This window comes from Pseudomonas sp. BJa3 (genome assembly GCF_026343815.1).
Classification (GTDB): Bacteria; Pseudomonadota; Gammaproteobacteria; order Pseudomonadales; family Pseudomonadaceae; genus Aquipseudomonas; species Aquipseudomonas soli.
This window is the reverse complement of record NZ_JAOXMC010000018.1, coordinates 1-57671: the sequence shown is the minus strand read 5'-3', so window position 1 is coordinate 57671 and position 57671 is coordinate 1. Positions and strand designations below refer to the sequence as shown.

Here is a 57671-nt window from a genome sequence, read left to right as displayed (position 1 = left end):
TGCTCGCGCAGCCAACCGGCATTGCCATAGGTGGCCAGGGTGAAGAAACCGACCCAGAAGTAGGCCCAGCCATCGGCCTGGCCGGTAAAGAACTCGATGGCCAGCTCGCGGATCGGCGAGAAATAGCCGACGAAGGTCATGCCGGTGACGAAGCCGATCAACAGCCACAGGCTGTGCTTGGCCAGCTTGCGCAGGAACTTGTTGGCGCTCATGGGCGCCTTGTCGAGCTTCATGCGCTGGTTGCGGTCGCCCTCGGTGACTTTCTCGCACCACATGAACACCCAGGTCCACACGCTCTGCGGGCAGGTGTAGCCGCACCAGACCCGGCCGGCGTACACGGTGATGAAGAACAGGCCGAAGGCGGCGACGATGAGGATGCCCGAGAGCAGGATGAAGTCCTGTGGCCATATGGTGGCGCCGAAGATGTAGAACTTGCGCTCGGGCAGGTTCCACCACACGGCCTGGTGACCGCCCCAGTTCAGCCAGACGGTGCCGAAATACAGCAGGAACAGAGCAGCGCCGCCGACCATCCGCAACCTGCGAAAGAGACCGGTGAAGGCGCGGGTGTAGATTTTTTCGCGCGAGGCGTAGAGGTCGACGGAATCCTTCCCTTTGCTGGCAGGCGGGGTGACATCATGTACCGGAATTTGCTTGCTCATCATCAAGTCCCACGGCAGTGGAGAAATGCCGCGGCCAGTGCGTGCCGGCCGCAGTCTCGCGCGTTCTGCTAGCGCTCTGCGGCCCATGATACGCCTGTGATGGCGCATGCGGGGCGCACTGCGACACTTAGTCGCGTTGGGTTCGTGGTGTGAATCGTGTTATGGCGGGTGTCAATTGATTCAGGTCAGTCGTCTGAGCTTTTTGCCCTGTAAGTGGGCGTGGGAGCGGGCTTGCCCCGCGATGGCGTCGCCAGCTTCGCGACCATCGCGGGGCAAGTCGCAGCGGTGCACCGCCGCTCCCATGGGTTACTCGGCCTTTGCTGCCTGCTGTTGCTCCTGATGCGACAGGCTGTACACGTACGCCGCCAGCAGGTGCACCTTGTCGTTGCCCTGCATCTGCGCCTGGGCCGGCATCTGGCCCTGGCGACCATAGCGGATGGTCTGTTGCAACTGGGCGAAGCTCGAACCGTAGATGAACGCCTGCGGGTGGGTCAGGTTGGGCGCGCCCATCGCCGGGGTGCCCTTGCCTTCGGGGCCGTGGCAGGCCACGCAGTTGGTGGCGAAGATTTCCTTGCCTTTGGCCGGGTCGGCCTTGGCGTCCTCGGGCAGCTTGCGGCCGTCAAGGTTGGTCAGCACGAAGGCCGCCACATCGGCCACCCCCTGTTCGCCGATCACCGTGGCCCAGCCTGGCATCACGCCATGGCGACCGTTCATGATGGTGGTCTTGATGGTCTCTGGTTCACCGCCCCAGCGCCAGTCGTTGTCGGTCAGGTTGGGGAAGCCGTAGGCGCCGCGGGCATCGGAGCCGTGGCATACCGAGCAGTTGGAGGCAAACAGGCGCGCGCCCATCTTCAGGGCTTGCGGATCCTTGGCCACTTCCTCCAGCGGCATGGCCGCGAACTTGGCGAAGATCGGCCCGAAGCGGGCGTCGGCCTTGGCCATTTCCTTTTCCCATTCGTGCACGCCGGTCCAGCCGGCCTGGCCGTTGGAAAACTCGGTCTTCTTTTCGTTGTCGACGTATGCGTAGCCCGGCAGGATGCCTTTCCAGTTGCCCAGGCCCGGGTAGAGCACCAGGTAGCCGAGGGCGAAGACGACGGTGCCGATGAACAGCCAGAACCACCACTTCGGCAGGGGGTTGTCGTACTCCTCGATGCCGTCGAAGGCGTGGCCGACGACTTCGTCGGTAATCTCCTCGCGCTGGCCCCGGCGGGTCGACAGCAGCAGCCAGGTCAAGGCGAAGATGGTGCCCAGGGTCAGGACGGTGACGTACAGACTCCAGAAGGTTGTCATTGTTTTTTGCTCCTAGAAGCTTGTGCTTGCTCGACGTGACGGGTGGCTTCGGGGTCGTCCGCGAACGGCAATTGCGTTGCCTCGTCGAATTCCCGCTTGCGCCGTGGGCTGAACACCCACAGCGCCAGGCCCACGAAGGCCACCAGCACCACGACGGTGCCCAGGCCGCGAATCATCCCGATATCCATCACGGTCACCGTTTGCTCTTGATGAGGGTGCCAAGGCCTTGCAGGTACGCGACGAGCGCGTCCATCTCGGTCTTGCCCTTGACCGCGTCGGCGGCGCCGGCGATGTCTTCATCGGTGTAGGGGGTACCCAGGGTGCGCAGCACTTCCATCTTCTTGGCGGTGTCCTTGCCGTCGAGCTTGTGCTCGACCAGCCACGGGTACGACGGCATTTTCGACTCAGGCACCACGTTGCGCGGGTTGTACAGGTGCGCGCGGTGCCAGTCGTCCGAGTAGCGCCCGCCGACGCGGGCCAGGTCCGGGCCGGTGCGCTTGGAGCCCCACAGGAACGGGTGGTCCCACACGCTTTCGCCGGCCACCGAGTAGTGGCCGTAGCGCTCGGTCTCGGCGCGGAACGGGCGGATCATCTGCGAGTGGCAGCCGACGCAGCCTTCGCGGATATAGATGTCGCGGCCTTCGAGCTCCAGCGCGGTGCGTGGCTTCATGCCCTCGACCGGCTTGTTGGTGACGTCCTGGAAGAACAGCGGGACTATCTGGGTCAGGCCGCCGACGCTGACGGCGATGACCATGAAGAAGGCCATCAGGCCAATGTTCTTCTCGACTGCTTCATGCTTCATCAGTGGGCTCCCACGACGACGATCTTGGTGGCTTCCTCAGCCTCCACCGGGTTGGCGGCGCGTACGGTGCGGTACACGTTGTAGGCCATCAGCAGCATGCCGGAGGCGAAGAACGCACCGCCCAGGGCGCGAACGATGAAGCCCGGGTGGCTGGCCTGCAGGGCTTCGACGAAGGAGTAGGTGAGGGTGCCGTCGTCGTTGATGGCGCGCCACATCAGGCCCTGGGTGATGCCGTTGACCCACATCGAGGCGATGTACAGCACGGTGCCGATGGTTGCCAGCCAGAAGTGTGCGTTGATCAGCCCGATGCTATGCATCTGCTGGCGGCCGTAGAGTTTCGGGATCATGTGGTAGACCGCGCCGATCGAGATCATCGCCACCCAGCCGAGGGCGCCGGCATGGACGTGGCCGATGGTCCAGTCGGTGTAGTGCGACAGCGAGTTGACCGTCTTGATGGCCATCATCGGGCCTTCGAAGGTGGACATGCCATAGAAGGCCAGCGACACCACCAGGAAACGCAAGATCGGGTCGGTGCGCAGCTTATGCCAGGCGCCGGACAGGGTCATCATGCCGTTGATCATGCCGCCCCAGCTTGGCGCCAGGAGGATGATCGACATCACCATGCCCAGCGACTGCGCCCAGTCCGGCAGCGCGGTGTAGTGCAGGTGGTGGGGGCCGGCCCAGATGTACAGGGTGATCAGTGCCCAGAAGTGCACGATCGACAGGCGATAGGAGTAGATCGGGCGTTCGGCCTGCTTGGGCACGAAGTAGTACATCATCCCCAGAAAGCCGGTGGTGAGGAAGAAGCCCACGGCGTTGTGGCCGTACCACCACTGGATCATCGCGTCGGTGGCCCCGGCGTAGGCCGAGTAGGACTTGAACAGGCTCACCGGCAGCGAGATGTGGTTGACGATGTGCAGCATCGCGGTGACCACGATGAAGGCGCCGTAGAACCAGTTGCCGACGTAGATGTGCTTGGTCTTGCGCTTGACGATGGTGCCGAAGAACACCAGGGCGTAGGTGACCCAGACGATGGCCAGCAGGATCGCCAGCGGCCATTCGAGCTCGGCGTACTCCTTGGTGGTGGTGAAGCCCATCGGCAGGGTGATCAGCGCGCCGACGATCACCGCCTGCCAGCCCCAGAAGGTGAAGGCGGCCATGCTGTCGGAGATCAGGCGGGTCTGGCAGGTGCGCTGCACCACGTAGTAGCTGGTGCCGAACAGGGCACAGCCACCGAAGGCGAAGATCACCAGGTTGGTGTGCAGCGGGCGCAGGCGGCCGAAGCTCGTCCATGGCAGGTCCAGGTTGAGCTGGGGCCATACCAGTTGCGAGGCGATGAAGACGCCGAGCCCCATGCCAAGGATCCCCCAGACCACCGTCATGATGGCGAACTGGCGGACGACCTTATAGTTATAAGCAGTCGGACTGATTGCAGTGCTCATTCTAAGGTTCCACGGTTTGGGTGTTCTTGTTGGTTGGTAAATCGGCGCCAGTATTGATAACCACCAGGGTTATGGCAACGCAAGTCATGTACGCCGACCCGTGTCCGGACCCTTTTCGCCACCGTCCCGTGGCGTTGGGGGCTGAACGATTGTACACAAATAAATATTTGTAATGTGTACCGTTTTCCATGTTTTTCTGATCGATCGGTCAAGCTTTTGTTTCTGGGACGGGCACGCAAGGCACATCCCAAAGCCGCAGGCTCGAGCGTCCAGGATCGGTGCGTGATGTCAGGCTGTGCACCACGTCTGTTCCGGTCGCTGCGAGCGGAGCCACTGTGGCAACAAGCTTAGTTGTGTTCGGAGGGGGTGCAAGGCGGGGAGGGTGGAGCGGGCCTGTGGGAGCGGTCTGGCTCCCACAGGGGTGTTGCGCTTGTTTACTTGGCGGTTACGGTTTCCGGTACTTCATCCTGCGACAGGCTGTAGACATAGGCCGCCAGCAGGTGGACCTTGTCATTGCCCTGGATATCCTGCTGCGCCGGCATCTGGCCCTGGCGGCCGTAACGGATGGTCTGCTGCAGCTGGGCGAAGCTCGAGCCGTAGATGAACGCCTGCGGGTGGGTCAGGTCGGGCGCGCCCATGGCTGGGGTACCCTTGCCGGTGGGGCCGTGGCAGGCCACGCAGTTGCTGGCGAAGATCTCCTGGCCCTTGGCCGGGTCGGCCTTGACGCCTTCCGGCAGGCTGCGGCCATCGAGGTTGGTCAGCACGAACGCGGCGACATCCGCCACGCCCTGCTCGCCGATCACCGTGGCCCAGCCCGGCATCACGCCGTGGCGGCCGTTCATGATCGAGGCCTTGATGGTCTCCGGGTCGCCGCCCCAGCGCCAGTCCTTGTCGGTCAGGTTGGGGAAGCCGTACGAGCCCTTGGCGTCGGAGCCGTGGCACACCGAGCAGTTGGAGGCGAACAGCCGGCTGCCCATCTTCAGCGCCTGCGGATCCTTGGCCACTTCCTCCACGGGCATGGCGGCGTATTTGGCGAAGATCGGGCCGAACTTGGCGTCAGCCTTGTCCATTTCTTTCTGCCATTCATCCACCTGGGTCCAGCCGTTCTCGTAGCCGGGCAGGATGCCTTTCCAGTTGCCAAGGCCCGGGTAGAGGATCAGGTAACCGACCGAGAACACCAGGGTGCCGACGAACAGCCAGAACCACCATTTCGGCAGCGGGTTGTCGTACTCCTCGATGCCATCGAAGCTGTGGCCCATGGTCTGGTCGGTGGTGTCGCTGCTCTGGCCCTTGCGGGTGCCGAGCAGCAGCCAGGTCAGGCCGATCAGGCTGCCGATGGTCAGTACGCTGATGTACGTACTCCAGAAGGTGGTCATTGCCGGGTACTCCTCATTGCAGCAGGTTCCTGCCCGGCGGGGGGCAGGCGGTCGTCGACGAAGGGCAGCAGGCGCGCTTCGGCGAAATCACGGTCGCGGCGGCGGTTGAACACCCAGAGCGACAGGCCGATGAAGGCGATCATCACCACCAGGGTGCCCAGGCCGCGGATCATGCCGATGTCCATTTCCATCGCACTCACCTCTTGTTCTTGATCGCGGTGCCGAGCACCTGCAGGTAGGCGACCAGCGCGTCCATCTCGGTCTTGCCCTTGACCGCGTCCTTGGCCCCGGCGATGTCGTCGTCGGTGTACGGCACGCCCAGGCTGCGCAGCACGCGCATCTTGACGTCGGTGTGGCTGTTGTCGACCTGCGAGGACACCAGCCACGGGTAGGACGGCATCTTCGACTCAGGCACCACGTTGCGCGGGTTGTACAGGTGCGCGCGGTGCCAGTCGTCCGAGTAGCGGCCGCCGACCCGGGCCAGGTCCGGGCCGGTACGCTTGGAGCCCCACAGGAACGGGTGGTCCCAGACGCTCTCGCCGGCCACCGAGTAGTGCCCGTAGCGCTCGGTTTCGGCGCGGAATGGCCGCACCATCTGCGAGTGGCAGCCAACGCAGCCTTCGCGGATGTAGATGTCGCGGCCTTCGAGCTGCAGGGCGGTGTAGGGCTTCATGCCTTCGACCGGCTTGTTGGTGACGTCCTGGAAGAACAGCGGGACGATCTGGGTCAGGCCGCCGATGCTGACGGCGAACACCATCAGCAGGGCCATCAGGCCTATGTTTTTCTCAACGACTTCGTGTTTCATCAGGCTCTACTCCTCAAGCCAGCTGGGCATTGGCGGTGGCTTGCTCGTCAGCCGGGGCACGCACGGTGCGCCAGGTGTTCCAGGCCATCAGGAACATGCCGCTGAGGAAGATCACGCCGCCGACGAAGCGCACGACGAAGCCTGGGTGGCTGGCCACCAGGGTTTCGACGAACGAATAGGTCAGCGTGCCGTCGCTGTTGACCGCGCGCCACATCAGGCCCTGGGCGATGCCGTTGACCCACATCGAGGCGATGTAGAGCACGGTGCCGATGGTTGCCAGCCAGAAGTGCGCGTTGATCAGCCCGAGGCTGTACATGCGCTCCTTGCCGAATACTTTTGGAATGGTGTGGTACAGCGCGCCGATGGAGATCATCGCTACCCAGCCGAGCGCGCCGGCATGAACGTGGCCGATGGTCCAGTCGGTGTAGTGGGACAGGGCGTTGACCGTCTTGATGGCCATCATCGGGCCTTCGAAGGTGGACATGCCGTAGAACGCCAGGGAGACGACCAGGAAGCGCAGGATCGGGTCGCTGCGCAGTTTATGCCAGGCGCCCGAGAGGGTCATCATGCCGTTGATCATGCCGCCCCAGCTCGGGGCCAGGAGGATCAGCGACATGATCATGCCCAGCGACTGCGCCCAGTCCGGCAGGGCGGTGTAGTGCAGGTGGTGCGGGCCGGCCCAGATGTACAGGGTGATCAGCGCCCAGAAGTGCACGATCGACAGGCGATACGAATACACCGGGCGTTCGGCCTGCTTGGGCACGTAGTAGTACATCATCCCCAGGAAGCCGGCGGTCAGGAAGAAGCCCACGGCGTTGTGGCCGTACCACCACTGCACCATGGCATCGGTGGCGCCGGCGTACAGCGAATAGGACTTGGTCAGGCTGACCGGCACTTCCAGGTTGTTGACGATATGCAGGATCGCCACGGTCAGGATGAAGGCGCCGAAGAACCAGTTACCGACATAGATGTGCTTGGTGTTGCGCTTCATCAGCGTACCGAAGAACACCACGGCATAGGCGACCCAGACGATGGTGATCAGGATGTCGATCGGCCACTCCAGTTCGGCGTATTCCTTGGTGCTGGTGTAGCCGAGCGGCAGGCTGATGGCCGCCAGCAGGATCACCAGTTGCCAGCCCCAGAAGGTGAACGCGGCCAGGCGTGGCGCGAACAGGGTGGTCTGGCAGGTGCGTTGCACCGAATAATACGAGGTGGCGAACAGGGCACAGCCGCCGAAGGCGAAGATCACCGCGTTGGTGTGCAAGGGTCGCAGGCGGCCGAAGCTGGTCCACGGCAGGTCAAGGTTGAAGGCGGGCCAGGCGAGCTGGGCGGCAATGAAGACGCCGAGCCCCATCCCGACGATGCCCCACACCACCGTCATGATGGCGAATTGGCGGACCACCTGGTAGTTGTAGGCGGTACTGCTGGTTGTGTTCATGTATGGGTTCCCATCCACGGTTATAGGCAGGCTAGACAGCGAGGCAAGCATGATTAATGGGCAAAGTGCCGGTATTGACGGGGATCAATGGGCGAAGATCGGAAATGTCCCAGGCTTGCGCTGCGATCCTCCGCAAATTCCGGCGGATCGCGGTGTTTGCGGCTGCCTGATCCTGGCCCACGGCGCCGGTGCGCCGATGGACAGCGGGTTCATGGAGGACATGGCGCAAAGGCTGGCGGGGCAAGGGGTAGGGGTGGTGCGCTTCGAGTTTCCCTACATGGCCGAACGGCGGTTGAATGGCGGCAAGCGGCCGCCCAATCCGCAGAAGGTGTTGCTGGAGTCCTGGCGGACTGTATACGAACAGGTGCGGCGTTTAGTCGCAGGGCCGTTGGCCATAGGTGGCAAGTCCATGGGGGGGCGCATGGCCAGCCTGTTGGCTGATGAACTGGGCGCCGATGCGCTGGTGTGTCTGGGGTATCCGTTCTATGCCGTTGGCAAGCTGGAGAAACCTCGCGTGGAGCATCTTGCAGGCCTGCGCACACGCACGCTGATCGTGCAGGGCGAGCGGGATGCCCTGGGCAATCGCGAGGCGGTCGAGGGGTATGCGCTATCGCCGGGGATCGAGGTGAGCTGGCTGGCGGCGGCGGACCATGATCTGAAGCCGCTGAAGGCCTCGGGGTTCAGCCATGAGCAGCATATGCAGGCGGCGGCGGAGCGGGTGGCGGCGTTTCTCAAGGTCTAGACCGCTTGGGGCTGCTTTGCAGCCCATCGCTGCGGTTCGTCGCCACGACAAGCCGGCTCCCACCCCGACCACGCTGCCCTAAAGCCAAGCGCCGTCCCTGTGGGAGCCGGCTTGCCGGCGATGAGGGCGTTACAGGTTGGTGCTTAGTCGCGGTACTCGCACAGGTAGGCAGTGTCCACGGCTACCTTCAGTTGGAACTTGCTGTCGGCGGCCACGTTGAACTTGTCGCCAGCGTTGAAGGTTTCCCAGTTGTCGCTACCCGGCAGCTTCACGCTCAGGGCGCCGGAAACCACATGCATGATCTCGCGCTTGGCGGTGCCGAACTCGTACTCGCCTGGGGCCATCACGCCTACGGTGGCCGGACCTTCCTTGCCTTCGAAGGCGATCGACTTGACGGTGCCATCGAAGTACTCATTGACCTTGAACATCGGGCGACTCCTGAAAAGGGATGAAAAAAGGCTGGCCAGTATGCCCAAGGCCCGCCCCAGCGTCATCTGTTTCAGGCGGTGCCCGGCGGCAGGCTCGAGGGCAGCAGGCGGGCGGTGTTGCGCGCGTCTTCCAAGGCTCGGTGCTGCTGCCCGGAAAACTGCAGGCCGGCCAGTTGCAGGGCACTGTTCAGGCCAGCCGGGCGCTGCAGATGGCGGGCCTTGGCGAAACGTTGCTTGAGGTTGATATGCGGCAGCTGCTCCAGCACGCTGCGCACATGATGCAGTTGCCACTCCTGCAGCAACTGCTTGCGGTCGTAGTCGCCCCAGCTGACCCATGCGTGCAACTGCGCCTGGTGCGGTTGCAGCCATTGTTCGAACTGGCGCCAGACCAGGTCGAATTTTTCTGCGCCATCGACGTCGGCCTGGGCGATGTGGGTCAGTTGGCAGCAGAATGGCGTCAACTGCGGGCGCCGCCTGGGGCGTACGAAACGCTGGAAGTGATCGACCTCGCGCCCTTCGCGGGTGACCAGGCTCGCGCCGATTTCAATGATTTCCATTTCCGTGACCGGCCAGCCACCGTCGTCGGTGGTGGCTTCCAGGTCGATCACCAACCAGTGGCCCATGCCAGGCTCCCTTTCAATGCATGAAGGCCGACGGACTCTTTAGAGCCTGCCGGCCCGTAGAGCGTAGCCAAAGTCGAGGGCCACGGCATCCCCTGGCACTTTGGCATATTCGGCGGTTGTGCCCGTGTGGGAAAACGCCTAGCTTAGGCGCATTAAGGCCCCCACCCGTGATGAGTGTCCCGACTTGATTCCACTGTCCAGCGTCAAGGTATCGTCCTCCCTGTTATTGTTGGCCGCGGTATCGCTGGGCAGTGCGGCGCGGGCCGACGAGGTGCTGGAAGTGAAGATCGGGGCGGCGCACTTCCCACCCTATACCGTGCGCCCCGAGCAGGGCGCCGACACCGGTTTGCTGCCGCAATTGGTCGAGGCGTTGAACCGTTTGCAGTCCCGGCACCGTTTCGTCCTGGTGCCCACCTCGATCCCCCGGCGCTTTGGCGATTTCCAGCAAGGCCGCACCGACATGGCGATTTTCGAGAACCCGCAGTGGGGCTGGCAGGAAATTGCCCACAATACCGTGGACATGGGGCTGGAGGATGCCGAGATCTTCGTCAGCCGCCAGCAGGCCGGGCGTGACCAGCACTACTTCGACGACCTCGAAGGCAAGCGCCTGGCGTTGTTCAATGGCTACCACTACGCCTTCGCCGATTTCAATCCGGACCCGGCGTGGTTGAAGAAGCGCTACAGGGCGACCCTGACCTATTCCCACGACAGCAACCTGAACATGGTCGAGCGTGGGCGTGCGGACATCGCTCTGGTCACCCGTTCCTATCTCAGCGATTTCCTCAAGCGCAACCCGGACAGTTCCAGCCAGTTGCTGGCATCGCAGCGGGTCGACCAGGTCTACCACCACTACGCGCTGCTGCGTCCTGGGGCGTCCATCAGCCCCGAGGCGTTCGCCAGCCTGCTGCGCCAGCTGCGGGAAAATGGCGAACTGCTGCGCATCTTCCGACCGTACCAGATCACCGTCGAAGCGCCCCACGACTAAATTCTGGCAAGACCCTCGCGTATTCAGTAAGGAGTGGTGGCACGGTCGCTGAGGTAAACGCGGCCCTGCAAGAGCGGGTTTACCCAACTCCAACGGCCTCACCCCAGGCGGCTGCTCTTGCGGCAATGGATCAGCGCATCGCGGATCATGAAGTTGACCAGTGTCGGCGAGACGCCCAGCTCCTTGGCGATATCTTTCTGCGGCACGCCATGCAGGCGGTACATCTCGAAGGCGTAGCGGGTGCGCTTGGGCAATTCCTCGAGGGCGTCGGCGATGTGTTCCAGGGTGGCGAGGTTGATGTGGGTGGCTTCAGGTGAAGCGTTCTGGATGACCACGTTCATCCCTTCCTCTTCGCTGCCGGAGTACCTCAGTTCCATGGCCTGTTTGCGGTAGTGATCGATAGCGAGGTTGCGCACGATCTGGAACAGGTAGCTGAGCTGGGCCTTGAACGATGAGGTGATCTGCGGGGCGGCGCTGAGCCTGAAGAAGGCATCCTGCACCACATCCTCGGCGCGCGAGCGGCAGCCGGTAATGCGGGCTGCGATCTTGACCAGGATGCTGCGGTTGTCGACGAATGCCTGGAGTAACGGTGAATCGCACTTACCTGTGGATAGTTGTTCCGCCATGGAAATCACCTTGTCTCAGAGAGGAGAGGGAGCGCACCTCTTAAGGAGGCTTCCTACGACGTGCGACAAGCTATTCGTAATGATAATGATTGTCAAATACGAAAGTTAATGAGTTTTCATACATTTCAGTTCTAAGCTTCGCTGTGTGAAACGCTTCAACTTTTGCCTCTGCGTTCGCCCTTTGCGGCCTTCCCGATGGGCCTAATTTCTTTTCCCGCCCATCCGTTCCCCTGTGTACATCTCGGCTGCCCAACACTGCCCGCCAGTCGCGCGGACCAGTCAGGCGCGACTCACCCAGACACTGGCAGGAACATTCCATGACGGACGCCTTCGAACTCCCGCACTCGCTGGTCCAGGCCTTGGCGCAACGCGCCGCCCAGACCCCGGAGCGCATTGCCTTGCGCTTCCTGGCCGATGCGCCCGGCGAGCAGGCAGTGCTCAGCTATCGGGACCTCGACCAGCGCGCACGGACCATCGCGGCGGCGTTGCAGTCGCAGGCCGGGTTCGGCGAGCGTGCCGTACTGCTGTTTCCCAGTGGGCCGGACTACGTCGCGGCGTTCTTCGGCTGCCTGTATGCCGGGGTGATCGCCGTGCCGGCCTACCCGCCGGAGTCGTCGCGTCAGCACCATCAGGAACGCCTGCTGTCGATCATCGACGACGCCGAACCGCGCTTGCTGCTGACGGTAAAGGCGCTGGAAGACAGCTTGCAGGGTCTCGACGCCTTGGCTGGCGCCAAGGCTCCGGGCCTGCTGGCCGTGGACAGCCTGGATCCGCAGTTGGCCGCGCAATGGCACGAGCCGGTGCTGGAAGGCAGCGACATCGCTTTTCTGCAATACACCTCCGGCTCCACCGCGCTGCCCAAGGGCGTGCAGGTCAGTCATGGCAACCTTGTGGCCAACGAACAGCTGATTCGCCACGGTTTCGGCATCGATCTGAATCCGGACGACGTGATCGTCAGCTGGTTGCCGCTGTACCACGACATGGGCCTGATCGGTGGCCTGCTGCAGCCGATCTTCAGTGGCGTGCCCTGCGTGCTGATGTCGCCGGGCTATTTCCTCGCCCGGCCATTGCGCTGGCTGCAGGCGATCAGCGAGTACGGCGGCACCATCAGTGGCGGTCCGGATTTCGCCTACCGGCTGTGCAGCGAGCGGGTCAGCGAGGCCGCGCTCGCCGGCCTGGACCTGAGCCACTGGCGCGTGGCCTATTCGGGGTCCGAGCCGATCCGCCAGGACAGTCTCGATACCTTCGCTGAAAAGTTTGCCGCCTGCGGCTTCACCGCCAGCAGCTTCTTCGCCAGCTATGGCCTGGCCGAGGCTACCCTGTTCGTCAGCGGCAGCCGCCGTGGCCAGGGTATCGGCGCGCTGGCGCTGGATGCCGAGGCCTTCGCCGCCAACCGCGCCGAGCCCGGCCAGGGCAGCGTGCTGATGAGCTGCGGCTACCCGCAGCCGGGTCACGCGGTGTGCATTGTCGAGCCGCAGCGCCTGGAGGTGCTGGAGGACAACCGGGTCGGCGAGATCTGGGCCGGTGGCCCGAGCATCGCCCTGGGTTATTGGCGCAATCCCGAGGCCAGCGCGCGGACCTTTGTCGAGCGTGACGGCCAGACCTGGCTGCGTACCGGCGATCTCGGCTTCATGCGCGATGGCGAAGTGTTCGTCACCGGGCGCTTGAAGGACATGCTTATCGTCCGTGGCCAGAACATCTACCCGCAGGACCTGGAAAAGACCCTCGAGCGTGAAGTCGATGTGCTGCGCAAGGGCCGGGTGGCGGTGTTTGCCGTCGACGACCAGGGCGAGGAGGGCATTGGCGTGGCGGTGGAGATCAGCCGCAATGTGCAGAAGGCGCACACGCCCGAGGCGCTGATCAATACTCTGCGCCGGGTCACTGCCGATGCCTGTCGCCAGGCGCCGGCCGTGGTGTTGCTGCTCAACCCGGGCGCCTTGCCCAAGACCTCCAGCGGCAAGCTGCAGCGCTCGGCCTGCCGCCTGCGCATGAACGACGGCAGCCTGGATATCTATGCGCGTTTCCCGATGGCGCAGACGGAGCAGGGCAATGGCGTGGCCGGTGACGACCTGCAGGCACGGATCGCGGGAATCTGGCGTGAGCTGCTCAAGGTCGAGGCGGTGGCGGCGCACGATCACTTCCTGCTGCTGGGCGGCAACTCCATCGCGGCCACCCAGGTGACCGCGCGCCTGGGCGACGAACTGGGCATCCAGCTCAGCCTGCGCACCCTGTTCGAAGCACCGACCCTGGCCGAATACAGCGCCGCCGTGGCGGCCGTCCTCGCCGAAGGTGGCAGCGCCGCCGGCACCATCGAAACCCAGGCCCGCGACCAGGCCCTGCCGCAGTCACTGGCACAGAACCGCTTGTGGCTGTTGTGGCAGCTGGAGCCGCAGTCCGCCGCCTACAACATCCCCGCCGGGCTGCACCTGCGCGGCGAGTTGGATGTCGCGGCGCTGCAGGCCAGCTTCCAGGCCCTGGTGGCACGCCATGAATCCCTGCGCACGTTGTTCGACGAAGTCGACGGCCAGGCCGTGCAACGCATCCTGCCGAGCCAGGCGTTCACCCTGCGTCATCTGGACCTCGAAGGGCAGTCTCCCGCCGAGGTGGCCGCGTGCCGCGAGGATGAGGCGCAGCAGCCGTTCGATCTGCGCCAGGGCCCGCTCCTGCGGGTGACCCTGGCCTGCCTGGACGACGAAGAGCACCAGCTGTGGGTGACCCTGCACCACATCGTCGCCGACGGCTGGTCGCTGAACATCCTGCTGGATGAGTTCGCTCGCCTGTACGCCGCACAGGGCCAGGCCGTGCAACTGCCCGAACTGACGCTGGGCTACGCCGACTACGGCCAGTGGCAGCGCCAGTGGCTGGCCGATGGCGAAAGCGCCCGCCAGCTCGACTACTGGAAGAACAAGCTGGGTGACGAACTGCCGGTGCTCGACCTGTGCACCGACCAGCCCCGCGCCAGCCAGCAGCACAGCCGCGCCGCGCGCCACAGCCTCAAGGTACCTGCGGCACTGACCAGCGCCCTCAAGGACCTGGCCCGCGAGCAGCAGGCCAGTCTGTTCATGGTCCTGCTGGCCGGCTGGCAGGCCGTGCTGCATCGCTACAGCGGCCAGGGCGACATCCGCGTCGGCGTGCCCAACGCCAACCGCCCGCGCCTGGAAACCCAAGGCATGGTCGGCTTCTTCATCAACACCCAGGTGCTGCGCGCCGAGCTCGACGGCCGCCTGCCGTTCGCCGGGCTGCTGGCCCAGGCGCGCCAAGCCACCCTGGAGGCCCAGGCCCATCAGGACCTGCCCTTCGAGCAACTGCTCGAGGCGCTGCCGCAGGCCCGTGAACAAGGCCTGTTCCAGGTCATGTTCAACCACCAGCAACGCGACCTGTCGGCCTTGCGTCGCCTGCCCGGCCTGCTCGCCGAAGAGCTGCCGTGGCACAGCCGCGAAGCCAAGTTCGACCTGCAGTTGCACAGCGAGGAAGACCACCAGGGCCGCCTGACGCTGGCCTTCGACTACGCCGCCGGGTTGTTCGAGGCGGCCACCGTCAAGCGCCTGGCCAGCCATCTGCTGGCCTTGCTCGAACAGGTCTGCGCCGAGCCGCAGCTGGCCATTGGCGAGGTGCGCCTGCTCGACGAACACAGCCAGACGCAACTGCTCGAGTGGGGCCAGGCGCCCATGGTGAGCGCGCCGCGCCTGCTGGTCGAGCAACTCAACGAACAGGCGCGCCTGAGCCCCGAGCGCACCGCGCTGGTGTGGGAGGGCGGTCAACTGGGCTATGCCGAACTGCACCAGCAGGCCAACCGCCTGGCGCACTACCTGCGCGACAAGGGCGTCGGTCCGGACACTTGCGTGGCGATTGCCCTGGAGCGTTCGCCGCAGCTGCTGGTCGGCCTGCTGGCCATTCTCAAGGCCGGTGGCGCCTACGTGCCGCTGGACACCGACTACCCGGCCGAGCGCCTGGCCTACATGCTCGGTGATTGCCAGGCCGGCCTGCTGCTCAGCCACAGCAGCCTGCTCGACAAACTGCCGCAGGTCGAAGGCGTGAGCGCCATCGCCCTCGACCAGTTGCACCTGGACAGCTGGCCAAGCCAGGCCCCCGGCCTGCACCTGCACGGCGACAACCTCGCCTATGTGATCTACACCTCCGGCTCCACCGGCCAGCCCAAGGGCGTGGGCAACACCCATGCGGCGCTGGCCGAGCGCCTGCAGTGGATGCAGGCCAGCTATGCGCTGGTTGACAGCGACGTGCTGATGCAGAAGGCGCCGATCAGCTTCGACGTGTCGGTGTGGGAGTGCTTCTGGCCGCTGGTCACCGGTTGCAAGCTGGTCCTGGCTGGCCCCGGCGAACATCGCGATCCGCAGCGCATCGCCCAACTGATCCAGCAACACGCGGTGACCACGCTGCACTTCGTCCCGCCGTTGCTGCAGGTGTTCGTCCAGGAGCCGTTGGCCGCCGGCTGCACCAGCCTGCGCCGGTTGTTCTCCGGTGGCGAGGCGTTGTCCGCCGCGTTGCGTGACCGCGTGCTGCAACTGCTGCCACAGGTGCAACTGCACAACCGCTATGGTCCGACTGAAACCGCGATCAACGTCACCCACTGGCACTGCCAGGCGAATGACGGCGAGCGCTCGCCCATCGGCCGCCCGCTGGGCAACGTGCTGTGCCGGGTGCTGGACGATGAGTTCGAGTTGACCGCGCCGGGCGTGCCCGGCGAGCTGTGCCTGGGTGGCGCCGGCATGGCCCGCGGCTACCTCGGCCGCCCTGGGCTGACCGCCGAGCGCTTCGTGCCGCAGCCCGATGGCGACGGCGCACGGCTGTACCGCAGCGGCGACCGCGCCCGCTGGCATGTGCAGAGCCAGGCCCTGGAGTACCTGGGGCGCCTCGACCAGCAGGTGAAGGTGCGCGGCTTCCGCGTCGAGCCGGAGGAGGTGCAGGCTGTGCTGCTGGCCGAGCCGGGTGTCGCCCAGGCACTGGTACTGATCCACAAGGATGCCGTCGGTGCCCAGCTGGTGGGCTATTACAGCGGTGTCGAGCAGACCGAGGCGCTGCTGGCCGCATTGGCCGAGCGCCTGCCGGCCTACATGGTGCCGGCACAACTCATCCATCTTGCGCAGATGCCCCTGGGGCCGAACGGCAAGGTCGATCGCAAGGCGCTGCCGGCACCGGTCTGGCAGCAACATGAACATGTCGAGCCGCAAAGTGCATTGCAACAACAGGTCGCGGCGATCTGGCGCGAGGTCCTGGGCCGGCCGCAGGTCGGCTTGCAGGATGACTTCTTCGCCCTCGGCGGCCACTCGCTGCTGGCCACCCAGATCGTCTCGCGCACTCGCCAGGCGCTGGATGTCGAGTTGCCGCTCAAGGCCTTGTTCGAGGCCAGCGAGCTGGGCGCGTTCTGCGCCGAAATTTCCCGTCTGCAGGGTTGCGGCGCACACAACCTGCAAGGTGCCATCGCCCGTGTCGACCGCCGCCAGGCGGTGCCGCTGTCGTACTCGCAGCAGCGCATGTGGTTCCTCTGGCAGATGGATCCGCATAGCCCCGCCTACAACGTCGGCGGCATGGCTCGCTTCCAGGGCCTGCTGCATGTGGATGCCTTCGAGCGCGCCCTGCAGGCGTTGATCGTGCGTCACGAAACCCTGCGCACCACTTTCCCCAGCATCGACGGCAAGCCTCACCAGTGCGTGGCCGATCACAGCCACGTGCAACTGCACTGGCATGACTTCAGCGCCCTGGCCGGCGAGGCCCGCCAGCAACGCCTGCAGCAACTGGCCGACGACCAGGCGCACCAGCCGTTCGACCTGGAGCGCGGTCCGCTGTTGCGCTCCTGCCTGGTCAAGGCCGGCGAGCGCGAGCACTACTTCGTCCTGACCCTGCACCATATCGTCACCGAAGGCTGGGCCATGGACATCTTCGCCCGCGAACTGGGCGAGCTGTACGAGGCCTTCGTCGACGAGCGCGAGTCGCCGCTGGCGCCGCTGCCGGTGCAGTACCTCGACTACAGCGTATGGCAGCGCCAGTGGCTGGAAAGCGGCGAGGGCGATCGCCAGCTGGCCTACTGGAAGGACCGCCTGGGCGATGAGCATCCGGTGCTGGCGCTGCCCGCCGATCGTCCACGCCCGGCAGTGCAGAGCCACCGCGGCGAGCTGTACCGCTTCGACCTGGATCCGGCGCTGGTCAAGCGCGTGCACGCCTTCAACAGCCAGCGCGGCCTGACCCTGTTCATGACCATGACCGCTACCCTGGCCGCGTTGCTGCACCGCTACAGCGGCCAGCGCGACCTGCGCATCGGCGCGCCGGTGGCCAACCGTATTCGCCCGGAAAGCGAGGGGTTGATCGGCGCCTTCCTCAACACCCAGGTGCTGCGTTGCGAACTGGACGGGCAGATGAGCGCCGGCGCGTTGCTCGACCAAGTGCGCCAGACCATCATCGATGGCCAGTCGCATCAGGACCTGCCATTCGAGCAACTGGTCGAGGCCTTGCAGCCGCCGCGCTCGAGCGCTTACAACCCGCTGTTCCAGGTGATGTGCAACGTGCAGCGCTGGGCCTTCCAGCAGAGCCGTGAACTGGTGGGCATGCAGGTGGATTACCTGGTCAACGACGCCAGCGCCACCAAATTCGACCTGTACCTTGAGGTCACCGACCTCGATGGCCGCCTGGGCTGCTGCTTCACCTACAGCCGCGACCTGTTCGATGAGCCGCGCATCGCGCGCATGGCCGAGCACTGGCAGCAGTTGCTGGTGGCGCTGATCGACGATCCGCAGCAGCGCCTGTGCGAACTGCCGATGCTGGCTGAAGCCGAGCAGCAGGTGCTGATCGGCCAGCTGCAGGGCGAGCAGGACTTCGCACTGGACCAGACGCTGCACGGGCTGTTCGCCGCCCAGGCTGAGCGGACCCCGCAGGCCCTGGCCCTGACCTTCGCCGGCCAGCACCTGAGCTACGCCGAGCTCGACCAGCAGGCCAACCGCCTGGCCCGCGCCCTGCGCGAGCGCGGCGTCGGCCCGCAGGTGCGGGTAGGCCTGGCGCTGGAGCGATCGCTGGAGATGGTGGTCGGCCTGCTGGCCATCCTCAAGGCCGGTGGCGCCTACGTGCCGCTGGACCCGGAATACCCGCTCGACCGCCTGCGCTACATGATCGAGGACAGCCGCTTGGGCCTGCTGATCGGCCAGCGGGCGTTGCTCGACACCCTGGGCGAACTGCCGCCAGGCGTTGCCCGCTGGAGCCTGGAGGACGATGCCGCGAGCCTTTCCGCCTACAGCGACGCCGCCCTGGACAACCTCAACCTGCCGCAGCACCAGGCCTACCTGATCTACACCTCCGGTTCCACTGGCAAGCCCAAGGGCGTGGTGGTCAGCCACGGTGAAATTGCCATGCACTGCAAGGCGGTGATCGCCGAGTTCGGCATGCGCAGCGACGACTGCGAGCTGCACTTCTATTCGATCAACTTCGACGCCGCCAGCGAGCGCCTGCTGGTGCCGCTGCTGTGCGGTGCCCGCGTGGTGTTGCGTGCCCAGGGCCAGTGGGGCGCCGAGGAAATCTGCCAGCTGGTGCGCGAGCAGCAAGTCAGCGTGCTCGGTTTCACCCCGAGCTACGGCAGCCAGTTGGCCCAGTACCTGGCCGGGCAGGGCGAGCAATTGCCGGTGCGCCTGGTGATCACCGGTGGCGAGGCCTTGACCGGCGAGCACCTGCAACGCATCCGCCAGGCCTTTGCGCCGCAACAGTTCTTCAACGCCTACGGCCCGACCGAAACGGTGGTGATGCCGCTGGCCTGCCTGGCACCGGAGCAGATACCGGTCGACGCCGGCAGCGTGCCGATCGGCCGGGTCATCGGTGCCCGCACCGCCTATATCCTTGACGAGGACCTGGCGCTGCTGCCGCAAGGCGGCATCGGAGAACTGTATGTCGGCGGTGCCGGCCTGGCCCAGGGCTACCACGACCGTCCGGGCCTGAGTGCCGAGCGTTTCGTCGCCGACCCGTTCAGCCATGCCGGCGGTCGCCTGTACCGTACCGGCGATCTGGTGCGCCTGCGCGCCGATGGCCTGGTGGAGTATGTCGGGCGGGCCGACCAGCAGGTGAAGATCCGTGGCTTCCGTATCGAGCTGGGCGAGATCGAGAGCCGCCTGCAGGAGCACGCCGACGTCGAGGAGGCAGTGGTCCTGGCCCTCGACCTGCCGGGCGGCAAGCAACTGGTGGGTTACCTGGTGTGCCCACAGGCGAGCGCCGACGGCGAGGCCCAGGCCCTGCTGCGCGAGGCGGTAAAGGCCGATGCCCGCCGGCACCTGCCCGACTACATGGTGCCGGCGCACCTGGTGCTGCTCGACAGCCTGCCGCTGATGGGCAACGGCAAGCTCGACCGCCGAGCGTTGCCGGCCCCGGACCTGGAGCAGGCGCGTCAGCACTACCAGGCCCCGGCCAACGAGCTGGAAAGCCAGCTGGCGCAGATCTGGCGCGAGGTGCTCAACCTGCCGCGCATCGGCGTGCAGGACAACTTCTTCGAACTGGGCGGCGACTCGATCCTGTCGATCCAGGTGGTCAGCCGTGCCCGCCAGCTGGGGTTGCAGTTCACCCCACGTGACCTGTTCCAGCACCAGACCATCCAGACCCTGGCGGCAGTGGTGACCCGCAGCGAGGCGCCGAGCGCTATCGAGCAGGGCGCACGTCAGGGCAGCGCCGGCCTGACGCCGATCCAGCACTGGTTCTTCGACAGCGAAGTGCCGCAACCGCAGCACTGGAACCAGGCGGTGCTGCTCTGTGTGCGCCAGCCATTGCAGGCCGAGGAGTTGGAGCAGGCTTTGGCCGCGCTGGTGCAACACCACGACAGCCTGCGCCTGCGCTTTGGCCAGGCCAACGGCCGCTGGCAGGCCGAGTACGCCCAGCCGAGCACACAGCCGTTGCTGTGGACCGCGACGGTGAGCGATTTCGACGACTGCCAGGCACTGTATACCGATGTGCAGCGCAGCTTGGACCTGGCCGAGGGGCCGCTGCTGCGCGCCTTGTTGGTCAGCGATGACCAGGGCGTCCAGCGCCTGCTGCTGGCGATCCACCACCTGGTGGTCGATGGCGTATCCTGGCGCGTCTTGCTGGAAGACCTGCAGGCGCTGTACCGCGGTGAAACCCTGGCCGCCAAGACCCATGCCATGGGCGACTGGGCGGCGCGCCTGGCCAGCTATGCCGGCAGCGATTCGCTGCGCGACGAGCTGGGCTGGTGGGAAGCGCAACTGGGCAGCGCCCGTCGCGAACTGCCCTGCGACCACCCTCAAGGCGGCAACCTGCACCGCCATGCCCGCAGCCTTGCCATCGACCTGAACGTGGAACAGACCCGCCAACTGCTGCAACAGGCGCCGGCGGCCTACCACACCCAGGTCAACGATCTGCTGCTGACTGCCCTGGCGCGCACACTGTGCCACTGGAGCGGCGACGAGCAGGTGCTGGTGCAGCTGGAAGGCCATGGTCGCGATGGTCTGTTCGAGGACATGGACCTGACCCGCAGCGTCGGCTGGTTCACCAACGCCTACCCACTGAGCCTGAGCCCCGTAATGGCTGATGGCGAAGTTGGTCGCGCCACGTCGATCAAGCGCATCAAGGAACAACTGCGCCAGGTGCCGCACAAAGGCCAGGGCTACGGTGTGCTGCGCTACCTGGCCGACGAGCTAGGGCGTGAGCGCATGGCCGCCTTGCCCCAGGCCCGGATCACCTTCAACTACCTCGGTCAGTTCGACCAACAGTTCGACCAGGCGGCACTGTTCCAGCCGCTGGACGCCCCGGTGGGCCTGGCCCATGACCTGGATGCGCCGCTGCCGAACTGGCTGAGCGTCGATGGCCAGGTCTACGGCGGCGCACTGCAACTGCGCTGGAGCTACAGTGCCGAGCGCTATGACGAGGCGACCATCGCCCGTCTGGCCGAGGCCTATCGCCAGGAGCTGCTGGCGTTGGTCGCCCATTGCCTGGCGGACGGCAACGGCAGCTTCACCCCCTCGGACTTCCCCCTGGCGCAACTGACCCAGGAGCAGATCGACACGCTGCCGATCCCGGCCGCCGAGATCGAGGACGTCTACCCGCTGACGCCGATGCAGGAAGGCCTGCTGCTGCACACCCTGCTCGAGCCGGGCACCGGCATCTACTACATGCAGGACCGCTACCGCATCAACAGCGCCCTCGACCCCGAGCGCTTCGCCCAGGCCTGGCAGGCGGTGGTGGCGCGCCACGAGGCGTTGCGTGCCTCGTTCAGCTGGAACGCCGGCGAAGCGATGTTGCAGATCATCCACAAACCCGGCAAGACCGCGGTGGACTACCAGGACTGGCGCGGCCTTGACGAGCACGCCCAGGAAGCGCGCCTGCAAGCGCTGCACAAGGAGGAGCGCGAGGCCGGCTTCGAGCTGCTGCGCGAAGCACCGTTCCACCTGCGCCTGGTGCGCGTGGACGATGCGCGTTACTGGTTCATGATGAGCAACCACCACATCCTCATCGATGCCTGGTGCCGCTCGCTGCTGATGAACGACTTCTTCGAGATCTACCAGGCCCTGGGCGAAGGGCGCCAGGCCCAGTTGCCGGTACCGCCGCGCTACCGCGACTATATCGGCTGGCTGCAGCGCCAGGATCTCGACCAGGCGCGCCAGTGGTGGCAGGCCAACCTGGCCGGCTTCGAGCGCGCCACGGCGATTCCCAGCGACCGTCCGCTGCGCCATGACCACGCCGGTGACGGCATGGTCGTGGGTGACTGCTACACCCGCCTGCAAGTGAGCGAGGGCGCCCGCCTGCGTGAACTGGCCCAGGCCCACCAACTGACGGTCAACACCTTCGCCCAGGCGGCCTGGGCCTTGACCCTGGCGCGCTACAGCGGCGATCGCGACGTGGTGTTCGGCGTCACCGTGGCCGGGCGCCCGGTGAGCCTGCCGCAGATGCAGCGCACGGTCGGCTTGTTCATCAACAGCATCGCCCTGCGCGTGCAGTTGCCGCAGCCGGGCGAGCGCAGCAGCGTGCGTCAGTGGCTGCAGGGCTTGCTCGATCGCAACATGCAGTTGCGTGAATACGAGTACCTGCCGCTGGTGGCGATCCAGGAATGCAGCGAACTGCCCAAGGGCCAGCCGCTGTTCGACAGCCTGTTCGTGTTCGAGAACGCCCCGGTGGAAACTGCGGTGCTCGACCACGCCCAGCATCTGGACGCCAGCTCCGACTCGGGCCGGACCCACACCAACTTCCCGCTGACCGCGGTGTGCTACCCGGGCGATGACCTGGGCCTGCACCTGTCGTTCGACCAGCGCTACTTCGACTACCCGACCGTCGAGCGCCTGCTCGCCGAATTCAAGCGCCTGCTGCTGGCCCTGGTCGAGGGCTTCGAGGGCGAGGTCGGCGAGCTGCCACTGCTGGGGGCCGACGAACAACGCTTCCTGCTCGAGGACTGCAACCGCACCGAGCATGCCTATGCGCTGGAGCAGAGCTACGTCGAGCTGTTCGAGGCACGGGTGGCCGCGCATCCGCAGCGCACCGTCGCCCGTTGCGAGACGGCCGCTTACGACTATGCGGGCCTGAACGTGGCGGCCAACCGGCTGGGTCATGCCTTGGTTGCGGCTGGCGTGGCCATCGACCAACCGGTGGCGCTGCTGGCCGAGCGCGGCCTGGCGCTGCTGGGCATGATCGTCGGCAGCTTCAAGGCCGGCGCCGGCTACCTGCCGCTGGATCCGGGCCTGCCGGCGGCGCGCCTGCAACGCATCGTCGAGCTGAGCCGCACGCCGGTGCTGGTGTGCAGCGCGGCCTGCGCCGAGCAGGCGCGCCAGTTGCTTGATGAAGTGGCGGGCGCGGCGCGGCCGAAGCTGCTGGTCTGGGAAGACGTGCAGGCAAGCAACGTGGCCAGCCATAACCTTGGCATCCACAGCGCGCCGGACAACCTTGCCTACGTGATCTACACCTCCGGCTCCACCGGCCTGCCCAAGGGCGTGATGGTCGAGCAGCGCGGCATGCTCAACAACCAGCTGAGCAAGGTGCCGTACCTGGCCCTGGACGAGCAGGACGTAATTGTCCAGACCGCCTCGCAGAGCTTCGACATCTCGGTGTGGCAGTTCCTCGCCGCGCCGCTGTTCGGGGCCAAGGTGGAGATCGTGCCAAACGCCATCGCCCATGATCCGCAAAGCCTGCTGAGCCATGTGCAGGCCACCGGCATCACCGTGCTGGAGAGTGTGCCGTCGCTGATCCAGGGCATGCTGGCCAACGATCACCAGGCGCTCGATGGCCTGCGCTGGATGCTGCCGACCGGCGAGGCCATGCCGCCCGAGCTGGCCGCGCAGTGGCTGCAACGCTACCCGGCCATCGGCCTGGTCAACGCCTACGGCCCGGCGGAGTGCTCGGACGACGTGGCGTTCTTCCGCGTCGATGCCGCCTCGACCCAGGGCAGCTACCTGCCGATAGGCACGCCGACCGACAACAACCGCCTGTACCTGCTCGGCGAGGACCAGACCCTGGTGCCGCTGGGCGCAGTGGGCGAGCTGTGCGTCGCTGGTACCGGTGTGGGCCGTGGCTATGTCGGCGACCCGCTGCGCACGGCGCAGGCGTTCATTCCGCATCCGTACGGTGCGCCTGGTGAGCGCCTGTACCGCACCGGCGACCTGGCGCGGCGCCGTCCGGATGGCGTGCTGGAGTACGTCGGGCGTATCGACCATCAGGTGAAGATCCGTGGCTACCGCATCGAGCTGGGCGAGATCGAGGCGCGCCTGCACGAACAGCCGGAGCTGCGCGATGCCGCGGTGGGCGTGCAGGAGGGCGTCAACGGCAAGCACCTGGTCGGCTACCTGGTGGCGCACCAGGGCGTCAGTGCCGACGCCGCGCTGCTCGACCAGCTCAAGCAGCGCCTGCGCGCCGAGTTGCCGGAGTACATGGTGCCGCTGCACTGGGGCTGGTTCGACAGCCTGCCGCACAACGCCAACGGCAAGCTTGACCGCAAGGCGCTGCCGGCCATCGATATCGGTGGCCAGCACAGCCAGGCCTACCTGGCGCCGCGCAACGAGCTTGAAGAGACCCTCGCCGGGATTTGGGCCGATGTGCTCAAGGCCGAGCGGGTGGGTGTGCGCGACAACTTCTTCGAGCTGGGCGGGCATTCGCTGCTGGCAACGCAGATCGCATCGCGGGTGCAGAAGGCCCTGCAGTTGAACGTGCCGCTGCGGGCGATGTTCGAGTGCAGCACGGTGCAAGAGCTGGCGGACTATGTGCGCGGGCTGCAGGACAGCGCGCTGGATGACGCCAAGGTCGATAGGTTGAGCGACCTGATGGCGGAGCTGGAGGCGTTGTAACGGTCATCGCGGGGCAAGTCGCATCGACTCTGTGCCGCTTGCCCCGCGATGGTTTTCAGCGTTTGCCGAGGATCTTCCCGAGCATTTCCGGCCGCGGGGCGCCTTGTTGGCTCTGCAGCTGCCCCTGCTCGTCCTGATAGAAGATCGCCGGGGTTGCCGCCAGGCCCAGTTCCTCCATCAGCGCCAGGTTCGCCTCGAGCTTCTTCTGTACCGCCTCCGGCACCTTGTCCAGTGCCTTGAGCGTGCTGGCCTTGCCGGCCTTCTCGTGTTCCTGCAAGGCCTTGGCCGGGTCCTTGGCGGCGAGCAGCGCGGCGGACTTGCCCGGGCTGTCCTCGCGGATGATGCCGACCATGATGTGGCGCAGCTGCACCTTGCCTGACTCGACCCAAGGACGGGCCTGTTGCCAGAACATGTTGCAGTAGGGGCAGTTGGGGTCGCTAAACAGGTAGACGGTACGCGGCGCGTCGACCTTGCCGTCCTGGATCCAGGCGGTCTTTTCCATCTTCGCCCACACGGCCTTGCTCATCGGTGCGTACACCAGTTTTTCCAGTGGCTCGGCGCTGAGGTCCTTGCCTTGCTCGTCGAACAGGCTGCCGACCAGCACGTGCTTGCCGTCGGGGGTGAGGTACAGGGCGATGCCGTTGTTGTGGAACTCGGCGGCATAGCCGCGCAGCCCATTGGGGGCGTCGAAGCTGCCCTTGATCACGGCGCCCTTGGCTTGCAGTTGCTGGATCGCCTTGGGCAGTTCCTCTGCTTGCAGCGAGGGGGCGGCGAGCAGGGCGAGGGTCAGGGGCAGCAGCGCATTCAATCGCATGTCAGTTTCCTTGTGGGGCGGGCGCGTTGGCGCGTTCGAAGGGTTCCAGGGCGTGGCGCAAGCTGGCGCGCGACAGTTCGCCCAGGTGGCTGCCGACCAGCCGCCCTTCGGCGTTGTAGAACAGGGTGGTGGGCAGGGCCATGGAGCCGACCTTGCGGGCCAGCTCGCCGGTGCCGTCGAACAGCACGTTGGAGAGGGTCAGGCCGGTGGTGGCCATGAAGGTGCTAACGTTCTCGGGGGTCTCCCCCTGGTTGACGAACAGGAAGGTCACGTGGGGATAGTCGTCCTCGGCCTGTTGCAGCACCGGCATCTCGCGGCGGCAGGGTGGGCACCAGGTGGCCCAGATGTTGATCACCAGCGGGCGGCCGCGGTAGTCGTGCAGGGCCACCGCCTGGCCGCGGCTGTCGCGCAGGCTCATGTCGGGCAGCTCGGTGCCTTTGCTGTAGAGGTGGCTGGCCAGGCTGGCCAACCCCCAGAACAGGGCGCCGCTGAACAGCGCCCAGCCCAGCGGGCGGCGCAGGCCCGGGCGGCGCCATCCTTGCCACAAGGTGCCGAGGACGATGCCCAGCAGCCCGCCCCAGAGCAGGAAGCCGCCGTCGCGGATATCGATGATCTGCAGCGGGTCGTCACGGTACATCGGCCAGTAGGTGAGGACAAAACCCAGGCGGGCGAACAGCAAGCCCAGCAGGAACAGGTTGAACAGCGCCGACTCGGGGTTTTCGCCGCCGCGCCTTGCGACCCGCCAGCCGACCAGGCTGGCGATGCCCAGTGCGGCAAGCAGCAGCAGGTGGTTGAGGGCCATGGTCAGCGGCCCGAGGGTGATGGTGAGCATCAGCCTTGGCTCCTGGTCTGGGCCCAGTGCTGGAGGAACCCGGCGGCGTCGATTTCACCGGTGATGCGGCGGGCGCGACGTTCCTCGCCCTCCGGGCCGACCCAGATCAGGCTGGGCGGGCCCGGGACCTGGTAGCGTTGCAGCAGCTCGCGGCTGGCCGGGGAGTCGGCGGTCACATCCAGGCGCAGCAGGTGCACATCGTCAAGGCTGGCCTGGACATCGGCACGGGCGAACACCTGCTTCTCCATGACTTTGCATGACACGCACCAGTCGGCGTAATAGTCCACCAGCACCCATTGGCCACGGGCTTTGGCGGCATCGAGTTCACGTTGCAGCTCGGCCGGAGCGCTGACGGTGACAAAGGCGTCGTGGCCGCTGGCGGGGGCCGTGCTCTTGCCGGCAAAAGGCTGCAAAGGCTGCCACACATCGTTGCCACCGGCTGCGGCGCCCACCAGCAGCAGGCCACCCCACAGCGCGCCCAGCAGGGGGATCGCACGCAAGGCGGGCAAACGCTGCAGGGCAGGCCAGGCGGCCCAGCCCAGGGCGATCAACCAGGCGCCAGCCAGGGCCAGTACCAGCGTTTCCGGCAGCAGGCCGCGCACGGTGTACAGGGCCATGGCCAGGAACACGAAGCCGAACAAGCCCTTGACCAGGTTCATCCAGGCGCCCGGGCGTGGCAGGTAGCGATTGCCCAGGGTGACCAGCAGCAACAGCGGGACACCCATGCCCAGGCCGAGGGCGAACAGCACCAGTGCCCCTTGCAGCACGTCGCCGCTCTGGGCAATGAACAGCAGCGCGCCGGCCAGTGGCGCGGTCATGCAGGGGCCCAGCAGCAAGCCCGACAGGGCGCCCAGTAACGCCGCTCCGTACAGGTTGCCGCCACGGGTGCCTTGGCCGGCGCGGTCCAGGCGGTCACGCAGGGCGGCGGGCAGTTGCAGTTCGAAGGCACCGAACATCGGCAGGGCGAGCAGCACGAACAGCCCGGCCAGGCTACCCAGCAGCCAGGGTTGTTGCAGCCAGGCCTGCAGGCTGGCGCCCAGCAGCGCGGCAATCACGCCGAGTGCGGCGTACACCAGGGCCATGCTCAACACATAGACGCCGGCCAGCCACCAGCCACGGCGAGCGCTGGCGCCATTGCCCAGGACCAGCCCGGCGAGGATCGGCAGCATCGGCAGCGAGCAGGGGGTGAAGGCCAGCAGCAGGCCCAGGCCGAAGAAGGCCAGCAGGCTCCAGGCCAGGCTGTCGTGTTGCAGGGTGCCGGCCAGGGCTTGGTCGCTGGCCTGGTCGGCAGCCGGCGTTGCCGCAGCCGCCCCGCCAAGGGCGATCGGGGTGGTCTGTGGCGGATAGCATAGCCCTGCGTCCGCGCAGCCTTGCCAGCCCAGGCGCAGTTCACCGCTGGCGTTGGCCGGCAGCAGCAGCTCGAGTTCGGTGCGGTAGACCGCGCTGTCGCCGAAGAACTCGTCGTGGTGGTTCTCGGCCTGGGGCAGGGGCGGGTGCTGCTCGGGGGGCAGGCCGTCGAACTTCAGGCGTTTCTGGTAAAGGTAGTAGCCGTCCTTGATCTGGAAATGCAGGCGCATCTGGCCGTTTTCCAGGCGGTCGTGGGTCAGCACGAAGGCTTCGTTCACTGGCAGGAAGTCCGGTTTGACCGCGAACGGGTTGGCCTGTAGAGGGCCGGCGAGCAGGAATGTCAGGAAAAGCAGGAGAACACGCATGTCGACGCCTTGGCAGAACTTTGAAGGAGGCCATGCTGGCCTTGGGGTATTAACTGAAGGTTAAGCTGGTCCTAGGACCATTGGTGGGAGAGTTACAGCGCTCGATGCTATCAGCCCGACGAACGTCGCCAAACCGGTTCATAATCCCCCCTTAATGATGAACCTGTGCAATGCCATCTTCCCCACCCAGGAGCTCCCCATGCACGTTCTGCTCTGCGAGGACGACGACCTGATCGCCAGCGGCATCTGCGCCGGCCTCTCGGCCCAAGGCCTGACCGTGGACCGGGTGGCCAGCGCCTCGCAGGCCCGGCAGATGCTGCAGACCGCCAAGTTCGACGTGATGATCCTCGACCTGGGCCTGCCCGACGAAGACGGCCTTAAGCTGCTGCGCCGCCTGCGCCAGCAGGGCGAGATCCTGCCGGTGCTGGTGCTCACCGCCCGTGACGCGGTCACCGACCGGGTCGATGGCCTGCAGGCCGGCGCCGACGACTACCTGCTCAAACCCTTCGACCTGCGCGAACTGGCCGCCCGCTTGCACACCCTGCTGCGCCGGGTGGCCGGGCGGGCGGTGAACGTGATCGAGCATGGTCCGCTGCGCTACGACCCCAGCAGTTGCGAGGCGAGCCTGGCTGGGCGGCCACTGGACCTGTCGCGGCGCGAACAGGCGCTGCTCCAGGCGTTGCTGCAGAACCCGGGGCGCGTGCTCTCCAGCGAGCAGCTCAAGGACTGCGTCTATGGTTTCGGCGACGAAGTCGAGAGCAATGCGCTGAACGTGCATATCCACCACCTGCGGCGCAAGCTGGGCAACAGCATCGTCGAGACCGTGCGCGGCCTGGGTTACCGCCTGGGCCCGGCCCAGGCGCCGGAGGAGGCCGCAACATGAGCCTGCGGGTACGCCTGTCGCTGATCCTTGGCAGCGTGTTCATCGTCATCTGGGTGCTGGCGGCAGCGTGGATGCTGCGTGACCTGCGCCAACAGATGATGTTCTCCCTCGACCAGCGGCTGGTGGCCTCGGCACGCATGGTCGCGGGGCTGATCGACCAGTTGCCGCAGCCGCTGACCGCCAAGGGCCAGGATGCGCATTTCTCCGCCGACCAGTTCAGCGTGCCGGATGGCATGGCTTGCCAGGTCAGCTCGTTGCGCGGCGAAATCCTCGCCAGCAATCACAAGCACGATGGCGCCATGGACGACGAGCGCAGCGGGTTCCGTGACCAGACCATCGATGGCGCCTCATGGCGTACCTTCACCTATAACCATGGCGATGTGCGCATCACCACCGCCGACCGTCACCAGGAGCGCGAGGCGCTGAACCAGTCGATCCTGCTGGCGGCCTCGGCACCGGTGCTGATGGCTCTGCTGGGTAGCCTGGGGTTGTTGTGGATCGGCCTTGGCAAAGGCCTGGAACCGCTCAATCGGATGCGCGATGCCTTGCGCAGGCGCCGCGCAGACAGTGTCGAACCCCTGCAGGTGGCCGGCTTGCCCAGCGAGCTGCAACCGTTGCTCGACACCCAGAACCAGCTGTTCCTGCGCATCGCCCAGACCCTCGAGCGTGAACGCCGCCTGACCGACGACGCCGCCCACGAACTGCGCAGCCCGTTGACCGCGATCAAGACCCACCTGCAGGTGGCGCGCATGACTGACGGCGCGGTGCGCGAACAGGCCCTGGAACACGCCGAGCAGGGTACCGACCGCATGCATCGCACGCTGGAGCAATTGCTGATGCTGGCGCGGGTCGAGGGCAGCCTGTCGTTCGATGACGGCGTGCAGTGCAGTGCCGCCCAGGTTGCCCGACAGGCCATCGAGGATGCCGGTGGCGGCGACAACCGGCGCATTCACCTGCATCTGCCCGAGGAGGCGGCCAAGGTCTACCTGAGCATGCCGGCGCCGCTGGCGGTGGCGGCACTGCGCAACCTGTTGGACAACGCCTTGCGCCATGGCGGCGATGCCGCCGTGGAGCTGGATGTGCAGGCGCAGGACGGCCAGGTGGACTTCCTCGTCCGCGACCATGGCCCGGGCATCGCGCAGGGCGATCTCGAACACTTGACCGAGCGTTTCTGGCGCAACGGCCAGAGCGGCGGCTGCGGCCTGGGGCTGGCGATCGTCCAGGCCATCGTCCAGCGCTGTGCCGGCAGCCTGCGTTTCGACAGCCAGGCCGATGGCTTGCGGGTGCGCCTGCAGGTGCCGGCACGCTCAGGGGGTTGATCCGCAACAAATCCGACGGCAACCGCTAAATCCGCACCTCGCTGAAGCGTTTTTCAAGCGATAAGAACCCGACACACATCCGGTTACAGGGCGCGTGGCGGGCACATTCGCTTGCTTGCGAGGGATTTTCCGATGTCGACCGCTTCCAGCCTTGCCCAGGTGCTGCCGGCCACCGCGCCGCGCCCGCTGTATGAATTCGAGGACTCACCGCTGCTGCTGCGCCAGCAACAGCAGGAGTCCAACGCCCGTAGCTACCCGCGGCGCATTCCGCTGGCGCTCAAGCGCGCCCGTGGCCTGTACGTCGAGGACGTCGAGGGCCGCCAGTTCATCGACTGCCTGGCCGGTGCCGGCACGCTGGCCCTGGGCCACAACCATCCGGTGGTGATCGATGCCATCCAGCGCGTGCTGGCCGACGAGCTGCCACTGCATACCCTGGACCTGACCACGCCGGTCAAGGACCAGTTCGTCCAGGACCTGTTCGGCCTGTTGCCCGAGGGCCTGCGCGGTGAAGCCAAGATCCAGTTCTGCGGCCCGACCGGCACCGATGCGGTGGAGGCCGCGCTCAAGCTGGTGCGTACCGTGACCGGGCGCAGCACCGTGCTGGCATTCCAGGGCGCCTACCATGGCATGACCCAGGGCGCCCTGAGCCTGATGGGCAGCCTTGGGCCGAAAAAGCCCCTTGGCGCGCTGCTGAACAATGGCGTGCAGTTCCTGCCTTACCCCTATGACTACCGTTGCCCGTTCGGCCTGGGTGGCGAGGCGGGCGTGCGCGCCAACCTGCACTACCTGGAGAACCTGCTGAACGACCCCGAAGCCGGGGTGGCGCTGCCGGCTGCAGTGATCGTCGAGGTGGTGCAGGGCGAGGGCGGTGTGATCCCTGCCGATATCGAGTGGTTGCGCGGGCTGCGTCGGATCACCGAGCAGGCCGGGGTGGCGCTGATCGTCGACGAGATCCAGAGCGGCTTCGCCCGCACCGGCAAGATGTTCGCCTTCGAGCACGCCGGCATCGTGCCTGACGTGGTTACCCTGTCCAAGGCCATCGGCGGCAGCCTGCCACTGGCGGTGATGGTCTATCGCGACTGGCTTGACCAGTGGTCGCCGGGCGCCCATGCCGGCACTTTCCGTGGTAATCAGATGGCCATGGCGGCGGGCTCTGCGGTGATGAAGTACCTGGTAGAGCATCGCCTGTGCGAGCACGCCGAGGCCATGGGCCAACGCTTGCGTGGGCACCTGCAACGGTTGCAGCAGGACTATCCGCAGCTGGGCGACATTCGTGGCCGTGGCTTGATGCTGGGCGTGGAGCTGGTGGACCCGGCGGGCAAGCGCGACGCGCAGGGGCATCCGCCGGCATGCCGCAGCCTGGCGCCGAAGCTGCAGCGCGAGTGCCTGCGCCGCGGCCTGATTCTCGAGCTGGGTGGCCGCCATGGTGCTGTGGTGCGCTTCCTGCCGCCGTTGATCATCAGTGCCGAGCAGATCGATGAAGTGGCCGCCAGATTTGCCGAAGCCGTAGCGGCGGCGGTCAAGGCCGGTTGATATTCGGGGGCTGTGTTCAGCCCCTTGGTCTATTGCTGGTCAGGGCCCCATCGCCGGTAAGCCTGCGATGGGGCGCAAGGCGCCCCTGTTCATGTTCAGTCGAACACGCGCCCGGCGCGCCAATAGCCCATCAGCGTCAGGCTTTCTCGCGGCAGTCCGCGCTCCTTGATCAGGTAGCGGCGGATATCCATGACAGTCCCCGACTCCCCGGCGATCCAGGCATGGAAGTCGCCGTGTTCGCCGCAGGCCTGTTCCCACAGGATGCTTTCGTCGATATCCACGTCTTCCAGCTCGACCGTCGACGCGCCACGCAGCGCCGGCAGGCTGGCCAGCTCGCGCACGGCGTGCTGCATGCCTTGGCCGTGCTCGCTGCGCAGCAGGTCGCGTGGCAGCCAGTGCAGGCGGGTAGCCGGGCTCTGGCGCAGGTCGAGACAGTCGGCTTCCAACGGGACTTCGATGAAGGCTTCGACTGCCAGCTCCGGCGCGGTCGTGGCTATTTGTTCGAGGATGCCGGCAATCGCCGGCAGGGCGGTTTCGTCGCCGATCAGCAGAATGCGCCGGGCGCTGCGTGGCGGTTTCCATTCATAGCCGCCGGGGTCGTCGGCATACGCCAGGTTGGGGGCGACCATCTGCAGGCGGTCGCCGACGCGGGCATGGGTGGCCCAGGCCGATGCCGGGCCATTGACGCCGTGCAGGACAAAGTCCACATCCACCTCCAGCGCCTCGCGGCGCAGGGCGCGGATGGTGTAGGTGCGCATGGGCGGCATGTCTCGCGCCGGCAGTTCGCGCCGCGCCTGCTGCCATTGCGCTTGCTTGGGCAGGTTGGATGGCGCGCCGGCGGGTGTCGGGAACAGCAACTTCACGCGCTGGTCGGGGGCCAGGGTGGTCATCTGCGCGACGTCCTCGCCGGTGAAGACGAAGCGCGTCAGTGAGGGGCTCAGGGGTTCGATGGCCTTGAGGTCGAGGTCGAAGAGCCGGTAGGGCGTTGCCTGGGCAGCAGGTGCCAGGCGGGCAAGCGGGGAGGTCATGGGCATGCCTCTGTCAGCGGGAGATACCCATCAGACGAGCGCAATGCGCGGTTAATTAGCCGGTGTGTGCCGCGCCTAAATTTCCCTGGCCCACCTACGTTCTAGCTTGGATAGCAGTCGCGGCACGCGAAGACGGATTGAGGCGCAATGACAATTTCCCGACGAGGATTCATCGCCGGCCTGGCTGTGGCGGGCGCCACAGGCACGGCGGCCTATTACGCGCACAAGCAACTGACCCACGACCCCGAGGACGACATCGTCACGCCAGGCGAGGCCAGTGTCGAGCTGGCCGACTACGCAGGCCAGGTGCTGGCGGACCAACTGCGCGGCGTCTGGGATATCCGCTTCGAGGGTGCCGAGCGCGGCCTGGATGGGCTGCCCCAGCAAGGTGTCGAGATGTTCCTCGACGTCGCCACCAAGGGGCGCGGCCTGCGCGGTTTCGTCGATACCGGCGAGCGTTTGCGTGGGGCTGGCGAGCCGACCTACCGCGTACTGGGCGACCTGGTCGGCGCCAGCAGCGCCCAGGTGCGCTGGCGCTTGGTCAATCAGCACGGTGGGCCGGGCTACGAGTGCGTGGCCAGCCTTGACGAAGTCTGGGCCGAGTTCGCCAATGCCGGCAGCGGCACGCTGAGCGGGCGCGTGCAGCGTCTGGATCGGCCGCTGACCCTGCCTGTGCCCGACAGCCGCTTCGTCGCGGTCAAGCGGTTGTTCCCCGAGGCCCGTGAGCGCCTGCCGTATACCCCCGAGATGCTGGCCTGGGTGGTCGGTGCCGAACACCGCTTGTTCCATCAGCTCTGGCATGCCACCCGTGACCAGTGGCACAAGCTGCCGCGGAACAAGCAGGACGCCCTGCGTGGCCTGGGCTGGCAGCCGGGGCCCAGAGACCATGAGCGCGATGCCCGGGGCCCGCGCAAGCACCGCAATGGCTCGGGTATCGATTTCCTGTTCATGCACCGGCACATGCTGATGTATGCACGCACCTTGCAAGACTTGCCCTCCTGGCAGCGCTTCCCGCTGCCGCAGCCGAGCGTCGAGTTCGATCGCGCAGGCTTTGCCCGCTATTTCGACAACCATGACGGCTACTGTGTGCCGCCGACCTGGCAGGCGCCGGGTGACGAGGCCTATGGTCAGTGGGTCGGGGCGATCAAGGCCGGCGAAACCTATTGCAGCAACTTCCAGGTGTGGGAGTCGCAGTACCAGGACCCGTTGTACCTGTCGAAGCTGACCCTGGGCGCCTTCGGTTCGGAACTGGAGATGAACCTGCACGACTGGCTGCACATGTGCTGGGCGTCGGTGCCGCGTGATCCGAACAATGGCGCGCCGGTGCCTTTCGCCCGTGACCAGGCCGACTTTGCCGCGCGCTGGTTCGAGCCCGAAAACGACTTTCTCGGCGACCCGTTCTCGTCCCATGTCAATCCGGTGTTCTGGGGTTTCCATGGCTGGATCGACGACCGCATCGACGACTGGTTCCGTGCCCATGAACGCTACCACCCCGGCCAGGTACGGCGGCTGGAGGTCAATGGCGTGCCCTGGTTCGCCCCAGGTCGCTGGGTCGAAGCCGGCGACCCGTGGCTGGGCCCGGACACCCATGGCTGCAGCACCCAGCCAGGCATGCGCCTGGGTAAGTCGGTGGAGATGGATGTGGAGACCATGAAGCTGGCCCTGCGTATTACGTTCGGTAACGAGGAAAAGCTCGATGGCCTGCTGCGCAAGGTGCCGCAACGCCCTTGGTACGCGCGCCACCTGTCACTGAAGAACATCGTGCCCTGATGCACCCCATGCCCCTGCAAGCGGGGGCAAACCCGAGCTTGCAGCGAATCGCGTAACCTACAGCTTGACCGGCGTCTGCCAGCCCCCACCCAATGCCTTGTACAGCGCCACGCTGCCCTGCAGCTGCTCAAGGCGCAGCTGTGCCTGCTGGTCCTGGGCCAGGTACAGCGTGCGCTGGGTTTCGAGCACCGTCAGCAGGGTCTCGGCGCCGGCGGCGTAACGTTGCTGGGCCAGTTCGAAGGCGACGCGTGCCTGCTCCACCTCCTGGTCCTGCCAGCGGCGCTGGCGTTCGACACCGGCGACGGCGTTCAAGGCTTTCTCCACATCCGCGAAACCTGCCAGGATGCTGCCGCGGTACAGCTCCAGCAATTCCTCCTGTTCGGCGCTGGCCTGGTCCCGCGCGGCACTGAGTCGGCCGTTGTTGAAGATCGGCGCGGCGAGGCCGGCCGTCAGGGTGTAGTAGGGGCTGTCGAGGACATTGGGCAGGGTGCGTGCACCGCTGCCCAGGTTCGCGCCGAGTATCAGGCGAGGCAGCATGGCCGCCCGTGCTACCTGGATGTTGGCGCTGGCCGCCGCCAGGCGCGCCTCGGCGGCGGCGATGTCCGGCCGCCGGCCGAGCAGTTCGCTGGGCACGCCGCTGCCGATGCTGGGCCATTGTAAGTTGCTGATCATTTCGCGATTGTCGGGCAGGGCCTGAACCGGGTCGCCCAGCAGGGTGGCGAGGACGATGCGGTTGTCCTGGCGACGCTGTTCGAGCAGCGGCAGCTGGCGTTCCTGGGCCGCCACCAGGCTGCGCTGCTGGGCCAGTTCCAGGCGGGTGGCCGAGCCTGAACGTTCGCGGGCTTCGACCAGGCCCAGCACGTCGCGGGCATTGTCCAGGTTGAGCTGGGCGATGCGCAGTTGCTCGTCGAGTGCCAGGCTTTGCAGGTAGCTGTCGGCCACGGCGCTGACCAGGGTCAGCTCGACGGTCTGGCGATCGAAACGGCTGGCATCCAGGCCGCGCAGCGCGCTGTCGCGGGTGGCGCGCAGGCCGCCCCAGAAATCGATCTCGTAGCTGGCGCTCAGGCGGGTGCCGAACGAGGTGCTGGTGCGCTCGCTGCTGCTGGCGTCGAGCTGCCTGTTGCCTTCACCGCGCAACAGGCGCTGTCGGCTGCCATCCAGGCCGAGCTGTACTTCTGGCAGTAATGGCGCGCCGGCGATCACTGCGATGGCCTGGGCCTTGCGCACCCGCGCCGCGGCCGCCGCCAGGTCGTGGCTGTTCGAGCGCGCGCGCTCGACCAACCGGTCCAGTTCCAGGCTGGCAAAGGCGCGCCACCACTGGTTGTCCGGCAGCGCCTGGTTGGGGCTGGTCGGCCCTTGCCAGGCCGCTGGGGCGTCGATGTTCGCCGCAGGCGGCGGTGGGGTGCTGCAGGCGGCCAGGCCAAGGCTCAGGGCCAGCAAGCTGATACGGCAGGGGATCGTCATGGGTTATTCGCTGGTAAGGGCCTTGACCGGGTCGAGGCGGGCGGCCTTGCGGGCCGGCATGAAACCGAACACCACGCCGGTGATCACGGCGCAGGCAAAGGCGCCGAGGATGGCGGGCAGGGCGAAGGCCACGGCGATGTCGGCCAGCAACAGGCTGGCACCGATGGCCAGGGCCAGGACGATGCCGGTCACGCCGCCGACCATCGACAGCATCACCGCCTCGGTGAGGAACTGGCGCAGGATGTCGCGCTGGCGCGCGCCGGTGGCCATGCGGATGCCGATCTCGCGGGTGCGTTCGCGCACGGTCATGAGCATGATGTTCATCACGCCGATGCCACCCACCAGCAGGGAGATCGCGGCAATCGCGCCGAGCATCAGCGACAGGCTGTTCTGCGTGCGGGCCTCGGCCTGGATCAGTGCGGCGTCGTTGGTCAGGACGAAGTCATTCTTGCCCTGGTGGCGCTGCAGCATCAGGCGCTCGATCGCCTGCTCGGTCTCCTTCACCCGGCTGGAGTCCAGGGCGGCGATGGTGACGTATTCCGGGTCGCGGCTGCCGAACAGGCGGATGGAGGCGGCGGAGTAGGGCACCACCACGCGTTCGTCGCTGTCCTCGCTGCCGGAGCTGGCGCCTTTGCCCTGGAGCACGCCGATCACCTGGAACGGCACGTTGCCGATCAGCAGGTACTGCCCGAGCGGATTGCTGCCCGGGCCGAACATCTTGTCACGCACCTTCTGCCCGATCACGGCCACGGCGGCGCCGTTGGCTTCGTCGGCCTCGCTGTAGAAGCTGCCCTCGACCACGGGCCAGTTGAAAATCTCGGGGAACCAGGTGTTGTTGCCGCCAACGTAGAACTGCTCGCCCTTGTTGCCGTGGCGCACCATGAGCTTGTCGCCGATCACCGGCATGACCCGTTTGACCTGGGGCAGTTCGCCGATGGCATCGACATCGTCGAGGGTGACGATGCCCATCAGTTCCTCGGAGGAGTGCTTGCCGTTGAGATAGAGGATGTTCGAGCCGAATGCGGCCATCTGTGCCATGACCTGGCGCTTGCTGCCTTCGCCGACCGCGAGCATGACTACCACCGAGGCGACCCCGATGATGATGCCGAGCAGGGTCAGCGCGGTGCGGAAGCGGTTGATCCACATTACTCGCCAGGCGGCCTGCAGGGACTCGACCAGTTCGCCTTTCCAGGCGCCGCGCTGGGTGGCGCCGCGGTCCAGGCGCTGGCGCAGGTCGTCGGCCTGCAGCTGCCGAGGGATGTCGGCCGACGGCTGGCTGGGGGAGTCGCTGACCACTTCGCCGTCGCGCACTTCGATGATCCGCTGGGCACGGGCCGCAACTTCACGGTCGTGGGTAATGAGGATGATCACATGGCCCTGGCTGGCCAGCTCGTCTAGCAGGGTCATCACCTCGGCGCCGCTTTGGCTGTCGAGGGCCCCAGTGGGTTCGTCGGCGAGGATGATGTGCCCGCCGTTCATCAGCGCCCGGGCGATCGACACCCGTTGCTGCTGCCCGCCAGACAACTGGTGCGGGCGATTGCCGGTGCGGCTGGCCAGACCCAGGCGCTCGAGCAGGGCACGGGCGCGGGCATGGCGCTCGGCGGGCGGGGTGCCGGCATAGATGGCCGGCATCTCGACGTTCTCTTGGGCCGAGCCCGAAGGGATCAGGTGATAGCCCTGGAACACGAAGCCGAACGCTTCGCGACGCAGCCAGGCCAGCTCGTCGCTGTCCAGTTCGGCGACGTCCCGGCCGGCGAAACGGTAGTTGCCCGAGGTGGGGCGGTCGAGGCAGCCGAGTATGTTCATCAAGGTCGACTTGCCGGAGCCCGAGGCGCCGACGATGGCGACGAACTCGCCGGGGTGGATGCTCAGGCTGATGCCGCGCAACACCTCGACCCTGGGCGAATCGACACCGCCGTAGACCTTGCGGATGTCGCACAGCTCGATCAGGGGCGTGGCCATCTCAACCCCCACTGGCGGCAGGCAGGCCGATGACCAGGCGCTCGCCTTCGTTCAGGCCTTCGAGCACCTGCACCCGCAGGCGGTCGCTCAAACCGGTGCGCACCTGGCGCGCCTCGACCTGACCCTTGCTGTTCAGCACCTGGGCCAGGCGCACGCCGTCGCCGGGAGTGTCATCCAGTGCGGCCAGGGGCACGCTGAGCACCTGGCTGGCTTGCCCGGCGACGAAGAACACCTGGGTGGTCATCTCCGCCATCAGGGCACCGTCGGGGTTGTCCACGTCCAGCAGCACGGTGTATTGCACCACCTTGCTGCCGGTGGTGCCGGCGGTGGCGCTGGCCGGGCTGCCACCGCCCTGGCTGGTCTGGTCCAGCGGCTTGGGCGGTACCGGCAGGATCTGGCGCACGGTGCTGGTCCAGCGGCGCTTGCCGCCGGCCAGGGTGTTGAAATAGGCGGTCATGCCCGGTTTGACCTTGCCGATGTCAGCTTCGGACACCTGGGCCCAGACGGTCATCGGCGAGAGCTTGGCGATCCGCAGGATCAGCGGGGTCTGCTGCTGGGCATTGAGGGTCTGGCCTTCGCGGGCATCCACCGCCACCACCGTGCCGCTCATGGGGGCGTAGATGCGCGTGTAGCCCAGTTCTGCCTCGTCACTGCGCAGGCTGGCCTGGGCCTGGCGGATCTGCGCCAGGTACATGTCGATGCGGGCCTGGGTCACCTTCAGTTGCGCCTGCGCCGTCTGCAGGTCTTCCTGGCGGGTGGCGCCGGCGGCGGCCAAGCCTTGCTGGCGCTGGTATTGCTGCTGGGCTAGCTGGTACTGCGCACGCTGTTCGGCCAGCTGGGCCTTGAGGTTGTCGATCGAGTACCGTGCGGCATCGAGCTTGGCCTGTTGCGTGGACGGGTCGATCTCCACCAGTAACTGGCCTTGGCGCACCTCGTCACCGGCCTCCACATGCAGCTTGCGAATCTGCCCCGAGGCCTGGGCGCCGACGTCGACGTAGCGTCGTGGTTGCAGGGTGCCCAGCGCGGTGACGCTGCTTTCGATGTCGGCGCGCAGCACCGGCACGGTGCTGACCGGTGCGCCGCCCAGCGGCAGGACCTGCCAGGCCACCAGGCTGCAAAGGCTGGCCAGGCCCAGGGCGCCGATCAGTGCTCGGCGGCGGGTATTGGGTGTGCGTGTCATGCGGGCTTCCAGCCGGAGGTAATGGCCGAGTGCTGCAACACGGCACGCGCTCGGGGATCCCAGTTAAACGAATGTGACTGATGACGATTTAACTCGGGGCTGGGGGCTGCGTGTTGCTGCGAATAATTATAATTTGTAAGATCGCACGCTGATATCATCCAGCCCTGCTGCCGCTGCCTGTCAGCGCTTGAGCGGAGACGACAGGTGCCGTCGTGGAACACTACTATCGCGAGTTGGTGAGTTTTCTGTCCGCCCGGCTTGGCAATCGTCAGGCGGCCGAAGATGTCGCCCATGATGCCTACATCCGAGTGCTGGAGCGCACGGAAGGCGAACGGATCGAACATCCGCGTGCGTTTCTTTACCGCACGGCAATGAACCTGGTGGTCGATCATCATCGGCGGCACCTGGTACGTCAGGCCGAGCCACTCGAGGTACTCGACAGCGACGAGCGCTGGCACAGCCCGGCACCGACGCACAGCATGCAGCTCGACCAGCGCCTGGCGCTGATGCAGCAGGCCTTGGGCGAGCTGAGCGCGCCTTGTCGTGACAGTTTCCTGCTGCGCAAGCTTGAGGGCCTGTCGCACCAGCAGATCGCCGAGCGCCTGGATATTTCCCGTAGCGTGGTGGAAAAGCACATCGTCAACGCGATGAAGCACTGTCGCGTGCGCATGCGCCAGTGGGAGTCCTGAGCGCCTGCAGGCGGATGTGAAAATTCCGTGAGCGGGTGACTTGATTTCTCCCGGGTTCACGACAACTATCAATAAAGACCCCCGTCCAGGCGCTCCGCCTGACGTTGCCGTTGCCGGCGCAGTATGGTCATGGAGCCACCGTCACCATCCAACTGCCCAGGTCCGGACGATGCCTAACAAATCCATGCGCATCCTCATTGCCGACGAGCATCCCGGCCAGCGCCTGCAACTGGAGAGGATGCTCAACGGCCTGGGTTACTACCGGATCGCTCCGGTGGAGACGTTCGACGACCTGCAGCGCCTGGTGCACAGCGCCCTGGAGCCTTTCAACCTTCTGGTGGGCAACATCGAGTTGGCCAGCCATGCAGGGGTCGACCTGGCGCGCTTCTGCCGGGTCAGTTCGCAGATCCAGCACGCGCTGCTGTATCACTCGCCTCACCTGAAGGTACCGGCGGTGCCGCCGAGTGACCGGCATGCGGTCAGCATCAGCCTGCCACACGCGCCTGACAGCGAGGCGCTGGAGTCCTTCATGGCGATCATCGATTTGCCGGTACTGGTTGGGCAGTTGCCCCTGCCGCCGGGTTTGGCAGGGGTTTCGAACGCCTCGCGGCGGCGCACCAACCTCGCGCAGACGGTGTTCTGCCGCAACTCCTGAAGCGCGGGCGGCCACAGGCCCAAGGCTTTTGCTATTCTCTTGGCCTTTTGCCACGTTGCGGAAGCTGCCATGACTGCGCTCGATACCACACGCCCGCCACGGTTCAGCCGTAGCGACCACCGGACCCTGGGGCTGGCCGCGTTGGGTGGCGCTTTGGAAATCTACGATTTCATCATTTTCGTGTTCTTTGCCCTGGTCCTCAGCCAGCTGTTTTTCCCGCCCGAGATGCCGGAATGGCTGCGTCTGCTGCAGAGCTTCGGGATATTCGTCACCGGTTACCTGGCCAGGCCGCTGGGTGGCATCCTGATGGCCCATTTCGCCGATCACCTGGGCCGCAAGCGGGTGTTCAGCTTGAGCATCCTGATGATGGCACTGCCGTGCCTGCTGATCGGCGTGATGCCGACCTACGCCGACATCGGCTACGCCGCGCCGTTGATCCTGCTGGCGCTGCGTATCCTGCAAGGGGCGGCGGTGGGCGGCGAGGTGCCCAGTGCCTGGACCTTCGTTGCCGAGCATGCGCCAGCGGGGCGTCGTGGCTATGCGCTGGGCTTTCTCCAGGCGGGGCTGACCTTCGGCTACCTGCTCGGGGCCCTGACTGCGACCTTGCTGGCGCAAGTGTTCACACCCCAGGAAATTCTCGACTATGCATGGCGCTATCCCTTCCTGTTGGGTGGGGTGTTCGGCGTGATTGGTGTCTGGCTGCGCCGCTGGTTGAGTGAGACGCCCGTGTTCCTGGCGTTGCGCGACCAGCGTGAGCAGCCGCTGGCATTTCCGCTGCGCAGCGTGCTGAGCCGTCACCGTCGGGCATTGATTCCGGCGGCGCTGCTGACCTGCGTGTTGACCTCGGCGGTGGTGGTGCTGGTGGTGATCACCCCGACCGTCATGCAACAGCGCTTTGGCATGAGCGCCGGGCATACGTTCGCGCTGAGCAGCGTGGGCATCGTCTTCCTCAATATTGGCTGTGTGCTGGCTGGGCTGCTGGTGGACCGTATGGGGGCTTGGCGGGCATTGATGATCTATAGCCTGCTGCTGCCGCTGGGCATCGGGGCGCTGTACGCCAGCCTGGTGGGGGAGTGGGGCATGACTTGGCTGGCCTATGCCCTGGCCGGTCTGTGTTGTGGCGTGGTCGGGGTGGTGCCGTCGGTGATGGTCGGGCTGTTCCCGGCCGATATCCGCGTGTCGGGTATCTCCTTCACCTACAACATCGCCTATGCCCTGTGGGCCAGCACCACACCGCTGGCGCTGATCGCGCTGATGCCGTGGAGCCCGTGGGTGTGTGTCGGTTTCTGCCTGTTCATGGGCATGGTCGGGTTGCTGACGGCGCTCTATTTTGGGCGTCGCGAGCTACTGACGTTCGATGCCGAGCCAGTGCCGCTCATGTGTGGTGACAATTGAGCCAGTGAGTGCTGAGCTGTAGAGCGCAAGACTAAACGCCGCGCTGGTCAAACTATTCGACCGACGCCAAGGGGCTTTTTAAGGGAGTCGGTACCGCCTGATACGAAAAAGCCCCCGGGCCAAACGGCGCGGGGGCTTTTTGATGCGGGACAGGGCCTACATGTTCGGGTAGGTCGGCCCGCCGGCGCCTTCAGGGGTGACCCAGGTGATGTTCTGGGCCGGGTCCTTGATGTCGCAGGTCTTGCAGTGCACGCAGTTCTGCGCGTTGATCTGGAAGCGCTTGTTGCCGTCTTCCTGGGTGATCACTTCATAAACGCCCGCCGGGCAGTAGCGCTGCGCCGGTTCGTCGTACAGCGGCAGGTTGCTGGCGATCGGGATGCTCGGGTCGGCCAGCTTCAGGTGGCAGGGTTGTTCCTCTTCGTGGTTGGTGCTGGAGAGGAATACCGAGCTGAGCTTGTCGAAGCTGAGCTTGCCGTCGGGTTTCGGATAGTCGATCTTTTGCGAATCCGCCGCGAGCTTGAGGCAGGCGTAATCCGGCTTGGTGTCGTGCAGGGTGAACGGCAGCTTGCCGCCGAACCAGTTCTGGTCGACGTAGTTGAACGCAGCGCCGAGGATCGGGCCGAACTTGTGCATGGCCGGGCCGAAGTTGCGGCTGGCGAACAGCTCTTCATGCAGCCAACTGGCCTTGAACGCGCTGACGTAGCTGTTGAGCTGGTCACCGCCCTCGCTGCCGGCGATCAGTGCGTCGGCCACCGCTTCGGCGGCGAGCATGCCGGACTTCATCGCGGTGTGGCTGCCCTTGATCTTGGCGAAGTTCAGGGTGCCGAGGTCGCAGCCGATCAGCGCGCCGCCGTTGAACACCATCTTTGGCAGCGAGTTGAAGCCGCCCTTGCAGATGGCGCGGGCGCCGTAGCTGATGCGCTTGCCGCCTTCGAGGTACTGGCTGATCACCGGGTGGTGCTTGAGGCGCTGGAATTCGTCGAACGGCGACAGGTACGGGTTGGCGTAGGAAAGGTCGACGATCAGGCCGACCACCACCTGGTTGTTCTCCAGGTGATAGAGGAAAGAACCACCGGTATTGTCCTTGGCCATCACGTCTAGCGGCCAGCCGGCGGTGTGCACCACCAGGCCCTGTTCGTGCTTGGCTGGGTCGATCTCCCAGATTTCCTTGAGGCCGATGCCGTAGTGCTGGACGTCGGACTCGCTGTCCAGGTCGAAGCGCTTGATCAGTTGTTTGCCGATGTGGCCACGGCAGCCTTCGGCGAACAGGGTGTACTTGGCGCGCAGCTCCATGCCCGGGGTGTACAGGCCGTCCTTCGGGTTGCCTTCGCGGTCGACACCGAGGTCACCGGTAATGATGCCGCGGACCACGCCGTTTTCGTCGAACAGCGCTTCCTGGGCGGCGAAGCCCGGGTAGATCTCAACGCCGAGGTTCTCGGCCTGCTGGGCCAGCCAGCGGCACAGGTTGCCCAGCGAGATGATGTAGTTGCCCTGGTTGTGCATGGTCTTGGGCACGAACAGGTCAGGCACTTTTGTCGAGCTGCCGGCATCCTTGAGTACATAGATGTCGTCGCGTTTGACTTCGGTGTTCAGCGGCGCGCCCAGTTCTTTCCAGTCGGGGAACAGTTCGTTCAGGGCACGTGGTTCGAACACCGCGCCGGAGAGGATATGGGCGCCGACTTCGGAGCCTTTCTCGACCACGCAGACGCTGATCTCGCTACCGGCTTCGGCGGCCTTCTGCTTCAGGCGGCAGGCGGCGGACAGGCCCGCCGGGCCAGCGCCGACGATGACCACGTCGAATTCCATGTATTCGCGTTCCACAGGTTCTCTCCTACTCAAGGCTCATCGCGTTGCTTGTCTTTTATGGGTGTTCACGGTCACGTGCGGCGTTCAGGTGCTGTAGCTTCGCAGGTGATGGACTACACCGTTTTGTCTTGGCCGCGCATTATATCTACACCACTTGGCGGGTCCAATACAAACGTTTGTTTGAATTTGTCGGAGGCCCGTAAAATCACAGGTAGGCGGCTGGAGCCTGGCCAATTTGCCGTATTGACCGGATTGGGTGTTACGGTCAAGATACGAGCGCTTTCGCGTTCGCCGTAGGCTGACCGTCGGGCGCAGGTGCACCCCTAAAGACCGGGCGTAGAGCAGGGTTTACGGGCCGAATCAGTCTTTGTAGTGGAGTCTACACGGCACCACAGGAAATGACCCGCGGGTTTTACCCTGCAATGGTCGTAACAGGACTGATCGGTCACTTGAACGTTGCCGGTGTCGACACGTTTTTAGAGGTGCCCTTGTACCCACGCGCATTCGCCGGGCAGCCCCCAGGCGACATTCTTTTCACCGGAGAGTAACGAGGAATCCATGAAGGTTCTTGTAGCTGTCAAACGAGTGGTCGACTACAACGTCAAGGTTCGCGTCAAGGCGGACAACTCCGGCGTCGACCTTGCAAACGTCAAGATGTCCATGAACCCCTTCTGCGAAATCGCCGTGGAAGAAGCCGTACGCCTGAAAGAAAAGGGCGTTGCGAGCGAGATCGTCGTCGTTTCCGTTGGCCCGGCCACAGCCCAGGAGCAACTGCGTACCGCCCTGGCCCTGGGTGCTGACCGCGCCATCCTGGTCGAAGCTGCCGACGAACTTAACTCCCTGGCTGTGGCCAAGGCCTTGAAAGCCGTTGTCGACAAAGAGCAGCCACAGCTGGTCATCCTCGGCAAGCAGGCGATCGACAGCGACAACAATCAGACCGGCCAGATGCTGGCGGCGCTGACCGGCTTCGCCCAGGGCACCTTCGCCTCCAAGGTCGAGGTTGCAGGCGACAAGGTCAATGTCACCCGTGAAATCGACGGCGGCCTGCAGACCGTTGCGTTGAACCTGCCCGCCATCGTCACCACCGACCTGCGTCTGAACGAGCCGCGCTACGCGTCGCTGCCGAACATCATGAAGGCCAAGAAGAAGCCGCTGGAGACCGTTACTCCAGACGCGCTGGGCGTTTCCCTCGCCTCCACCAACAAGACCCTCAAGGTCGAAGCACCTGCTGCCCGCAGCGCGGGTATCAAGGTCAAGTCGGTGGCCGAACTGGTCGAGAAGCTGAAGAACGAAGCGAAGGTAATCTAAATGACTATCCTGGTTGTCGCTGAACACGAAAACGGTGCCGTAGCTCCGGCCACCCTGAACACTGTCGCTGCCGCCGCCAAGATCGGTGGTGATATCCACGTACTGGTCGCAGGCCAGAACGTCGGTGGCGTCGCCGAGTCCGCCGCCAAGATCGCAGGCGTCGCCAAGGTGCTGGTCGCGGATAACGCGGCCTACGCCCATGCCCTGCCGGAAAACGTCGCGCCGCTGGTCGTCGAGCTGGCCAAGGGCTACAGCCATGTGTTGGCCCCGGCCACCACCAACGGCAAGAACATCCTGCCACGCGTCGCCGCGCTGCTGGACGTCGACCAGATCTCCGAGATCATCTCGGTGGAATCGGCCGATACCTTCAAGCGCCCGATCTACGCGGGCAACGCCATTGCCACCGTGCAGTCGAGCGCTGCCGTGAAGGTCATCACCGTGCGTACCACCGGCTTTGACGCCGTGGCCGCCGAAGGTGGTTCGGCTGCCGTCGAAGCCGTCGCCGCTGCCCACGACGCTGGCAAGTCGGCCTTCGTCGGCGAAGAGCTGGCCAAGTCCGACCGCCCAGAGCTGACCGCTGCCAAGATCGTCGTCTCCGGCGGCCGTGGCATGGGCAATGGTGACAACTTCAAGCACCTGTACGCCCTGGCCGACAAGCTCGGTGCCGCTGTGGGCGCCTCGCGCGCCGCGGTCGACGCCGGCTTCGTGCCGAACGACATGCAGGTCGGCCAGACCGGCAAGATCGTTGCGCCACAGCTGTACATCGCCGTCGGTATCTCCGGCGCGATCCAGCACCTGGCTGGCATGAAGGACTCCAAGGTGATCGTCGCGATCAACAAGGACGAAGAGGCACCGATCTTCCAGGTGGCCGACTACGGCCTGGTCGCCGACCTGTTCGAAGCGGTTCCAGAGCTGGAAAAGCTGGTCTGATCCGACTGCTTCACTTATAAAGAACCCGGACCGCCCCTGGCGGTCCGGGTTTTTTCATGATTTTTTTCAGGGGCGGGAGAGGGTGCATGGCGTTTCGCTGGAGCAAGGGAGGACTGGCCTGTGTGCTGGCGCTGCTGTCGACTCAGGCCTTGGCGGTGGGTAAATGCGAGCGCCTGGTGGCCACCGGCAGCCCGGATGCGCCACCGTATTCCTGGCAGGATCCGCAGGACCCCAAGCACCTGATCGGCGCCAACGTCGACCTGCTTCGCCAAGTCGCCGCCGAGCTTGGGGTGAAGGTCGAGGTGCTACACGCCGGCAAGCGCGAACAGGCGCTGGAGGAAGTGCGCAGCGGGCGCATGGACCTGTTGCTTGACACGCCGATGCAGGTAACCCAGCTGACCAGCCTGGACTATATCCATCCGGCCTTGCAGCTCAATGAATACCTGGTCTGGACCCGTCATGACGCGCCCCTGGTATTTGACGGCCCGGCCGACCTCGCCCGCTACCAGGGCGCCCTGTCGGAGAAGGCCCGCCTGACCCCGGCCTTCGAGGCGTTCGCCAAGGCCCAGCTAAAGCTGGAACCGGCGCAGAACTTGACGCAGGCTTTCCAGAAACTGGTGCTTGGCCAGGTCGATTATGTGCTGGCCGGGCGTTACTCGGGCATGGCCATGGCCCAGAGCCTGGGCGTGGGTAACGACCTCATCGCCCGGGGCTTGCCGGTGGACCGGCCGGGGTTGTACCTGACGGTGTCGCACAACTCGGCCTGCAACGACAGCTGGTTGCGCGGACAACTGGCGAAAAAACTGACAGAATTGCCGATCTCCGGGGCGAGCGAGGCTGTGCTGCAGCGCAATGTCGAGCGTTGGAAGGCGCAGATGCAGGCGTCGCAGGGTGCCCCCAAACAGTAGGAAGCGTGTGTGAGAATCCAACCCTTGATGCTCGCCCTGGCCGTGCTTGGCCTGGCCGGCTGTGCCAATGATCCGGCACCCAATGAACAGCTGCGCTTGTCTGAGCAGGCGCTCGAGCAGGCCAAGGCGGTCGGTGCCACCGAGCAGGTGCCGGAGTTCAAGTTGGCCGAAGACAAACTGGCCCGCGCCAAGAGCAACATGCTCGGTGAAAGCTATCGCGACGCACGCATGCGCGCCGAGCAGGCCGAGCTCGATGCCCGCCTGGCGGAGGCGCGGGTGCTGAACCAGAAAAGCGAGGAGCAGTTGCAGGTGTTGCAATCGCGTATCAAGCGTCTGCGCAAGCAACTGGAGGTGCAGCCATGAGCCGCTTCAAGCCCATGGCCGCGTTGGCCTTGCTGGCCCTGGTGGGGTTGCAGGGCTGCGCCAGCCAGCGCAGCGAGTCGGCGCTGGACGACGCGAGCGCCGCGTTCCAGAAGGTCAAGGACAATTCCGACGTGCTGCGCAGCGCGCCCCGTGATGTGATCCGGGCCGGCGAGTCGCTGGGGCGCGCGGAGCGCCTGGCCGGTTATGTCGGCACCGGCAGCGATGTTCGCCATTACGCCTACCTCAGCCAGCGCTACAGTGAGATCGCCAGCGAGCATGCCAAGCTGGCATCGAACCAGGAGCGCATGGCCAAGCTCGATCTGGAGCGCCAGCGCCTGCAGTTGGCCCTGCGCGAGGCCAAGCTGGCGAGCGTGCAGCAGCAAGGCAAGTTCGTCGAGGCGCAGATTGTAGCGCTGGCGTCCGAGCAGACCGACCGCGGCCTGGTGATGACCCTGGGTGACGTGCTGTTCGACACCGGCCAGGCCGACCTCAAGAACTCGGCCAGCCGCACCGTGCTCAAGCTTGTGCAGTTCCTCCAGCTCAATCCGCGTAGAGTGGTGCGGATCGAGGGTTATACCGACAGCACTGGCGCTGCGGAAGAGAACCTGAAGCTGTCCCGTGATCGTGCCCAGTCGGTGGCTGACATGCTGGTTGACCTGGGCGTGGATGAAACGCGCATCCAGGTCGAGGGCTATGGTGACCAGTACCCGGTGGAAGCCAATGCCTCGGAGCGGGGCAGGGCGCAGAATCGTCGGGTAGAGATCGTCTTCTCCGACGACAAGGGCAAGCTCGCCCCCGCACGTTGAGCCCCGCCTACGAGATCACGGCAAGTCGCATCGGCGCACCGATGCGACAGCCAGTCAATGATCAACTGCCAAACAAGCATTCGTGCTTTTTCGTCTTGCTCTTGCTCTTGCTCTTGCTCTTGCTCTGCTTCTAAGCGCGCAATAGTCCAGGCGCCGCCAATTGCGACTTCAGGAGGCCGAACGCAGGGTTTGCGCAGGGAGGTGACGGGCATGGATGCCCGTCAAGCGCCGATCAGGCCATGGATGGCCCGTCGGCGTGTCCTCCCGGAGCGAGCCCGGAGTGAGGGGACCCCGAAGCGAAGCGTAGGGGCCGGATGAATGGAGCCAGCGGTTTTTGCCTTCTTTTGCCCGCGCAAAAGAAGGTCGCCGTAAAGGCGAAAAGGTGACTATGCGTCACCCTCGCCAATGCATGTGCTTACATCAATCAAAACCCACACTTTGAGGACCCAAGCCCGGTCAGGGCATCACCCCAACAGTCCCATTCCCCACCTTCGGCTGCCGATAAAGATCCAGCAACACCTGATCCAGCACCTGCGAAGCCCCCCAAGGCTTGGGATCATTGAGAATGGCCGCCACCGCCCAGGTGTGCCCGTTGCTGTCCCGGCTGAACCCGGCAATCGCCCGCACGGTATTCAGGGTCCCGGTCTTGATATGCCCTTCGCCCGTCATGGCGGTGCGCTTGAGCCGCTTGCGCATGGTGCCGTCCATGCCCACCAGCGGCATCGAACTGATGAACTCGGCCGCGTACGGGCTCTTCCAGGCCGCCTGCAGCAGCGCGGCCATCTCGCGGGTGCTGACCCGCTCGGCACGGGACAGGCCCGAGCCGTTCTCCATCACCAGGTGCGGCGCGGTGATGCCTTTCTTGGCCATCCACTGACGCACCACACGTTGAGCGGCGCGGGCGTCGTCGCCGTCAGCGTCGGTGCGGAACTGTGCGCCAAGGCTCAGGAACAACTGCTGGGCCATGGTGTTGTTGCTGTACTTGTTGATGTCGCGGATCACTTCCACCAGGTCTGGCGAGAAGGCACGGGCCAGCAAGCGTGCGCTTTTGGGCACGTTCTCGATGCGGTCGCGACCCTGGATGCTGCCGCCCAGTTCGTTCCAGATGGCGCGGACGGCGCCGGCGGCATAGGTTGGGTGATCCAGTAGCGCCAGGTAGGTCTGCGAGTTGCAGCCATCGGCGAGCTGGCCACTGACCGTGACGCTGACACCATCGGGCTGCACCACCGGGTTGTAGCGCACTTCACCATTGCACTGCTTGCCCGCCACGGCCTTGACCTGGTTGTCGATACGGATGCTGGCGATCGGTGGTTCGACCGACACGTTGACCTTGCCACCGTCGTTACGGGCCACGAAACGCAGAGCCTTCAGGTTGACCAGCAGCGAGTCCGGCTTGACCAGGAACGGTTTGTTGTCGTCGCCGCCGTCATCGTTGAACTGCGGCAGGTTGGGTTGCACGAAGTGGCTGCGATCCAGGATCAGGTCGCCGGTCACGGTACGCACACCGTTGGCGCGCAGGTCGCGCATCAGCAACCAGAGCTTTTCCATGTTCAGCTTGGGGTCGCCACCGCCCTTGAGATACAGGTTGCCATTGAGCACGCCGTTGCTCAGTGTGCCGTCGGTGTAGAACTCGGTTTTCCATTGAAAGGTGGGGCCCAGCAGCTCAAGCGCGGCATAGGTGGTGACCAGCTTCATGGTCGAGGCCGGGTTGACCGAAACGTCGGCGTTGAAAACGGTTGCCGCGCCTGGTCCGTCCAGCGGCAGCATGACCAGCGACAGGGCCGAGTCCTGCAGCTTGTTGGTTTTGAGCGCCTGTTGCACCTTCGGTGACAGGTTAGTGTTTACGGTGGCGGCCTGGACTGACAGCGACAAGGGCAGCAACAGGCCGGCGAACAACAGTGGGCGGAGCGTCTTGATCATAAATGGACAAACCCTGCAGGCGAGGGGAAAAGACAATGGGGCTGTATGAAATGATGGCCCCAGGACGAATATAGTGCGCATTATGCCCCAAGCGTGCTCTGTATGGGCCTCGTTCGACGGAAAAGCGCCGTTGTGCGCCGGAAACTGGTAAAGTGCCGCGCGTAATTAATTGAGAGGATTGTTTCATGGCTACCAACCGTTCCCGTCGCCTGCGCAAGAAACTGTGCGTGGATGAATTCCAGGAGCTGGGTTTCGAACTGAACCTGGGCTTCAAGGAAGACCTGTCCGATGAAGCCATCGATGCCTTCCTCGATGCTTTCCTGGCTGATGCCATGGATGCCAACGGCCTGGACTATGTTGGCGGTGATGACTTCGGCCTGGTCTGCTCCGTCAAGCGTGGCTCTGTCACCGAAGAGCAGCGCGCCGCTGTCGAAGCCTGGCTCAAGGGCCGTAGCGAGCTGACCAATATTGAAGTCAGCCCGCTGCTGGATGCCTGGTATCCGGAAAAGCCGATCAACCCGGCTTCCTGATTGATGTCGGCGGTACGTCCTGTACCGCACTCATCCCACCTTGGCCAGGTGCTGTAGCTGCCTGGCCAGGGCGTTCTCCACGCGGCGCATGTGCCGCGCCAACACCTGACGACGCCTTCGCAGTTCGGCCAGGGGTACGTCCGTTACCTCCAGCGCTTGGCAAGCCTCGATCAGCGCCCGCGCATTGAGCATCCGTCCCGCGCTGAGGATCTTGTGTGCCTGCAGGGCCAGCTCGTCGCCGTTGTGCTGAGGATCTATGGCCATCAGGATCTTCAGGTCCTGACGCAGGCTCAGCAGCAGGGTTTCCAGGATGCGGTCGCGGTCGGCGAGGTTGTCGCCGACGATGGTCGAAAGGCCTTTGAGGTTAAAGCCTGTGGCCGGTCCATGGCGGTGGACGCACTGCCGGGCAAGCGGCGTGATGGCCCTCAGGCGTTGCCCCAGCACCTGCAGGCCGATGGGTTTGAGCAGGCAATCATCCATGCCGGCGTCGAGGCACTGCTGGCGTACCTCGGGCTGGGCGTTGGCGGTATAACCGAGAATGGTGCAGCGCGGTCGGTCATGCAGGCGCTCCTCCGTGCGTACGGTCCGGGCCAGTTCGTAGCCATTCATCTGTGGCATGTTGCAGTCCACGATCAGCACATCGAAACAGCCTTCACGCCATTTGCGCAGCCCTTCGCCGCCCTCTTCGGCGCTTTCCTGCTTCAGGCCCAGGTAGTTCAACTGCTGGGCCATCAGCAGCAGGTTTGCCGGGTGGTCGTCGATTACCAGAATGTTCAGTTGCTCGTCCGGTGGCAGGATTTGCGCCATGGGGCGCGGCAGGTCCGCGACCGGCTCGACACACTGCAATGGCATCACCAGGCGCACGCGGGTGCCGACACCTTGCAGGCTTTGCAGGGTCAGTTCGCCCCCCATCATCGCGCACAAGTCACGGCTGATCACCAGCCCCAGCCCCGTGCCGGCCCTGGCGCCGTCGCTGTAGGGGTTGGCCTGCACGAAGGGGGAAAACAGGCGCTGCAGGTCCTTCTCATGAATTCCGATACCGCTGTCGCGGACCTCCAGGTCAAGCACCGGCAACGTCGGTTCGCCGTCGGTGCGCAGCTTGACGGTGATGCGTACCTGCCCCTGCTCGGTGAACTTGATCGCATTGCTGACCAGGTTCGACAGGACCTGCTTGAAGCGCAGCGGGTCGAGCAGCGCATGGCAACGGGCCTCGCGGGCAATCACCACATCCAGCACCAGCCCCTTGTGTCTGGCCAGGCCGTCGAACACCCGCCCGACCGATTCGACCAGTGCCGCGAGGTCGACGGGTTCGGGTGCCAGGGACATCTGCCCGGACTCGATCCGGGCAATATCCAGGATGTCGCCGATCAAACCCAGCAGATCGTTGGCCGAATGGTGCGCGACTTCTAGCGCGGGGCGATCCAGCTTACCCTGCTCGGCGCGCTTGAGGGCCAGCTCCAGCATGCCGATGAGGGCATTCATCGGCGTACGGATCTCATGGCTGATGGTGGCCAGGAACGTGCTCTTGGCCCGGTTGGCGTCATCGGCCTGCTGCTTGGCCAGGCGCAGGTCCTGGACCAGGTTACGGCGCTCGCTGATGTCGATCCAACCGCCGATGATTCCTTGCATTTCGCCCAGCGAGTCGCGGTAGGGCAGGATCCAGTGATAGATCGTCAGGTCGCGGTCTTTCAGGTGCAACGGGCGATCGAGAATCAACGGGGTTCCCTGTGCCATTACCCGCTGGTAGTCGTCCTGCACCTGCTGGGTATAGTCACAATCGCCATAGGGGGCGTCTTCCAGGCGTTTGCCCAGCACCTGTTCGCGGCTGGCGCCGACCGCTTGCAGATAACTGTCGTTACAGCTTTGCAGGCGGCCCTCGCGATCACGCACATACATGGGGTGGGGGGTGCCGTTGAGCAGGGCGCCCATGAATTCCAGCTGGTCGTTCAACGCCCGTTCGGCCCGTTGACGCTGCTTGATTTGACGGCGCAGCCGGGCATTCCATATCAGCGCCAGGACCAGGAGTACGGCGATCACCCCGCCCACCTGCAGGATCACCCGGAGGTAGCTGCGCCAGTAGGCGTCGTCACGCAGGCCGTGGTCGCGCCAGCGGCTGTTGATCACCCCCAGTTCCTCCGGCGAGATGCTCAGCAACGCCTTGTCGAGGATCGAGCCCAGCTCGCTGGCGTCGGGGGCGGTGGCCATGGAAAAGGCAGCGGGTTCTGTGCCGACCGTGCTGCGGATGACCAGGTTGTTGCTGGTGGCGAGCATGTGGTTGGCGTCGATCAGGGTGGCGATTGCCGCGTCCACCGCGCCGCTGCCCAGCAGCACCATGGAATAATAGGTGCTTTCGGTGGCAACCTGGTGGATCCGCGGGTGGCGAGCGGCAAGCAGGGCGGCCACGGTGCTGTCGCGGGGAACGGCGACCCGCTTGCCTTTGAGCTGCTTGAGGCTGTTGGGTTGGTCGGCGCCGCTAGGGGTCACCAGCACATAGGCGCTCTCCAGATAGGGGCGGCTGACCTGCAAAGGGTTGCCCCGGCGTGCCTCGGTGGACAAGCTGGCAATGATATCGGCACGCCCGGATTCGAGCTGGTCGATCATGTCGCCGTCGCCACTGGCGCGGCGGATCTCGAAGCGAAGCCCGGTGCGCAGGCGAATGAGCTCGAGCAGGTCGGCGACTATCCCGCGCAGGCGATCATTGCTGTCGAAGAACGTCAATGGCGCCGCGGTGTCGTTGACCACCACGCGCATGATCGGGTGTTGGCTCAGCCACTGCTCTTCGCGTGTCGACAACTGCAGCTTGCGGTCGGTCAGCAAACTGCCGCTGCTGGCGCTCCAGCGTTTGAAGATATCGTTGCGGGTAATGCTGGACTGCGCGTCAAGCGCGGCATCCACCAGGGCCTTGAGGACAGGCTCGCCCTCGCGCATGGCAAAGCTGAAGCCTACGGCTTCGTGCTTGCCGAAGTTGGCCATGCGCACATGCGGCAGGTGGCCCTGGCTGATCAGGTAGTGAGTCGAGATGGTGTCGCCAATGAACACGTCGGCCTGTTCGAAGGCCACGGCGTTCAGGGCCTGGGTGGATGACTCGAAGGTCAGGAGCTCGGCCTTGGGGTAATTGGCGTGGATTTCTCCTGGCGGCAGGTAGTGATACAGCATGCTCAGACGCATGCCCGCCAGGCCGGTGTCTAGCGCACGGCTCTCGTCCTCGCGGGTCACCAGCACGGGTTGGTCAATGGCATAGGGGCGCGACAGCGCCAAGCCCTGGGTAACGGCTTCGTAACCGTTGGCGCTGCCCAGCAGATCGATATGGCCGCTCTTTAGCGCCGCCACGGCCGCCGGGCGGCTGGGGAAACGCTGCACGCGTACAGGCAGGCCAAGGGCGCTGCCGATCAAGCCGGCGTAGTCGGCGGTCAGCCCTTGGTATTCGCGTCCACCCGTGGCGATATCAAAGGGTGGATAATCAGGCGCCGAGGTGCCCAGCACCAGCTCCTTGCGCTGTGCGAGCCAGTCGCGCTGGGCCGCTGTCAAGGGCGGCCGGACCGACGTCGGCGCTGAGCGGCTGAGCAAGGTGTAGGTGCGGCCCAGGTCGACGGTCACGCCGCCACCCTGCAGCGGTGTGCCCAGGCAGAGCAACAAGATAGCGATGTACCTCCACGTCATCATTTCAAACCAGTGCGTTGCGCTTGGCGACATCGATCAACTCTACCAATGTGCTGGCGCGCAATTTGTGCATGAGGCGTTTTTTGTAGGTGCTGACGGTCTTGTTGCTGAGGAACATGCCCTTGGCAATTTCCTTGTTGCTGCGGCCCTGGGCAAAAAGTTGCAGGACCATCAACTCCCGGTCGTTGACCTGGCGGAACAGTTCCAGTTCCTGGTTGCTGCCTGTCGGCGGTGGATTGAGTGCCTGGCTGGGAAAGTAGTTGTAGCCGGACAGCACGGCCTTGATGGCGCTGAGCAACTCGCTGAGATCTTCCTGTTTGCACACATACCCGGCCGCGCCGGAATGCATGCAGCGCACCGCGAACAGTGCCGGGGATTGCGCCGTCAGCACCAGAACCTTCAACGGAATGGCCATGGCCTGCAGGCGCGACAGCATTTCCAGGCCATCGAGCTTGGGGATGCTGATGTCCAGTATGACCAGGTCTGGTGGGGTCTCACGGATAAGCTGCATGGCGTCAACGCCATTGTCCGATTCACCGACCACCCGGTATCCCTGGTTCTCCAGCAACATCCGTATCGCCAAGCGTATAACGGGATGGTCATCAACAATAAAGACTGAGTGCATATTCAACATTCCAGCTGCAGGTGAAGGCAGCCGGCACATTAGCTCAGTTGCATGGCGGCGGGCAGGGAGGTAAGTGCCAAATGCGGGATATAGGAATTAACTTACAGCGCCCGTGAAACTTTGCTACGACAGTTGTAGATATTGGCGGGCTTTTATCAGGAGTTGATAACTTTCGCCCGGGGTGGGGGTGGGTAAGTTTATTTATAAAAAAATGGTTTAGGAAATTTCATACAAATTAAACGTGGGGCGGCAAACATTCGTCTGCCGCCTCGTCTAGGTTACTTCGGGCTGGAGCGCCCGGTCATTTCCTGGGCCATTTCACTGGCGTAGCTATCGGTCATGCCGGCGATGAAGTCGATCATGCGCAGGAACGCGTCATGCAGCGAACCTTGAGGGTCGGGGGCATTGTTGCCGATCAGGTCCAGCACCCGCCGGCTCTTGAACGACGGCGTGCGCCCACCGTGCTGCTCCAGAGCCGCGCCACAGAACGTGTTGAGCAGGATCTCCAAGGTCGTGTAGGCGCCGATCTCGTGCAGCGTCTTGCGCTTGTCCTGGAAGATCTTCTTGCGCGCCATGTCCTTGGCCTGGAGCACGCAGCGTTGCGCGGGGCCGTGCATGTGTTCTACCAGGTCACCGGCCAGCCGCCCGGCAAGCAGAGCTTTCTGTTGTTCGACGAAAGCCTGGGCGGCGGCATTGGTCAGGTGCTCGATGGCCTTGCCGCGCAGGATCGCCAGTTTGCGCCGACGTGACTCGCCCGGGCCCAGCAGGCGATAGGTTTCCGGCAGGTCGTCACCCACCAGGTCCAGCAGCAGCGCTTCGACCTCGGCGTACTGCAGCAGCTCCATTTCCAGCCCGTCCTCGAGGTCGATCAAGGCATAGCAGATGTCGTCCGCGGCCTCCATCAGGTACACCAAGGGATGGCGCGCCCAGCGTTGGTGTTCGAGCTGAGGCAGACCGAGCTTGCCGGCGATCTGCTCGAGCAGCCCCAGTTCGCTCTGGTAGCAGCCGAACTTGTGTTTCTTGTAGCCCAGTGCGTCGGCGTGGCGCGCAGTCCAAGGGTACTTGAGGTAGGCGCCCAGGGTCGCATAGGTCAGGCGCATGCCGCCGTCGAATTGGTGGTATTCGAGCTGTGTGAGGACGCGAAACCCCTGGGCGTTGCCTTCGAAATTGAGAAAGTCGCCGCGCTGCTCGTCGCTCATGTCGTCCAGCCAGCCCCGCCCCGCGGCCTGCTGGAACCAGTGACGAATGGCATCCTCCCCCGAATGACCGAATGGCGGGTTGCCGATGTCGTGGGCCAGGCACGCCGACTGCACGATCATCCCCAGGTCGCTGGGCTCGCACCAGTCTGGCAGTTGGCCCCGCAGGGTTTCGCCGACACGCATGCCGAGCGAGCGGCCGACGCAACTGACTTCCAGGGAATGGGTGAGGCGGGTGTGGATGTGGTCATTGCTGGACACCGGGTGCACCTGGGTCTTGCGCCCCAGGCGGCGAAAGGCGCCGGAGAAGATGATGCGGTCGTGATCCTTGTGGAAAGGACTGCGTCCGAGCTCCTCGGGGCTGTAGAGGGCCTTGCCCAGTCGTTCGCGGGTCAGCAGGGTTTGCCAGTCCAAGGCGTGGTCTCCCATCGTAGAGTCGGGATAGCTTCCTGTGTCCGGCGCGCCCGCGCAAGGGCTGGGCGCGCTCGGGCTTCAGCGGCGGCGGCTGAGCATCAGGCGAATCAAGGGTGCCAGGCTGGCACCCAGGCGTACCAGACGCGTCAGGTTGCCGCTGCGCACGCCCTTGCCGGTCAGAAAGCCCAGGGCAACCACGGCGCCAATGCCCCACAGCGAGCCATGCTTGACTCCCAGGCCGTCACCGAACGAGCCACCCATGCCACGTAGGCGTCGCACTGGTTCAAGCAACTGCCCGGATTCTTGACGGATTTGCTGGCGATGCATTTCCATGCGCAGGCGCAACAGCGCCTTGCGCAGTTCCCGCGGGTTACGAGTGTTGGGGAGTTCTGGCAGGCTCATGGCAGCAGGCGCTCCCGATCCTTGGCCAACTCCTCGAGGGTGGCGTTGAAGGGCGAGGACTCGTCGAACACCGCAGCTTTCAAGCGCAGGCCGCAGTACAGCGCGGCGATCCCGTAGAAGGCGCACAGGCCGATGATGCCTGCCAGGCGATAGCTGTCCCACAGCAGCACCAGCACCAGGCCCGACAGGGCGGTAAGCAGCAGCAGGGCGAACACCAGCGCCAGGCCGGCGAACAACAGCAGACTCAAGGTACGGGCCTTCTGCTCCTGCAACTCGATTCCGAACAGCTCGATATGGCTGTGCAGCAAGCCCAGCACGGCCGCGCCCAGGCGCCTGCCGGAGGCGCCCGTGCCGATGGCTTCGTTGTCCATGAAGGTTCCTCAGCGCTTGGCCAGCAGACCGATCAGCAGGCCGACGCCGGCGGCGATGCCGATAGCCTGCCACGGGTTCTCCTGCACGTACTGCTCGGCGCTGCCCAGGGCCGCCTGGCCACGGGCGCGCACCGAGTCCTGGGTCAGTTGCAGGGTTTCGCGAGCCTGGACCAGGCGATCGTGGATCTGCTCGCGCAGTTCATCGGCCTGGTCGCCGGCCAGGTTGGCCGTGTCGGCCAGCAGTTTTTCGGTGTCGCGGACCAGGGCCTGGAAGTCAGCCATCAGTATGTCTTGTGCAGTCTTTGCCGATTTGCTGGCCATGAGTGGGCCTCTCCCTGTGGATGTGTGTGGCTATTTCGAGTGATCGATGACGCGGAAGGTTCAGCGGGATGTGTTGGTACAGCGCTTGCTAAAAAGCGGTGCGTGTCTGCCTTAGGCTGCGCCGAAATAATGCGCCCATGAGACGGACACCGTTAAACCTTAACCCAATCCACGACAAACCCAAGAAAAAACCACGCAGGCAGCTGCCAACTCACCGAAACAGGGCAGGGGCCTGGCACCGATGCGGTGCATGGATGCCGGTTCTTGAACTGTCCTGGTGCTTTTTGCAGGTCTGCCCTACATGGAAAATACCCATAGGGTATGACTCACCCACATGGGTTACAAATCAGTTCACGCACATAGGTAACAGTCTTTAACTGGCAGGGTCGGTTTT

Annotated in this window: 42 protein-coding genes and 1 pseudogene (1 of these 43 running past the window's edge); 16 read left to right on the top strand and 27 right to left on the bottom strand. The window is 65.2% G+C overall.

Annotation, left to right across the window (positions count from 1 at the left end):
- The 9 genes from ccoG to ccoN (OH705_RS21085) form a co-directional block, all read right to left on the bottom strand.
- Positions 1 to 659, bottom strand: partial view of a cytochrome c oxidase accessory protein CcoG gene (gene ccoG / locus OH705_RS21125; RefSeq protein WP_267302891.1) — the 5' end (the start) only. Its footprint begins 757 nt before the window's first position; 659 of the gene's 1416 nt are visible here — the first part of the coding sequence; the start codon lies at positions 657 to 659; the stop codon falls past the left edge of the window.
- Between the two features lie 306 nt (positions 660 to 965).
- Positions 966 to 1949 (bottom strand): cytochrome-c oxidase, cbb3-type subunit III, encoded by a 984-nt coding sequence (ccoP, locus tag OH705_RS21120; RefSeq protein WP_267302890.1) that lies wholly within the window; start codon positions 1947 to 1949, stop codon positions 966 to 968.
- Positions 1946 to 2137 carry a CcoQ/FixQ family Cbb3-type cytochrome c oxidase assembly chaperone gene (locus OH705_RS21115; protein ID WP_031315534.1) on the bottom strand — a complete coding sequence of 64 codons (192 nt, stop codon included), beginning with the start codon at positions 2135 to 2137 and terminating at the stop codon, positions 1946 to 1948. Before OH705_RS21115 ends, ccoP (OH705_RS21120) begins: the two co-directional genes overlap by 4 nt.
- A 5-nt stretch (positions 2138 to 2142) precedes the next feature.
- The gene (ccoO, locus tag OH705_RS21110; RefSeq protein ID WP_023631369.1) at positions 2143 to 2751 is read right to left on the bottom strand and encodes a cytochrome-c oxidase, cbb3-type subunit II; all 609 of its coding nucleotides are present in this window, start codon (positions 2749 to 2751) and stop codon (positions 2143 to 2145) included.
- On the bottom strand, positions 2751 to 4193 hold the full coding sequence (gene ccoN, locus OH705_RS21105; RefSeq protein WP_023631368.1) for a cytochrome-c oxidase, cbb3-type subunit I: 1443 nt from the start codon (positions 4191 to 4193) through the stop codon (positions 2751 to 2753). The genes ccoO (OH705_RS21110) and ccoN (OH705_RS21105) overlap by 1 nt, the downstream gene beginning before the upstream one ends.
- 434 nt (positions 4194 to 4627) lie before the next feature.
- Positions 4628 to 5569, bottom strand: a complete 942-nt coding sequence (gene ccoP, locus OH705_RS21100; protein ID WP_267302889.1) for a cytochrome-c oxidase, cbb3-type subunit III — start codon at positions 5567 to 5569, stop codon at positions 4628 to 4630.
- A complete protein-coding gene (locus OH705_RS21095) occupies positions 5566 to 5760 on the bottom strand; it encodes a cbb3-type cytochrome oxidase subunit 3 (protein ID WP_023632287.1) in 195 nt (64 codons plus the stop codon). Before OH705_RS21095 ends, ccoP (OH705_RS21100) begins: the two co-directional genes overlap by 4 nt.
- Before the next feature lie 5 nt (positions 5761 to 5765).
- Complete coding sequence (gene ccoO, locus OH705_RS21090; RefSeq protein WP_038705714.1) at positions 5766 to 6374, bottom strand: cytochrome-c oxidase, cbb3-type subunit II; 609 nt, start codon at positions 6372 to 6374, stop codon at positions 5766 to 5768.
- A 13-nt stretch (positions 6375 to 6387) separates the two neighbouring features.
- Positions 6388 to 7812, bottom strand: coding sequence for a cytochrome-c oxidase, cbb3-type subunit I (gene ccoN / locus OH705_RS21085; RefSeq protein WP_038705715.1), 1425 nt, complete (start codon positions 7810 to 7812; stop codon positions 6388 to 6390).
- A gap of 49 nt (positions 7813 to 7861) precedes the next feature.
- Here ccoN (OH705_RS21085) and OH705_RS21080 point away from each other — a divergent pair, with 49 nt between their 5' ends.
- Positions 7862 to 8554 (top strand): alpha/beta family hydrolase, encoded by a 693-nt coding sequence (locus OH705_RS21080; protein ID WP_267302888.1) that lies wholly within the window; start codon positions 7862 to 7864, stop codon positions 8552 to 8554.
- Between the two features lie 143 nt (positions 8555 to 8697).
- Here the strand turns inward: OH705_RS21080 and OH705_RS21075 are convergent, their stop codons facing one another.
- A complete protein-coding gene (locus OH705_RS21075; RefSeq protein WP_038705716.1) occupies positions 8698 to 8982 on the bottom strand; it encodes a pyrimidine/purine nucleoside phosphorylase in 285 nt (94 codons plus the stop codon).
- A 71-nt stretch (positions 8983 to 9053) separates the two neighbouring features.
- On the bottom strand, positions 9054 to 9605 hold the full coding sequence (locus tag OH705_RS21070) for an exonuclease domain-containing protein (RefSeq protein ID WP_094010586.1): 552 nt from the start codon (positions 9603 to 9605) through the stop codon (positions 9054 to 9056).
- Between the two features lie 184 nt (positions 9606 to 9789).
- Here OH705_RS21070 and OH705_RS21065 point away from each other — a divergent pair, with 184 nt between their 5' ends.
- A complete protein-coding gene (locus tag OH705_RS21065) occupies positions 9790 to 10590 on the top strand; it encodes a substrate-binding periplasmic protein (protein ID WP_094010585.1) in 801 nt (266 codons plus the stop codon).
- Positions 10591 to 10688: 98 nt separating this feature from the next.
- Here OH705_RS21065 and OH705_RS21060 read toward each other — a convergent pair whose 3' ends face one another.
- Entirely contained in the window at positions 10689 to 11216 is a 528-nt protein-coding gene (locus OH705_RS21060) for an RNA polymerase factor sigma-70 (RefSeq protein ID WP_023632290.1), read from the bottom strand.
- Positions 11217 to 11533: 317 nt separating this feature from the next.
- On the opposite strand from OH705_RS21060, the gene OH705_RS21055 reads away from it, so the two are divergent.
- Entirely contained in the window at positions 11534 to 24481 is a 12948-nt protein-coding gene (locus tag OH705_RS21055) for a non-ribosomal peptide synthetase (RefSeq protein ID WP_267302887.1), read from the top strand.
- 55 nt (positions 24482 to 24536) lie between these two features.
- On the opposite strand, the gene dsbG is transcribed toward OH705_RS21055, so the two are convergent.
- The 3 genes from dsbG to dsbD are packed head-to-tail and all read right to left on the bottom strand — an operon-like array spanning position 24537 to position 27839.
- Entirely contained in the window at positions 24537 to 25295 is a 759-nt protein-coding gene (gene dsbG / locus OH705_RS21050) for a thiol:disulfide interchange protein DsbG (RefSeq protein ID WP_267302886.1), read from the bottom strand.
- A gap of 1 nt (position 25296) precedes the next feature.
- Entirely contained in the window at positions 25297 to 26127 is an 831-nt protein-coding gene (locus OH705_RS21045) for a TlpA family protein disulfide reductase (RefSeq protein WP_267302885.1), read from the bottom strand.
- Positions 26127 to 27839 carry a protein-disulfide reductase DsbD gene (dsbD, locus tag OH705_RS21040; RefSeq protein WP_267302884.1) on the bottom strand — a complete coding sequence of 571 codons (1713 nt, stop codon included), beginning with the start codon at positions 27837 to 27839 and terminating at the stop codon, positions 26127 to 26129. The genes OH705_RS21045 and dsbD overlap by 1 nt, the downstream gene beginning before the upstream one ends.
- A gap of 199 nt (positions 27840 to 28038) precedes the next feature.
- Here dsbD and OH705_RS21035 point away from each other — a divergent pair, with 199 nt between their 5' ends.
- From OH705_RS21035 to OH705_RS21025, 3 genes are all read left to right on the top strand, one after another.
- A complete protein-coding gene (locus tag OH705_RS21035; RefSeq protein ID WP_038705721.1) occupies positions 28039 to 28722 on the top strand; it encodes a response regulator transcription factor in 684 nt (227 codons plus the stop codon).
- Complete coding sequence (locus OH705_RS21030; protein ID WP_038705722.1) at positions 28719 to 30041, top strand: ATP-binding protein; 1323 nt, start codon at positions 28719 to 28721, stop codon at positions 30039 to 30041. The genes OH705_RS21035 and OH705_RS21030 overlap by 4 nt, the downstream gene beginning before the upstream one ends.
- 132 nt (positions 30042 to 30173) lie before the next feature.
- On the top strand, positions 30174 to 31574 hold the full coding sequence (locus OH705_RS21025) for an aspartate aminotransferase family protein (protein WP_094010580.1): 1401 nt from the start codon (positions 30174 to 30176) through the stop codon (positions 31572 to 31574).
- 95 nt (positions 31575 to 31669) lie between these two features.
- On the opposite strand, the gene OH705_RS21020 is transcribed toward OH705_RS21025, so the two are convergent.
- Positions 31670 to 32602 (bottom strand): siderophore-interacting protein, encoded by a 933-nt coding sequence (locus OH705_RS21020; RefSeq protein ID WP_267302883.1) that lies wholly within the window; start codon positions 32600 to 32602, stop codon positions 31670 to 31672.
- A 147-nt stretch (positions 32603 to 32749) separates the two neighbouring features.
- On the opposite strand from OH705_RS21020, the gene OH705_RS21015 reads away from it, so the two are divergent.
- Entirely contained in the window at positions 32750 to 34372 is a 1623-nt protein-coding gene (locus OH705_RS21015; protein WP_038705724.1) for a twin-arginine translocation signal domain-containing protein, read from the top strand.
- A gap of 57 nt (positions 34373 to 34429) precedes the next feature.
- On the opposite strand, the gene OH705_RS21010 is transcribed toward OH705_RS21015, so the two are convergent.
- From OH705_RS21010 to OH705_RS21000, 3 genes are read right to left on the bottom strand one after another with little or no spacing between them, the layout of a single operon-like run.
- The gene (locus tag OH705_RS21010) at positions 34430 to 35836 is read right to left on the bottom strand and encodes an efflux transporter outer membrane subunit (protein WP_094010578.1); all 1407 of its coding nucleotides are present in this window, start codon (positions 35834 to 35836) and stop codon (positions 34430 to 34432) included.
- 3 nt (positions 35837 to 35839) lie between these two features.
- Complete coding sequence (locus OH705_RS21005) at positions 35840 to 37798, bottom strand: MacB family efflux pump subunit (RefSeq protein WP_267302882.1); 1959 nt, start codon at positions 37796 to 37798, stop codon at positions 35840 to 35842.
- Between the two features lies 1 nt (position 37799).
- Positions 37800 to 38978 carry an efflux RND transporter periplasmic adaptor subunit gene (locus tag OH705_RS21000; RefSeq protein ID WP_038705727.1) on the bottom strand — a complete coding sequence of 393 codons (1179 nt, stop codon included), beginning with the start codon at positions 38976 to 38978 and terminating at the stop codon, positions 37800 to 37802.
- A gap of 203 nt (positions 38979 to 39181) precedes the next feature.
- Between OH705_RS21000 and OH705_RS20995 the strand changes: the two are divergent.
- The 3 genes and pseudogenes from OH705_RS20995 to OH705_RS20985 all read left to right on the top strand — a co-directional run.
- Positions 39182 to 39667: pseudogene (locus tag OH705_RS20995) on the top strand (sigma-70 family RNA polymerase sigma factor); the annotation flags it as partial.
- A gap of 169 nt (positions 39668 to 39836) precedes the next feature.
- Complete coding sequence (locus tag OH705_RS20990; RefSeq protein WP_023631447.1) at positions 39837 to 40322, top strand: response regulator; 486 nt, start codon at positions 39837 to 39839, stop codon at positions 40320 to 40322.
- A 69-nt stretch (positions 40323 to 40391) separates the two neighbouring features.
- Positions 40392 to 41717: an MFS transporter gene (locus OH705_RS20985; RefSeq protein WP_110604220.1), complete on the top strand. Its 1326-nt coding sequence runs from the start codon at positions 40392 to 40394 to the stop codon at positions 41715 to 41717.
- Between the two features lie 156 nt (positions 41718 to 41873).
- Here OH705_RS20985 and OH705_RS20980 read toward each other — a convergent pair whose 3' ends face one another.
- A complete protein-coding gene (locus OH705_RS20980) occupies positions 41874 to 43538 on the bottom strand; it encodes an electron transfer flavoprotein-ubiquinone oxidoreductase (RefSeq protein WP_110604221.1) in 1665 nt (554 codons plus the stop codon).
- Between the two features lie 543 nt (positions 43539 to 44081).
- On the opposite strand from OH705_RS20980, the gene OH705_RS20975 reads away from it, so the two are divergent.
- From OH705_RS20975 to OH705_RS20955, 5 genes are all read left to right on the top strand, one after another.
- Positions 44082 to 44831 (top strand): electron transfer flavoprotein subunit beta/FixA family protein, encoded by a 750-nt coding sequence (locus tag OH705_RS20975; protein WP_023631443.1) that lies wholly within the window; start codon positions 44082 to 44084, stop codon positions 44829 to 44831.
- A complete protein-coding gene (locus OH705_RS20970; protein ID WP_038705728.1) occupies positions 44832 to 45761 on the top strand; it encodes an electron transfer flavoprotein subunit alpha/FixB family protein in 930 nt (309 codons plus the stop codon). It abuts the gene before it with no gap.
- A gap of 86 nt (positions 45762 to 45847) precedes the next feature.
- Entirely contained in the window at positions 45848 to 46669 is an 822-nt protein-coding gene (locus OH705_RS20965) for a substrate-binding periplasmic protein (RefSeq protein WP_023631442.1), read from the top strand.
- A 9-nt stretch (positions 46670 to 46678) separates the two neighbouring features.
- On the top strand, positions 46679 to 47032 hold the full coding sequence (locus tag OH705_RS20960) for a DUF4398 domain-containing protein (RefSeq protein WP_102683122.1): 354 nt from the start codon (positions 46679 to 46681) through the stop codon (positions 47030 to 47032).
- Positions 47029 to 47838: an OmpA family protein gene (locus OH705_RS20955; RefSeq protein ID WP_267302881.1), complete on the top strand. Its 810-nt coding sequence runs from the start codon at positions 47029 to 47031 to the stop codon at positions 47836 to 47838. The genes OH705_RS20960 and OH705_RS20955 overlap by 4 nt, the downstream gene beginning before the upstream one ends.
- A gap of 456 nt (positions 47839 to 48294) precedes the next feature.
- Here the strand turns inward: OH705_RS20955 and dacB are convergent, their stop codons facing one another.
- Positions 48295 to 49758 carry a D-alanyl-D-alanine carboxypeptidase/D-alanyl-D-alanine-endopeptidase gene (dacB, locus tag OH705_RS20950; RefSeq protein ID WP_267302880.1) on the bottom strand — a complete coding sequence of 488 codons (1464 nt, stop codon included), beginning with the start codon at positions 49756 to 49758 and terminating at the stop codon, positions 48295 to 48297.
- A 185-nt stretch (positions 49759 to 49943) separates the two neighbouring features.
- On the opposite strand from dacB, the gene OH705_RS20945 reads away from it, so the two are divergent.
- Positions 49944 to 50288 carry a YggL family protein gene (locus OH705_RS20945; RefSeq protein ID WP_023631687.1) on the top strand — a complete coding sequence of 115 codons (345 nt, stop codon included), beginning with the start codon at positions 49944 to 49946 and terminating at the stop codon, positions 50286 to 50288.
- 30 nt (positions 50289 to 50318) lie between these two features.
- Here OH705_RS20945 and OH705_RS20940 read toward each other — a convergent pair whose 3' ends face one another.
- The 6 genes from OH705_RS20940 to OH705_RS20915 all read right to left on the bottom strand — a co-directional run bounded on the left by OH705_RS20940 (position 50319) and on the right by OH705_RS20915 (position 57277).
- Positions 50319 to 53951 carry a transporter substrate-binding domain-containing protein gene (locus OH705_RS20940; RefSeq protein ID WP_110604224.1) on the bottom strand — a complete coding sequence of 1211 codons (3633 nt, stop codon included), beginning with the start codon at positions 53949 to 53951 and terminating at the stop codon, positions 50319 to 50321.
- 1 nt (position 53952) lies between these two features.
- Positions 53953 to 54573, bottom strand: coding sequence for a response regulator transcription factor (locus tag OH705_RS20935; protein ID WP_031315749.1), 621 nt, complete (start codon positions 54571 to 54573; stop codon positions 53953 to 53955).
- Between the two features lie 278 nt (positions 54574 to 54851).
- Complete coding sequence (locus OH705_RS20930) at positions 54852 to 56183, bottom strand: deoxyguanosinetriphosphate triphosphohydrolase (RefSeq protein ID WP_031315750.1); 1332 nt, start codon at positions 56181 to 56183, stop codon at positions 54852 to 54854.
- A gap of 78 nt (positions 56184 to 56261) precedes the next feature.
- The gene (locus OH705_RS20925) at positions 56262 to 56585 is read right to left on the bottom strand and encodes a hypothetical protein (protein ID WP_038705731.1); all 324 of its coding nucleotides are present in this window, start codon (positions 56583 to 56585) and stop codon (positions 56262 to 56264) included.
- Positions 56582 to 56956 (bottom strand): phage holin family protein, encoded by a 375-nt coding sequence (locus OH705_RS20920; protein ID WP_023631677.1) that lies wholly within the window; start codon positions 56954 to 56956, stop codon positions 56582 to 56584. Before OH705_RS20920 ends, OH705_RS20925 begins: the two co-directional genes overlap by 4 nt.
- A gap of 9 nt (positions 56957 to 56965) precedes the next feature.
- Positions 56966 to 57277 (bottom strand): DUF883 family protein, encoded by a 312-nt coding sequence (locus tag OH705_RS20915; protein WP_023631678.1) that lies wholly within the window; start codon positions 57275 to 57277, stop codon positions 56966 to 56968.
- Positions 57278 to 57671 lie beyond the last annotated feature (394 nt).

Bases quoted from the DNA above. Each gene is read 5' to 3' on its own strand.
- OH705_RS20970 (WP_038705728.1), top strand. From the start codon at position 44,832: ATGACTATCCTGGTTGTCGCTGAACACGAAAACGGTGCCGTAGCTCCG.
- OH705_RS21020 (WP_267302883.1), bottom strand. From the start codon at position 32,602: ATGACCTCCCCGCTTGCCCGCCTGGCACCTGCTGCCCAGGCAACGCCC.
- OH705_RS21075 (WP_038705716.1), bottom strand. From the start codon at position 8,982: ATGTTCAAGGTCAATGAGTACTTCGATGGCACCGTCAAGTCGATCGCC.
- OH705_RS21060 (WP_023632290.1), bottom strand. From the start codon at position 11,216: ATGGCGGAACAACTATCCACAGGTAAGTGCGATTCACCGTTACTCCAG.
- OH705_RS20925 (WP_038705731.1), bottom strand. From the start codon at position 56,585: ATGAGCCTGCCAGAACTCCCCAACACTCGTAACCCGCGGGAACTGCGC.
- OH705_RS21095 (WP_023632287.1), bottom strand. From the start codon at position 5,760: ATGGAAATGGACATCGGCATGATCCGCGGCCTGGGCACCCTGGTGGTG.
- OH705_RS21035 (WP_038705721.1), top strand. From the start codon at position 28,039: ATGCACGTTCTGCTCTGCGAGGACGACGACCTGATCGCCAGCGGCATC.
- OH705_RS21010 (WP_094010578.1), bottom strand. From the start codon at position 35,836: ATGACGATCCCCTGCCGTATCAGCTTGCTGGCCCTGAGCCTTGGCCTG.
- ccoP (WP_267302890.1), bottom strand. From the start codon at position 1,949: ATGACAACCTTCTGGAGTCTGTACGTCACCGTCCTGACCCTGGGCACC.
- OH705_RS20920 (WP_023631677.1), bottom strand. From the start codon at position 56,956: ATGGACAACGAAGCCATCGGCACGGGCGCCTCCGGCAGGCGCCTGGGC.
- OH705_RS21080 (WP_267302888.1), top strand. From the start codon at position 7,862: ATGATTAATGGGCAAAGTGCCGGTATTGACGGGGATCAATGGGCGAAG.
- OH705_RS20935 (WP_031315749.1), bottom strand. From the start codon at position 54,573: ATGCACTCAGTCTTTATTGTTGATGACCATCCCGTTATACGCTTGGCG.
- ccoP (WP_267302889.1), bottom strand. From the start codon at position 5,569: ATGACCACCTTCTGGAGTACGTACATCAGCGTACTGACCATCGGCAGC.
- OH705_RS20945 (WP_023631687.1), top strand. From the start codon at position 49,944: ATGGCTACCAACCGTTCCCGTCGCCTGCGCAAGAAACTGTGCGTGGAT.
- OH705_RS20940 (WP_110604224.1), bottom strand. From the start codon at position 53,951: ATGATGACGTGGAGGTACATCGCTATCTTGTTGCTCTGCCTGGGCACA.
- OH705_RS21015 (WP_038705724.1), top strand. From the start codon at position 32,750: ATGACAATTTCCCGACGAGGATTCATCGCCGGCCTGGCTGTGGCGGGC.
- OH705_RS21025 (WP_094010580.1), top strand. From the start codon at position 30,174: ATGTCGACCGCTTCCAGCCTTGCCCAGGTGCTGCCGGCCACCGCGCCG.
- OH705_RS20965 (WP_023631442.1), top strand. From the start codon at position 45,848: ATGGCGTTTCGCTGGAGCAAGGGAGGACTGGCCTGTGTGCTGGCGCTG.
- ccoO (WP_023631369.1), bottom strand. From the start codon at position 2,751: ATGAAGCATGAAGCAGTCGAGAAGAACATTGGCCTGATGGCCTTCTTC.
- ccoN (WP_038705715.1), bottom strand. From the start codon at position 7,812: ATGAACACAACCAGCAGTACCGCCTACAACTACCAGGTGGTCCGCCAA.
- OH705_RS20985 (WP_110604220.1), top strand. From the start codon at position 40,392: ATGACTGCGCTCGATACCACACGCCCGCCACGGTTCAGCCGTAGCGAC.
- OH705_RS21115 (WP_031315534.1), bottom strand. From the start codon at position 2,137: ATGGATATCGGGATGATTCGCGGCCTGGGCACCGTCGTGGTGCTGGTG.
- OH705_RS20955 (WP_267302881.1), top strand. From the start codon at position 47,029: ATGAGCCGCTTCAAGCCCATGGCCGCGTTGGCCTTGCTGGCCCTGGTG.
- OH705_RS21045 (WP_267302885.1), bottom strand. From the start codon at position 26,127: ATGCTCACCATCACCCTCGGGCCGCTGACCATGGCCCTCAACCACCTG.
- dsbD (WP_267302884.1), bottom strand. From the start codon at position 27,839: ATGCGTGTTCTCCTGCTTTTCCTGACATTCCTGCTCGCCGGCCCTCTA.
- OH705_RS21005 (WP_267302882.1), bottom strand. From the start codon at position 37,798: ATGGCCACGCCCCTGATCGAGCTGTGCGACATCCGCAAGGTCTACGGC.
- dacB (WP_267302880.1), bottom strand. From the start codon at position 49,758: ATGATCAAGACGCTCCGCCCACTGTTGTTCGCCGGCCTGTTGCTGCCC.
- OH705_RS20915 (WP_023631678.1), bottom strand. From the start codon at position 57,277: ATGGCCAGCAAATCGGCAAAGACTGCACAAGACATACTGATGGCTGAC.
- OH705_RS21070 (WP_094010586.1), bottom strand. From the start codon at position 9,605: ATGGGCCACTGGTTGGTGATCGACCTGGAAGCCACCACCGACGACGGT.
- ccoO (WP_038705714.1), bottom strand. From the start codon at position 6,374: ATGAAACACGAAGTCGTTGAGAAAAACATAGGCCTGATGGCCCTGCTG.
- OH705_RS20990 (WP_023631447.1), top strand. From the start codon at position 39,837: ATGCCTAACAAATCCATGCGCATCCTCATTGCCGACGAGCATCCCGGC.
- dsbG (WP_267302886.1), bottom strand. From the start codon at position 25,295: ATGCGATTGAATGCGCTGCTGCCCCTGACCCTCGCCCTGCTCGCCGCC.
- OH705_RS21000 (WP_038705727.1), bottom strand. From the start codon at position 38,978: ATGACACGCACACCCAATACCCGCCGCCGAGCACTGATCGGCGCCCTG.
- ccoN (WP_023631368.1), bottom strand. From the start codon at position 4,193: ATGAGCACTGCAATCAGTCCGACTGCTTATAACTATAAGGTCGTCCGC.
- OH705_RS21055 (WP_267302887.1), top strand. From the start codon at position 11,534: ATGACGGACGCCTTCGAACTCCCGCACTCGCTGGTCCAGGCCTTGGCG.
- OH705_RS20975 (WP_023631443.1), top strand. From the start codon at position 44,082: ATGAAGGTTCTTGTAGCTGTCAAACGAGTGGTCGACTACAACGTCAAG.
- OH705_RS21030 (WP_038705722.1), top strand. From the start codon at position 28,719: ATGAGCCTGCGGGTACGCCTGTCGCTGATCCTTGGCAGCGTGTTCATC.